Here is a 53,870-nt window from a genome sequence, read left to right as displayed (position 1 = left end):
CCGGCGAGGCTGGCGAGGCTGACGATCGAGGGGTCGACGTGGCGCTCGGTCAGCAGTTTCGTCCCGTATCTGACCAGCACGAGACGGGCCAGAACGTACACGACCACGAGCGCGACGACGAACACGAACATGGCGCGGAGCGTGCTCGTCTGCTGTCCTTCGAACAGCGCGACGATCTCGTCGATCTGGAGTCCCCACGGTGGCAGCTGGGGTGGCTGGATCGACATACGGGACGTACGACACAGAGACACAAAACCGGTTAGGTGAGGCCGCTCGCGACCGATTCGGCGACCGACCGGAACCGCCGCCCCGGCCGGATGTCTCCATGAACATCCGCCACTGGTCGAACGCGTGTCGGTGGGGCTCCAGCGTCGACGCCGACGGTTTCTTCGGTTTCTGGACTCGTCGATGTACGCCTGAAGCGGGTCGACATCGATCTGCTGGAAACGGCGCCGGCTGACGGATGCAGGACTGCTATAGTGGGTTGAGCCGTCGAACTATCGAAACACTACCGAAGGCGAACGACATCCCACCGACGAAGTGGATACATCGGAACGGGTCGAAGAGTAACCCTTAGTGGAATCGCCATCCAAAACCCACCGGCGGCAATGATGAACGTTACCCCCTCAGAGCCCCTTATGAAGAGGAGTTTACTCTGAGCCGTCACTTCCTACTGAGTCTACTACCCGAGCGGACGACGAGTTCCTCTTGACTCGGCATGCGCGCTCCAGCGCCGAGTGCGACGAAAGAGAAGAAAGAGAATAGAAATCGGGCGCCGATTACGTCCCGTTCCCGCTGTCCTCCACGACCGTTCGGTTCTGGGGAGAGACGTGACGCGAAATCGAGTCGTCAGCGGTGAGCACTCGCTCGTCGGACGCGACGTCGAACCGGAACACACCGGTCCCGTCGTCGACGGTCGAAGAGCGCTGTGAGGTCAGAGTCACCGTCGTCTCCTCACCAGCCGTTCGGACGTTACCCAGCGGGTCGACAGAAGACACCGATCCGGCGTCGAGATTTACCGTCGCGACGACACGCGGGGGTGCCGTCTCGTTTCGCGCGACGTAGACCTGGAGGTCGCCGTCGAGTGCCTCGATGTGGAAGTGGGGAGAGTCAGCGGCGTCGACGTGGTGTCGCACCGTCCGGTTCTCCCACGCGAGCGTCCGCGCGTCGTCGACGTCGCTCGGCTCCAGTCGGTCGTTGGGGTCGATTACCTCGGTGGTGTAGTTCGCGGGCGATGCCGTCTCCGCAGGCGTCTGGGCGGCAAGCGCGCCCTGCGGACTCGTGGTCATCGACACGGTAGCAGCACCGGCGCCGCCAGCGGCGAGCAGCACTGCGACCGTGAGTGTGAGTGCGGTGTATCGCATAGTTCCTCGATCAACGGCGAACCGGGGGGACACACTGCGGTGGGTCAGTTCGGGGACCAGCCGCCCCGACTCGCCTCACTCGCTACTTGTGTGAAAGCCCTCATAGGCATTGATTGAAAACGAGAGCGAGAGCCGTTGGAAACGCGTTTCACGGCGACGTTCTCCACTCGGTGGGGTCACAGAAGGTAGATAGTGTTGCCGAGTCCGGTGCGTCGACGCTCGAGGAGATCGCGGTTCTCGAGTTTGTCCAGCGTTCGGCTGACCGTCGCCTTCGAGAGGTCGGTCCGTTCGACGAGCTCACGCTGGGCGAGTTCTCCGTCGGCGTCGACCAGCGTGGCGTAGATGGTCTCCTCGTTGTTCCGTAACCGCGCGACGGTCTCCTCCCACTGCTCGTGGCGGTCTTCCCGCGGCTCCTGGTGCGAAGTTCCACCGCCGTTCACCCCCACGGCCCCACCGTTCGTCCGTCCCGGCGAGCCGCCGGTCACCGGTCGCGTCGTGCGGTGAGCGCGGTCGTGAACCAGGAGGTAGGTCCCACTCACCCCACACGCGCCAGCCGCGACGACGGCGACGGCGACGTCACGGTACGTGAAGTAATGGCCCACCGGTGTCGCCTGTGTCCCGTCGCCGCCGACGGAGACCACGATCGGGGACGGCGTGATTAGCTGGACAGCGAGAACCAAAACCGCGGCGACGAACACCGCCGCAGCGATGGCATGGACGTTCTGGAGGGCACGAATGTCCATAGTATAAACATTTAATACCGGCGTATAATGCTTGCCATTTCAAATCCAAAATAGCCACACAGACGGCCTGAAACGCGCATGAAACGAGTTTCAAACGTCTTCCAAATGCGTTTCATCCCGAATTTGATACAGCCTTCCACCAAACATCATACATATGCCCAGCAAGATTCGGTCCCGTCTCGTCGTTCTCGCGTGCCTCGCTGTCGTCGGCGTCGTCCTCGCGGGCGTCGGAACCGCGCTTTCGACGACCTCCCCCCTGACCGACGGCGACCCCAGCGCGAGATTCGTCGTGGCCGACGGGAACGTGACGTTCAGCGACGACGACGGGAACGTAACGCTCGTCGACGACGCCTCCCATATCAGGACGGTTCGGATTCGACGCACGGACGGCGGAACGTTCCGCGTCGATACGGAGACCGACCGCCCGTTGACGGCGGTGGAACGCGAACGCGCGGTCGAAATCGCACGCGCCAACGACTCCATCACACGGCGATTGGACGCTTTGGACGGCTACACGCTCACCGTCGGGCCGGTTCATCAGCCGGTCACGATGCAACTCGACGACGTCAGGTTCGACAACTCGACACAGACGGACGTCGGGCGCGTCGAGACGAGCGTGACCGAGACCGATAACGGAGTGGTGGTACACCGGAACGACAGCTCCACCTACGTCGACGACCGGGCCGTCGTCTTCGTCACCCGGCCCGACAGCTCCGACCTGAAGTACGCTATCGAGGTCGACCTCGCGAACGGAACTGTGACCAGCATCTCCGACCAGGAGCCACTGCGACGGAGGAAGTAGGCCGGTGGAAGGTAGATCACCACCGCCGTCGACCACATTCCGACGAGGAGTAGTCAGCCCGTTGGCCTCCGGTGACGAGGCGTTCGAACCGACTCCCTCTCCGACTTCTCGCGGACGAACGGCAGTCCTACTGACAGAGATTCGGCGTCGGTTAGTCTGCTGGCCGTGCCCCGCCGGACGCTGGCATTCCCGGAACGTTCGGTAGAGAGAGGTCCACCCGGCGCAGCAGTTGTGCGTTGATGGCGACGATGACCGTACTCAGGGACATCAGCAGGGCCCCCACCGCCGGCGACAACAGGATGCCGACAGGTGCGAGCACACCGGCCGCCAGGGGGATGGCGAAGACGTTGTAGCCCGCGGCCCAGACGATGTTTTCCTGCATCTTCCGATAGCTGGCCGCGCTGAGCTTCACCAGTCGGACCACGTCCATCGGGTTGTTCTGGACGAGGATGACGTCCGCGGACTGGACGGCCACGTCGGTTCCGCTCCCGATGGCGATGCCCACGTCCGCTCTCGTCAGCGCGGGCGCGTCGTTGACGCCGTCGCCGACCATGCCGACGAGCTTGCCCTCGTCCTGCAGTTCCTGCACTTTCGAGTCCTTGTCCTCGGGTAGCACCTCCGCGAAGACCGTGTCGATACCCAGTTCCTCGGCCACGGCGTGTGCCACCTCCTCGGAATCCCCGGTCAGCATCGCCACCTCGATGCCGACGTCGTGCAGGGCCTCGACGACGCGGTAGCTCTCTTCGCGGACGACGTCCGCCATGGCGACGGCCGCGATGAGCTCTCCGTCTCGAACGAGGTAGACGACGGTCCGGGCGCTCTCGCCGGCTTCCTCGGCGAACGACGCGAGCGGGTCGGGCACCTCGCTATCCAGGTGCTCCAGCATGTTCGGTCCGCCGACGTACACCTCCTGACCGTCGACGGTCGCCCTGACGCCGCGGCCTTTCATCGCCTCGAACCCGTCTGCGTCGGGCACGGTCACGCCGCGTTCGCTGGCCGCTTCGCGGACGGCGCGGGCGATCATGTGTTCGGAGTCCGCCTCGACGGCCGCCGCGAGCGCGAGCGCCTCCTCGTGGTCGACGCCCGCGACCGTCTCCATGCCCACGACGCCGTGTTCGCCCTCGGTGAGCGTCCCCGTCTTGTCGAAGATGATGGTATCCAGCTCGCGGGCCTGTTCCATGGCGATGCGGTCCCGGACGAGTATCCCGTTGCGGGCCGCCAGCGAGGTGTTGATAGCGACCACGAGCGGGATGGCGAGGCCGAGCGCGTGCGGGCAGGCGATGACCAGCACCGTCACCACGCGCTCGATGACCGTGGCGTCGAAGGTGGTCGCCACCGTCCACGCGACGGCGGTCACGACGGCCGCCCCGACGGCGACGTAGAACAGCCACCCTGCCGCTCGGTCGGCCAACACCTGCGTTCTGGACTTGCTCGACTGGGCTTCCTCGACCAGTCGCATGATGCCCGCCAGCGTCGTCTCGTCGCCGGTCGCGTCGATGCGAACGCGGAGGCTCCCGTCGCCGTTGACCGTGCCACCGATGACGTCGTCGCCCGGCTCCTTCGAAACCGGTTTCGACTCGCCCGTAATCATCGCCTCGTTCACGTCGGAGTCGCCGTCCTCGACGACGCCGTCCGCCGGCACGCTCGCGCCCGGCCGCACGAGCACGAGGTCACCCTCCGAGAGGTCGCCGACCGGCACTTCCTCGGTGTCACCGGACTGTGTCCGGTTGCCCGCGGGACTCTGTCCCGCGCTGCCACCGTCGGTGATGCGCTCGGCGGTGTCAGGCATGAGTTTCGCCAGTTCGTCGAGTGCGCTGGAGGCCCGCCGGACCGACCGCATCTCTATCCAGTGGCCCAGCAACATGATGTCGATGAGCGTCACCAGTTCCCAGAAGAAGGCCGAGGACGTGGGGAAGACGACGCTCGCGAGGCTGTAGACGAACGCGACCGAAATTGCCATCGAGATGAGCGTCATCATCCCCGGTTCTCCGTCCCGCAGTTCCGGGGCGGCCATCCGCAGGAACGGAACGCCGCCGTAGGCGAAGACGACGACGGCGAAGACGGGAGTTATCAACTCGCTACCGGGAAACGTCGGGACCGAAAAGCCCAGCCACGACTGGAGCGTTTCACTGTAGAGGAGAACGGGGACAGAGAGGAGCGTCGAGACGAAGAACCGACGGCGGAACATCTGCTCGTGACCCGCGTGCATCCCGCCGTGGTCATCGCCGCCATCGTGGTCGCCGTGGCCACCGCCGTGCTCGTCGTGTCCGTCGTCGTCCTCGACGTGCCGGTCCGTTCTCGCTTCCGGGGCCGAGTCGCGGCCGTAGTCGTCGTCAGTTCCGTTCGAGTTGTGAGGGTCGGCCACGAGTCACTCACCGCCCTGTAGTTTCCGGCGGCGCGCGTCGAACTCCTCTTCGTCGATTGCTCCCTCGGCGTAGCGCCGCCGCAGCGTGGTCAGCGCGTCGTCGGTCGTCTCCCCGCCGGAACCACGCCGGGCGAACAGCAGGTAGCCGAGACCGAGCGGGACGCCGACGAGGACGAGCGTCCAGAGCGTCATCCACAGGGCCCCGACAGTCCCACCGCCAGCCCAGCCGTGCGACCCCATCCAGCCGTCGTGATGGTGGAAGCCGTCGTCGCCGGTGTGAGCGGCGACAGGGCCGGTGACGGCGATACCGAACGCGACGAGCAGGACTGCCGTAGCGACGAACAGTGTCCCGGTTCGCTGGCCGAGTATTTGGTCCATGTTGACATATACGTTCGACTCGTTCACGTCGATTGTGGTTACGAATCCAACGCACTCTCCCCAATACAGATTGAATTCATAAGCAGATATGCCCCGGAAGCCGCGAGTCGAATCTGGGACGGGAGCGTCGGACCGGCCTCGACAGAGCCGCTTCGTCCACTACCGGAAACGGGGCCCCGGTGCCTCTCGCGACGAGACCACACCCGAGCCGTCACCGCTGGAACGTCGCGTTCCACCGGCGCTCGCCGAGCCGAATCACGTCGTCCGGCCACGCCCCCGGACGGAGCTACTCGACGGGAGGGGTTCGGCGCGGCCGAACACGTCGGGGCCGGGACTCAAGTGACTGGGCCGTGGGCCACGCACATGGTCGCCGAGCGTGTGTCGCGGTCGTCGCGCCGGTTCGTCCTGACGGGCGCGGCGCTGTTCGTCGCGTGGCGGGCCGCCGACCTGCTGGGCGCGGGTCGGTCGACCGCCGTCGCGCTCGGCCTCTACGGCTTCCTGTTTCTCACGCTGTTCGGGAAGGCGTACGCGCTGGTGCCGGCGTACTTCGACCGGACGCTGGCGCTCCCCGACGCGCCGCGCGTCCAGTGGCCGCTGTCGGTCACCGGGACGGTCCTGCTGGCCGCGGGCTACCCCGCCGTCGGCGCGGCCGCCTGGACGGCCGGCGTCGCCGTGTTTCTCGCGGCCCTGCTGTGGACCGTCCGCGACAATCCGCTCGGCCGGGAGACGGGGACGGGCGAGGCGAACGCCGACCGCCGCCGCGTCGACCGGGCCGCCAACGCGGCCGTCCCGGTCGCGTTGGCGTATCTCGCGGCCGGGAGCTACGACCTGCTGGCGGCCGCGGCGGGCCTGCCGACGCTCGTCGCCGCGCCCGCGCGGACCCACCTGCTCGCGGCGGGTACCGTCGCCCTGCTCGTGTTCGCCGTCGGATTCCGGCTGTTGCCGCGGTTCCTCGTCGGCCACCCGCCGCGGGCGCTCGTCGCGGTCGTGCTTCCGGCGGGCGCGCTCGGGCCGGCGCTCATCGCCGCCGGCTTCGGCGGGGGGCCGCTGTTCCACGCAGGGGCGGCGCTCGAGGCCGCCGCCGTAATCGGGTTCGCCGCCGCAGTCGTCCTGCTGGTCGTCCGCTCGGACCGGCGGCGGGTCGCCCGGTACGCTCTGCTGGCGGCGGCCGCGAGCGGGACCGCCGGGGTGGCGCTCGGCCTCTGGTTCGCCGTCAGCGGCCCCACCGGAGGGTTGATAGCGGCCCACTACCGGCTCAACCTCCTCGGGTTCCTCGGACTGACGGTGGTCGGCGCCGCCTACCAGTTCTACCCGCCCGGGGTGGGCACCCACCGCGGCGTCGACGACCGAACCGCGCTCGGGTCCATCGTCGCGCTGGCGGCCGGCCTGCTCGTCGCCGCCGTCGGAAGCGTCGTCTCGCCGCCGCTCGTGGTCGTCGGCGACGCGGTGACGCTCGCCGGCGCCGTCGCGTACGCCGGCCTGCTCGCCGCGCTGTTCGTCGAGCGGCACGGCCGGCAGGCGGTGTGAGTCGCGCCGCGAACACGTTCGGGTGCTGTCCCGCCGGTCGGGAACCGAAGCCACCGGTATGTCCCTCTCGCGGCAACGTCGAGGTGATGACGGACGACAGCCACACGACCCGACGGACGATGCTTCGAACCACCGGTGCGCTCGTCGTCGCGGGCGCCGTCGCCGGCTGTACGGGCGGCGGAACGACGGGCGACGACCCCGAGGACGGCGGGGAGTCGACGCCGACGGCGTCGGACAGTTCGACGGCCACCGAGGGATCGGGCGACAGCGCGGCCGACTTCGGCGGCTGGTTCGACGACGTGGGCAACTACGACGGCGTCGTCGACGCGACGGGACAAAGCGAGGTGACCGTCGAGGTCGGCACGGAGGCCAACGGCGGCGGGTTCGGCTTCGGCCCCGCCGCGGTGCGCGTCTCGACGGGGACGACGGTGGTCTGGACGTGGACCGGGAAGGGTAGCAGTCACAACGTCGTCGCCTCCGAGGGGGGCTTCGAGAGCGAGATGTACGACGACGAAGGCGCGACGTTCGAGCGGACGTTCTCGGAGGCGGCCACGCACAGGTACTACTGTCAACCCCACAAGGCGATGGGGATGAAGGGCGCCGTCGTCGTGGAGTAGTGAGCGCCCTCGTGAGATAGTCAGCGGTCGCGGAGCGCCGACCCCTGTTCCCGCTGGTCGAGAAACCGCTTGATTACCTTCCCTTCGGCGCGGTGGAGTATCTCGCTACACGTCGACTTCGCCACCTCCTGGTCGGCCGCCAGTTCCGTCAGGCTACAGGTTCGCGGCGTGTCGTAGTAGCCGTGGTCGACGGCGGCCTCCAGCATCGCCTCCTGCCGTTCGGTCAGAAGCGACGAGACGTCCGGCCGCTGGCGGACCGACTCGACGGTGAACGGGATACCGAACGCCTCCAGTTGCCGGCCGAGTTCCGACAGCCGTTCCCGTGGCGCGGTGAGTTCCCACGTCGCCTCGCCGTCCTCGATGTCGAACGGCATCTCCAGCGGGATGCCGGAGTCACGGACCGGCAACAGCAACAGAGGCATCGTCGTCTCGAACTGCACCAGGGCGGTGGTGTCACGCTGCTGGAGCACCGTCAGTTCGGTCACGTCGTCGGCATCGCGCATCGCCTCCACGACGGCCGGCAGGCGCTCGCTGGTCACCTCCGCGAGTCCGACGCCCGACTCCTCGCCGGTCAGCGCCGCGAGGATGCGGAACCGCGCCGACGCGTGCCGGCGCGAGAGGTCGCCGACCCACACGCCGTCCGGAATCGTCAGTCGAAGTGTCGCCCGTGGCATGGTCTCACCCGAACGTATTCGGTCGCGAGGCGAATAAATATTCCCGAACATGTTCGTAGGGCCGCGGCCGGCGGGTCGGTCGTCGAGCGACACCCGACGGACGGGGGCCGCGAGCGGCCGCGGGGACGAGGCGGTGACCCGCACGTTCGGGCAGAGCTACCGGGCCGGGAGAACCGGCGTCGCCGTCTACGACCCCGAGCCCTCGCTCCGACCCTGGACTGCACGATAGACCGCGCGCACGGCGAGCGCCTTGCGCACGTGCGTCGCGATGTGGCCGTCCAGTTCCTTGCGGAACGTCTGGTCGGTGACCGCGTGGACGGTGAAGTAGAGCCCCGAGAACGCCGCGAAGAACCCCGAGACGCGCACCAGTTCCCGGGTGAGCGTGACCGGCGCGTCGAAGAGCCTGACGGTGACCACGGGAGCAGGCGGGTAGTCAAGGAGGTCCGCGACTACCTCGGTCGGGAGCATGAGCAGTCCGAAGAGGACGAAGAACACGAGCATGACGAGCGTCACCACGACCACGTATCCCAGAAACCCGTACGTCGCCAACAGCAACACGTTCAGTCGCTCCGCTTCGGTCAGCGGTGGAACCTCGGCCGGGTCGACGTCGACCGTCGACGCGAGTCGACTCGCCGGTGAATCGACGCACAGCTCTCGAATCTCGGCCGGCGAGTCGAAACTCGACCGCGTCTCGAACTCCGCGACCACGCCGCGGTACATGAACGCCAGCGTGGTACACAGGAAGAAGGCGAGCAACGCCAGATACCGGACGAGCGGCATGCTGTTCGTGCTCTCCCACGCGTTCCCGTTGAACAGGAGGAACGTGACGGTGAGAAACAGCACCGGGAACGTCCGGCCCACCAGCCGCACCGCCAACTCGACGCGTTCGAACACGTGCCGGACGTTCCCGGTCGTCATCCGGACGAGCCCGTAGCTCGTCGCGTAGTAGGCCACCGCGAGCAGGACGGCGTGTCCGAGTATCGTCACCGCGGCGACCCGCGGCCGGCCGGCGAGCACGTTCAGTACGGCCGGGCCGAACAGGAAGACGCCGAGCACAACCGGACCGACCGTCTCCGGCAGGCGCAAGGCGGGGCGGCCCCGGAGTCGGTTCGCCACCGCCCAGACACCGACGAGTACCGGAAACGCCGCGAGACTCGCGGCGACGTTCCGCCACAGCGACCCACCCGCATCGAGCGTAGTGGCCACCGTGAGGAGAAACGAGAGCGTCAACACCGGAACCACCCGGGGGAGGACCATCCCGGTCGCGGTGTAGTCGACGACGAACTGCGGGAGCCCCTGGACGACGAACCACCGTTCGATGTCGTCGACCGTGTCGGGGTGCGACGCGTCGCTTCCACCGGCCTCCGCCGTCGGGGAATCGGTGCTCGTTGTCACGGGCCTCGCGTGTCGTCGCGTCTCCGCGCGTGCCACCCTCCCCCGTCGTCGAACGGCGGTCCCACGGCCGTCCGCGACGGTATTCGTTATGTCCCACGAAGCGGCTGATAAGCGGGGATTAGTCCCCGAAACGTCGGGTTATGGAAGATTCAAGGCTAAAACCTCGCCCTTCAGGGCGGGGATACAGCCGACAATTCCTCCACTAACCACGTTCGATGGCACTGCTGGATATTCCACGCCCAGTCGTTATTTTTAATATACAATCTTCCATAACTAGTTATGAACACAGTCTGATGCTGGAGACCACTCGCACCTATCGGGCGAAAATCGCCAACCACTCTCATGTGAGTGACGACCTCGACCAGTGCGGGTTCTCTGCATCAAAACTGTGGAACGTCGCCCGATACTACACACAAGGTCGGTGGGACGAAGACGGAGAAATTCCCGACGACGGCGAACTCAAATCCGAACTCAAGGAACACGAACGATACAGTGACCTCCATTCTCAGTCAAGTCAGCGAGTTCTCGAAGAGCTTGCTGAGTCGTTCACCAGTTGGTACAAAGCACGCCAACGCGGGGATGAGGACGCCAACCCACCCGGCTATCGCAAACACGGCGACGAACACCCGCGCTCCACCGTGACGTGGAAGCAAAAAGGCATCAAGCACGATTCCAAACACAACAAACTCCGACTGAGCAAGGGGTTCAACCTGAAGACCCACCGCTCAGACTTCATCCTGTGTGAGTACGAGACGCGACCGGACGTGACCGTGGAGAACATCCAACAAGTGCGAGCCGTCTGGAACGGCGACCGTTGGGAACTTCACCTCGTCTGCAAGGTCGAGATACCCGTCGAGGACGCCCCCGGCGACAACACGGCAGGCATCGACCTCGGTATCAAGAACTACCTCGCCATCGCCTACGACGACGGTGATGCCGAGTTGTATCCGGGGAATGTGCTGAAACAGGACAAGCACTACTTCACCCGTGACGAGTACGACACGGAAGGCGAGAACGGGCCATCGAAGCGTGCGCTCCGCGCCCGTCAGACACTCTCGTGTCGGAAAGACCACTTCCTCCACGCCCTCGCCAAGCACGTCGTGGAGCAGTGCATCGACCACGAGGTCGGTCGCATCGCCATCGGTGACTTGAGCGAGATTCGTGAGGACGAGAACGGTGAGTCTCGGAACTGGGGTAAGCGTGGGAATAAGAAACTCCACGGTTGGGAGTTCGACCGCTTCACGAACCTTCTCGAATACAAAGCAGAAGAACACGGTATCCTTGTTGACCGCACGAGCGAACAAGATACGAGCAAGACGTGTTCGTGTTGTGGTCGGAAGCGTGACTCAAACCGTGTGGAGCGTGGTTTGTACGTCTGTGAGTCGTGCGGTGCGACTATGAACGCGGACGTGAATGGTGCGGTGAATATTCGCAGAAAGATAACTCAGAATCCCCCCACAGGGGATATGAGTAACGGTTGTTTGGCACGGCCAGTAGCCTACCTGTTCAACCAAACCTCTGGGTCGTTCCACCCGAGGGAACAGGTGGGTTGCGAACCTTAATATCCCAACGCTCGGGAATCCTCGCCCTTTAGGGCGGGGAGGATGTCAAATCGAGGTTCGAGCACGACGGCCGGCGGCGAGAACGACCAAAACGAGAGCGAGCGCAACGACGGCCGAGGGCGCGCCGACCGACCCGGGACGACGAGTTACAGGACCTGCCGCTGACAGCTCCCACAGAGGTTCTGCTCTTTCACGTCGACCTCGCGGACGGTGGGCGAGAAGTTCATCACACAGCGGTTGTTGTCGCAGTGTTCGAGGCCGATGGTGTGGCCGATTTCGTGGACGACCTCCTTGCGGACGCGGTCGGCGAATATCTCCGAGGAGGGCTTGTTGGAGATGCCGCCGTCCGAGGAGGTCTGGAGCCGGTAGGTGGAGACGACGCTCCCGTTGCCCGACAGATACGCGAGGCCGAACACGTAGTTGCGCCGGCGGTAGTAGAGGTCGTTGGGCGTCAGGGCGATGTTCTTCTCCCCCGAGCCGACACGCGACGCGAGTTCGATGAGTTCCTCCGCCCGGTACTGCTTGCGCGAGGGGTCGAAGGCGCTGTCGGGCACCGCCTGGGCGTCGTGTATCGTCACCTCGCAGTCGTAGACCGACCGCAACCCGGCGGAGGCCTCCCGCTTGACCGCCGCCGGCACGTCGCCCACCGGCACGATGTCGACATGCATATGCGAAAGGGTAAGACAGCGCCGTTGGTAAACATTCCGACGTGCTCAACCGCGACGCGCTGGTCGACGCCCTCGCCGAGCGAGCGCCAGCCAGCGCGGTGGAGGTGGGCGTCGGCAACCGGCCGGACGTGGCCGGCGCGCTCGCGGCCCGCGGGCGGACGGTGACCGCCACCGACGTGGTCGACCGCTCGGTTCCGGCGGGCGTCCAGTTCGTCCGCGACGACGTCGTCGACCCCGACCCCGCGGTGTACGCCGACGCCGACCTCGTGTACGCGCTGAACTGCCCGCCGGAACTCCAGCGACCGCTCGTCGAGGCCGCCGAGGCCGCTGGCGCGACGTGGGCGTTCACGACGCTGGGCGGCGACCCGGCCGTCGTCGAATCGACACCGGAGACGGTACAGGACGAAACGCTCTTTACTTCCCCCTCGTCGGACCAACGTACACGCAGATGACACTCCGTGTGGACGCGGTCGTGCTCGACATCGACGGCGTGCTCGTCGACGTGGCGGACTCCTACCGACGTGCGATAGTCGAGTCGGTCGAGCGCGTGTACGACACGACCGTCGAGCGCGAGGTGATACAGCAGTTCAAGGACGCCGGCGGCTTCAACAACGACTGGGAACTCACCTACGCGCTCGCGCTGTACGCGCTGGCTCGCGAGGCCGGCTTCCCGCTCTCGGTGGAGACGTTCACCGGGAAGGTCGAGGCCTCCGGCGGTGGGCTGTCGGCGGCCGAGACGGTCGTCGCGGACCACCTCGACCCCCACGACCGCGAGCAGGTGTACGCCGAGTGGGACCGCGAGCGCCTCCGCGACGTGTTCCAGCAGTTGTATCTCGGCGCGGAGCTGTACCGCGACCTCGAAGGCGGCGACCCCGACCCCGACGTCGCGGGCGAGGGGTTCATCCACGACGAACCCACCCTGCTCGCGCCCGACACCCGCGACGACCTCCTGGAGCGGTTCGACGTGGGCGTCGTCACCGGCCGCCCCGCGGCGGAGGCCGACATCGCGCTGGACCGCGTGGACCTCGATATCCCCGAGGACCACCGGTTCACGATGGACGACTGGGAGGCGGGGAAACCTCACCCCCACGCGCTCACCACGCTGGCCGAGCGGTTCGACGCCGGAGCGGTCGCCTTCGTCGGCGACACGCTCGACGACGTCGAGACGGCCGTCAACGCCGCCGAAGCCGACCCCGAACGCGACTACTACGGCGTCGGCGTCCTCACGGGGGGGCTGACCGGCACGGAGGGCCGCCGCAAGTACGAGGAGGCGGGCGCGACGGCGGTGATAGAGACGATAAACGACCTGCCCGCGCTGGTCGAGCCCCGCCGCTAAGTTCTTCTCGCTGGCTGAACGATTCGAGGTGTGAAGCCCTCCATCGCGCTCTCCGAAGTCGGCGAACTCGCCGGACTCACCGTCGTCGGCTGGCTACTGGCGCTGGTCGCCGGCGGCACCGCCGTCGCCGCCGCTACGGTGCTGTTCCCCGACACCGCGGCCCCGCTTCTGGTCGCCGCCGTCCTCGCGCCGCTCGTGGGGCTGTATCTCCTGTTCGGCGCGTGGGACTGGCGACCGGGCGGCGAGACCCGCCAGCACGCCACGTTCCTCGCCGGTCAACTCGGCCTGTGGCTCCTCGTCGGCGGCGTCGGCCTCGTCGTTCCGGCGAGCGGCGTCGGCCGCTGGCTCCTCCTGCTCGCGGCGCTGTTCGCCACACCCCTCGCCGGGTGGCTGGCGTACCTCGGCGGCGTCGGCCGCCTCCGGCGCGCGGTCGGGGGTGAACCGGCGTGAGCGACCGGCGCGCGTTCCTCGCGTGGGTCGGCCTCCTGTGGGTGCTCACGTTCGTCGGTGCGGCCGTCGGGACGCCACCAGACCCGGTGACGCAGGCGTACGTCCTGCTTCCGGGGCTGGTGCTCGCGGTGCCGCTGGCGTACTGGCTCACCTACCGGAACGGGCTGGAGCGGTTGCGCGAGTAGCTACGCCGGAACTTCCGCCAGCGGCGTGCCACAGGCCGTACACTCGACCGTGAACACGTCGCGGGTCGAACAGCACGACTCCACCGTGGTCGAGTCGGGCGCGACCGCACACAACTTCGCGTGGCGGGGCGACCGCCTCTACACGTCGTGGTACCAGGGCGGCGTCCGCGTGTACGACCTCGCCGACCCCGCCGACCCCCGACTGCTGGCCGCGTGGCGGGACCCCGACCGCGCGCAGTTCTTCGCGGCGCGGCCCGCCGCCGAGGGGTTCGTCGCCTCCAGCGCGGCCGAGAGCGAGGGCGGAACTGAGGCCGGGACCGGCCTCCGGAGCGGGCTGTACACCTTCCCGGAACCCGACGCAGACGGGCGGCCCGCGCCCACGCGGACGCCCGTCGAACCGCCGTGGACCCCGACGCCCGAACGGCCGGCAACCCCGACGGCGACCGGAACCCCCGAACCGACGCCGACGGCGACACCGACCGACGCCGGCACCCCCAGCGACGACACCGGCCCCGGGGTCGGCGTCCTCGCCACGCTCGCCGGCGGGGCGCTCGGCCTCCGGCGTCTCCTGTCGGACGACGACGGATAGGCAATCCCCTCCGGTCGCACAACGCTTAGGGTGTCCACCCACGACCTTCGAGTATGCGAATCGCGCTACTCGGTGGGACCGGCGACATCGGCGAGGGGCTTGCGCTCCGGTGGGCGTACGACACCGACCACGAGGTTGTCATCGGCTCCCGGGACCCCGACAAGGCCCGCGGGAAGGCCGAGGAGTACGAGACGGAACTCGACTCGCGGGGACAGGACGTGAAGGTCACCGGGTTCGTCAACGAGATGGCCGCCGACCGCGCGGACGTGGTCGTGCTCGCCGTCCCGGCGTACCACGTCACCGACACCGTCGAGGCCGTCGCCGACACGCTCGACGAGGAGACCATCCTCGTCACGCCCGCCGTCGGCATGAAGAAGGACGACGCCGGCTTCCACTACAACCCGCCGCCGGCCGGCTCCGTCACCGAGATGGCCGCCGACGCCGCCCCCGACGGCGTGCCCGTCGTCGGCGCGTTCCACAACCTCCCGGCCGGCCGACTGGCCGACCTCGATTCGGACATCGACTGGGACACGCCCGTCCTCGCTGACGACGCGGACGCCAAGGACATCGTGACGCGACTCGCGGACGGCATCGAGGGACTGCGACCGCTCGACGCCGGGGGGCTGGCGAACGCCGGCGAGGTGGAGGCCGTGACGCCGCTTCTGATCAACCTCGCCCGCGAGAACGACGGTCTGCACGACCTCGGCGTGAAGTTCTGGTAGGACTGCCGCGTTCGACGGGTCGGTACAGCAGTCGAACCCCGGGAGCGTAGCCGGTGCGGGCTTTCAAGCTATCGTAGCCACGACCCCACCTGTACGCACCTCCAAGTCCTTATCACCGTACGCACCTCAGCCACGCACATGGGATACGCGTGCCCCGTGTGTGGCGACCCGCAGGCGGACGCCCGGCACCTGGCGAACCACCTCGCGTTCACCGCGATGCTCGGCCGCGAGGACCACGAAGCGTGGCTCGACGACCACGCCCCGGGCTGGGAGCAGGACGGCGAGCGGGAACTCGCCGAGCGCGTCGCCGACCACGCCGACGACTCGGAGTACCCGCAGGTGTTCGAGGACACCGCCGGCGGCCTCGACGACGCCGAGGCCGACGACGAGCGCTCGGGCGCGCTGTTCGACCACGAGGGCCACGACCACGACCACCGCGGCGCCCCCGACCACCTCGGGAGCGACCACGGCGGCCCCGCCGACCCCAGCGGCTACGAGCAGGCCGACGTGCCACGCGACCCCGAGACCCAGGAGGTGCTGGAGGAGGCACGCGAACTCACCCAGGAGATGCTGGCAGAAGACGACGAGGAAACGGAGGACGCGGACACCGAGGACGCGGACATCGACGGCGGGGGGACCGACGACGGGGAGTGAGCGACCGTCGCCTTCCGGTAGCCATACCTGCCCGGGTTACGTAGCGCGGGTATGCACGTCGAGGGACTGCTCGCGCCCGACTCCGCCGAGGCGGCACGCGAGGAGTACGACGCGCTCGTTCCCGCCTCCCGGACCGTCGTCCGCGAGGTGGCGAAGGCGATGTCGTTCGACCGCGAGGAGTACGACGAGCGCGTGACGAGCGACGTGGTCGCCACCGCGCAGCACGCGACGCGCTGTTCGCGTCGCTTCTGGAAGTCCACGTCGGTACCAGCGAGGAGTTCGAGACGTTCCGCGAGCGCCACGACCACGAGGTGACGGTCAACGGGAGCGACAGCGTCGACAACGTCGTCTGGCACGTCGCCCCCTTCGCCGACCGGGTCGTCGCGGCCACCTTCCAGGAGGAACGGGACGCCGCGGTCGGCACCCTCCGCCGCCAGGCGTTCGGGAGCGTCTACCGCGAGGTCGTCGAGGACTGATGAGACGCGTCACGCGCAACGTCATCCTGGCGACGCTTCTCGTCGTCGTCCTCCTGCTCGCGCTGGGGGCGCTCCCGCAGTTCCTGCGGAGCGGCGACCCCTACTACATGGAGGCGACGGCCGTCGACGCCGCGCCCGCGGACGTCGACCCCGTGAACGCCTCCGCGGTTCCGTCGCGGCGCTACCCGTACACGGCCGCCGCCCTCGACGCCGCGGCGAACGCCAGCGACGGCGTCGGCCGCTCGGACCCCTACTGGCGCGGCCCGTTCGGCGTGAAGGGCGCGTTCACCCACTCGCCGTTCGACGAGATGGGCGCCTACCGCGACCAGTACCCCGGCGCCGTCCGCGGGGAGCGCGCGTTCCTCGTCCGCGGCAACGCCACCTACCGACTCGCCATCGTCCAACCATGACCGACCACGCCGACGACGAGCGACCGGAGCACCGCCCCACCGGAACGGACCACGACTGGCCCGTCCGCGAATCGCGCGCCGAGTACGAGACCGGCTGGTACACAGGCGGCTACGACCGGGTCGAACAGCCCGACGGCTCGACGAAGAACTACTACTGGGCGGACCTGCCACCCGCCGCCGTCGTCGTCGCCGTCGCGGACGACGAACTCGTGATGGTCGAGCAGTTCCGCCCGACCATCCGCCAGCACTGTCTGGAACTCGTCGCCGGCATCGTCGAGGACGGCGAGACGTTCACCGAGGCCGGCGCCCGCGAACTCCGCGAGGAGGCGGGGTTCGACCCCGGCGCGACGTCGCTGGTCGAGGAGTTCTGGTGCTCGACGGGCGTGTTGCGCCACAAGCGCGGCATCGTGTTCGCGGAGGGACTCGAACCGGCCGAGCGGAAACTCGACGGCAACGAGTTCCTCGAGGTGACGACCGTTCCGGTCGACGAGGCGCTGGAACGCGCCCGCGAGGCGCCCGCCAACGACGCCACCATCGAGGGCATCCTGCTGGCGCAGGCCGACGGCCTGCTGTAGCTACTGGAACTCCCGGACCATGATGAGCGCGGCCTCGCCGTCGTCGTAGTAGCGGGGCACCGTCCGCCGGTGCTCGAACCCGTGTGCGCGGTAGAGGTCGATGGCCGGGTCGTTCGACTCCCGCACCTCCAGTTTCACGGAAGAAGCGTCCGCGCGGGCCATCTCGACGAGCGCCCGCTCCAGAAGCAGGGAGCCGACGCCGCCCTCGCGGTGGTCGGGGTGGACCGCGATGTCCTTGACGTGGCCCAGCGGCCGGCCGTGGTTCGGGACGGTGTCGGCGACGACGTAGCCGACGACGCTCTCGCCGTCGGCGGGCGTCGCCTCGCAGGCGACGAGAAACCCCGGCTGACCGAGGAACCGCTCGAAGGCGGCGAACGGCCACGGCTGGGGGAACGACCGCTGCTCGATGCGGAACACCTCGAGCAGGTCGGCCCGGGTCGCCTGCCGAACGGGGACGGAGCCGGCCTCGGAGGCCGTAGTGGTCACGGCGCACGGTTGGACGTACACCCACTAATGGCTACCGGCCGGGGCGACCCACGGCCGGCCGCGGCCGAGTGCGCCACGCCGCCCACAACCTTCTTATGTAGACCCGGTTTATTGTAAGGTGCACCCGTTTGGGTGCATCCCCACCCCCCACCCCGTTTCCGGCGCGCGGAACTCTCCCCCCACCACCGCGCGCCGGGACTTTTCACGCTTCTCAGCGGCCGCACCGCTCACCGTCGGCGAGTGGCGACGCTCGCCGTGGCGTCACGACGCCGGGAGTGAGCGACGGCGTGGGCGCTATCGGACGCGAATAAATCGAGAACCGGGGTGCGGTCAGTCGTCGGCGGTTGCCACGACGCCGACCACTCAGTCGTCGACGGTTGCCACGACGCCGACCACTCAGTCGTCGGCCGGGGCCGCGCCGCCCTCGTCCTCGTGCTGGCGCTTCGTCAGCGGCAGTTTGCCGCCGGCCGCGAGGATGCGGCGCTCGCGCTCGGAGGCGTCGAGTTCCGCGGTGAGTTCCCAGTCGTCGTTGACGCGGACGGTGAACTCCTCCTGACCGGACTGGACGGCCTCGGCGACGTCGTCGACGATCTCGATGTCGTCGCCCTGCTCGATGTTCGCGTAGTCGGACTCGTCGATGGTCAGCGGGATGAGCCCGAAGTTGAACAGGTTCGCCTTGTGGATGCGGGCAAAGGACTGCGCGAGGACGCCCTGGATGCCGAGATACATCGGACACAGCGCCGCGTGCTCGCGCGAGGAGCCCTGCCCGTAGTTCTCGCCGGCGACGAGGAAGCCGCCGTCGCTCTCGAGGGCGCGCTCCGCGAACGTGTCGTCGACGCGAGAGAGCGTGAACTCGCTCAGTTTGGGGACGTTCGACCGGTACATCAGGATGTCCTGCGTGGCAGGGATGATGTGGTCGGTCGTGATGTTGTCCTCCATCTTCAGCAGCGCCTCACCCTCGAGGTGGGCGTCGAGCGGGTCCTTCAGTGGCACGTCGCCGATGTTGGGCCCCTTGACGAGGTCGTCGTCGACGGCCTCGTCGGGCGCGATGAGGTCGGCCTTCGAGCCGTCGTACTGGTCGGGCAGTTCGAAGCCGGGCGCGTCCATGTCGCCGAGTTCGTCGGCGAGGTCACGCGGGTCGACGAGTTCGCCCTTCAGCGCGGCGGCCGCGGCGACCTCCGGCGAGGAGAGGAACACGCTGTCGTCCTCGATGCCGGAGCGACCCTCGAAGTTGCGGTTGAACGTCCGCACCGACACGGAGTCGGAAGCGGGGACGTGGCCGATGCCGATACAGGCACCGCAGGTCGCCTCCGAGAAGTTGACGCCGGCGGCCATCAGTTCGGCCGTCCAGCCCTCGCGGGCGAGGATTTCACTGGCCTGCTTCGAGCCGGGCGCGACGATCATCTCGGTCTTCTTGTCGATCTCGCGGCCCTTCAGCATCTTCGCGGCCGGGAGGATGTCCTCGTAGCCGCCGTTCGTACAGGAACCGATCATCACCTGGTCGACCGACTCGCCCGCGACCTCGCGGACGGGGACGACGTTGTCCGGCATCGACGGCTTGGCGACGAGCGGTTCGATCTCCGAGAGGTCGACGACGATCTCGTCGTCGTAGTCGGCGTCCTCGTCGGGACCGATGTCGACGAACTCCTCGGAGCGGCCCTGCTTCGCCAGATACTCCTCGGTCTTCTCGTCGGTCGGGAAGATGGACGTCGTCGCGCCCAGTTCCGTCCCCATGTTCGTGATGGTCGTCCGCTCGGGCACCGACAGCGTGTCGACGCCGGGGCCGGTGTACTCGAATATCTTGCCGACGCCGCCCTTCACGCTCAGCCGGCGCAGCATCTCGAGGATGACGTCCTTCGCGGTCGACCACTCGGGGAGTTCGCCCTCGAGACGGACGTTGACGACCTCCGGCATCTCGATGTAGTACGGGCCACCGCCCATGGCGACGGCGACGTCGAGGCCGCCCGCACCGATGGCGAGTTCACCCAGACCGCCCGGGGTGGGGGTGTGGGAGTCGGAGCCGAGCATCGTCTTGCCGGGCGCGGCGAAGTTCTCCTTGTGGACGTTGTGGCAGATACCGTTGCCCGGGCGCGAGAAGTGCGCACCGAACGTCCCCGCCGCCGAGCGCAGGAAGCGGTGGTCGTCGGTGTTCTTGAAGTCGAACTGGTAGGTCTGGTGGTCGCAGTACTGGGCGGCGATCTCGGTCTGGACCTCGTCGAGGTCGAGCGCCTCGAACTGGAGCCAGACGAGCGTCCCGGTCGTGTCCTGCGTGAGTACCTGGTCGATCTCGATCCCGATCTCCTCCCCCGTCTCGAGTTCGCCCTCGACGAGGTGGTCTTCGAGGATCTTCTCCGTCAGCGTCTGTCCCATAACGGCTAGCGGTCGGCTAGCCTCGAATATAAATCCGGCGTGTTCGCCGCATATTGCGCGGACAGCGGGCCGCTCGGCGCAATATTCGCCACGGAACTGACCGAACGCCCGCCGGCCCGACCGACACGGCGCCGGGGGAGGACGGCCGACAGAGCCGTCTACCGGTTCGGTGCAACCGGATACATCGGCTCGCTACGGTCGCTGTGGGAGCTTTTGGACAGTTTTGTCAGAAATCACTTTTCGTGGTACCGAGTGGCACCGTGCAAGCCATGCAGCTCAACAGGCGAACGCTACTGAAGGGAGCGGGAGCGACCGGCGCGGGACTGCTCGCGCCCGGGGTGGGTGCGGCCGTCGACCCGACGCTCGACACCGGCACCGACGACCTCCAGGAGGTCGTCGTCGTGTTCCGGTCGCGCGACGACGTCGACCGGCTCGGCCGCCTCGACCTCGCGGACGGCTACTACAAGTACAAGGCCCTGCCGATGGGGTTCACCCGGTTGACGGGCGAGCAGATACGGCAGGTGGCCGGCTGGCGGGAGACGCTCAACGTCGAACGGAACAGGGAGCTGACCCCCCACAACGAGGACGCCCGCGAGGTGACGGGCGCGAAGTTCGTGCAGGAGGAACTGTTCTACACGGGAGAGACGGTCCACGTGGCCGTCATCGACTCCGGCGTCGACGGCGACCACCCCGACCTGGAGCGCAACCTGAAGAACCACTACCGGTTCGTCAACCCCCTCCAGGGGAGCGACCCGATGTGGACCGAGGCCGGGCCGGCCAACACCGGCGGGAGCGGCCACGGCACCCACGTCTCCGGCTCCATCGCCGGCACCGGCTCGGCCAGCGAGGGCCAGTACAAGGGGATGGCGCCCGACGCCGACCTGACGGTGTACTCGACGACGGGCGGCTACTTCCTGTTCCAGATCACCGGCGCGTGGGACGACCTCGTCGCCAAACAGCAGGAGGGGAAGCTCGACGTGCAGGCGGTCAACAACTCCTACGGCGCGGGCACGGGGAGCAACTACAGCCCGTACGGCGCCCTGCAAGTGGCGACCTGGACGGGGTTCCAGCAGGGAATGACGCCCGTGTTCTCCGCGGGCAACTCCTACGACATCGACACGCTCAACAACTACTCCATCGGCCCGCACGTCCTCTGCTCGGCGGCGACCGATGACGAGATGTACGTCACCGACTTCTCGTCGAAGGGTCGCAAGCCGGGGAGCCGGGGCGACAAGCTCGTCAACTACGACCGCAAGGAGGCGTTCGAGAACGTCGCGGACGCGTACGCGGCCCTCGAGGAGGACCTCGGCGACGCCATCTACACGCAGAGCTACTCGGGCACCGCCGGACCGGGCGCCCAGCCGCCGCTGGGCGCGCCGCAGGTCACCGACAAGCAGTACCACGAGTGGAACCCCGACGCGCCGGAGGGCGTCGACGTCTCGGCGTCGGACGCCGCCGATGTCGGCTTCGTGAAGGCGTCGCTCTCGTGGAGCCCGCAGGGACAGGACGTCGACTTCCGGCTGTACGAGGGCGGCAAGGGGAGCGAGGGCACCCTCAAGGCGTCCTCGACGGGCGGGACGGGTGCCAACCCCGAGACGCTGCAGGCGGAGATCGACCCGACGAAGACGTACTACTTCGAGGTCGACCCCTGGGCCGCCATCCAGGCCGACTACACCATCACCGCGGACGCCTACCGCGCGCCGAGCGTCAGCGCCTCCCGGCCGTTCAGCCTCCACCGGCCCAGCGTCGGCACGCCGGGGAAGTTCGTGATGAGCACGCTTGCGCCCGAGGACTACAACCAGGCGTACCCCACCATCTGGTACGGGCAGGGCGTGGCCATCGAGGCCTCCGAGGGGCAGGTGCCGCCGCCGGCGCTGGCCAAACTCCAGCGCGAGCAGAGCGAACAGGCCGACGAGCCCTACTACGGGCAGCTGTCGGGCACGTCGATGTCCGGGCCGGTGCTGACGGGGCTGGTCGCGCTCATCTACGACGCCTACCGGCAGACCCACGGCGAGTTCCCCGACCCGATGGAGGTCATCGCCACCGTCGAGGCCACGGCGGCCGTCACCCGGCCGACCGACCCCGACGACGCGCGGTGGCCCCACCGGACCTGGACCATCGGGGCCGGCTTCGCCGACGCCAAGACCGCGGTCCAACTGGCCGAGGACGACGAGCTGTTCGGCCTCGACGACTACGCGGACGGCACCATCGACCTCGCGGGCACCGGCTCGACCGGCGGCGACGGGTTCGTGTTCTCCGTCTCGGGCTCCCGGGAGGACGACAACGACGTGTACACGGCCGGACAGACCGTCGGCGTCGAACTCGGCGTGGACGCGAACGCCACCGCCACGGTCCGCGACCGCATCCCGTTCGGCTGGGAGGTGCTCGCGCCCGACGAGGAGGAGAACGCCAACGTCGACGTGTACACGCAGAACGGGAACCGCTACATCGAGTTCACCGAGATTCCGACGCCGAGCGGCGATAGCGAGGCCGCGACGGTCGGCTACTTCCTCGAGGCGCCCGAGTCGACCGGCCAGTACCAGTTCGGCCCCGCACAGGCGAAGGAGTACGTCCCCGACGGCGAGTCCGGCGACGCCACGTTCCGGCAGTTCACCGGCACCGACACCAACCGCGTCGTCGGCGTCGACCAGAACGACGCGCCGCTGTAGGGCGTCGTCGGCCCGTCGCCGCAACCGCTCGCCTTTTTTCCCCCGCCCCCGAGGCGCGGGTATGGAGTTGACCCCGGTCGAGGGCCTGCCGGAGATACGCGAGGGCGACGACCTCGCGGCGCTCGTCGACGAGCGCGTCGACCTGCGGCCCGGCGACGTCCTGTGTGTCGCATCCACCGTCGTCTCGAAGGCCGAGGGCCGGACCCGCGACCTCTCGGCGTTCCCGGCCGGCGACCGCGCCCGCGACATCGCCGCACGCATCGAAGCCATCACCGGCGACGAGAAGGACCCGCGGTTCGCGCAGGCGGTCATCGAGGAGAGCGAGGAACTGCTGACCGAGGCGCCGTTCCTGCTCGCCGTCTGTCGGTTCGGACACGTCACGGTCAACGCGGGCATCGACCGCTCGAACGTCCCCGGCGGCGACCTCCTGTTGTTGCCCGAGGACCCGAGCGCGTCGGCCGCTCGCCTCCACGAACGGCTTGACGTGCCGGTCGTCGTCACCGACACCTCGGGGCGGCCGTTCCGCCACGGCCAGCGTGGCGTCGCCGTCGGGTGGGCCGGGATGCCCGCCTCCCGTGACTGGCGCGGGGAACACGACAGGGACGGCCGCGAACTCGGCGTCACGGTCCAGTCGGTCGTCGACGAACTCGCTGGCGCGGCGAACCTCGTCGCCGGCGAGGGCGACGGCGGCACGCCCGCCGTCGTCGTCCGTGGCTTCGCGTTCGGCGACCACGAGGGCTCCGACAACCTGTTTCGCGCCGAGGAAGACGACATCGTCCGCGAGGCGCTCCGCGACTGGACGTTCGAGGGGTAGTATGGAGGGGAAACGGGGGTCGAAGTCGGCGGTGAGAACGCGAACGGTCCCGTGGAAGCCCCCGACCGGAGAGCGCGAGAGCGTCCGAGGTGCCAGTACAGCCGACCCCAACCCACTCACTCCCGGAGCCACCGTCGGGCGCTCGACCGGAAACGCTCCCCTCGCAACGTTGCCGGAACACACATGCTAGGCATCGAACTCACTCCCGAACACCCCGTCAGTCGCATCGGAGACCTCGGCCGGCGCGCCGAGCGAGCAGGCTTCGACACCGTGTTCTGCTCGATGCACTACAACAACCGCGACCCGTTCGTCGCCCTCGACCGGGTGGCCCGCGCCACCGACTCGGTGGGTGTCGGCCCCGGCGTGGCGAACCCCTACCAGACCCACCCGGTCGCGCTCGCCGGACAGGTGGCGACGCTCGACGAATCCTCCGGGGGCCGCGCCGTCTTCGGCGTCGGGCCGGGCGACCCCGCGACGCTCCGCAACCTGGGGGTCGACCGCGAGCGCGGCCTCTCGGCGGTGTTGCAGGCGTTCAAAGACGCACAGCGACTGTGGCGCGGCGAGCGAGTCACCCGCGACGGCGTCCACGCGGCCGACGACGCCGGCCTCAACTTCGAACCGCCGCAGGGCGACTCGATTCCGGTCTACGTCGGCGGTGAGGGGCCCCACATGTGCCGGATGGCCGCCAAACACGCCGACGGCCTCCTGTTCAACGGCTCGCACCCCGACGACCTCGCGTGGGCCCGCGAGCAGGTCGAAGCCGGGCTCGACGAGCGGCCCGACGACCGCGGCGCGTTCACGCTCGCGGCCTACGCCGCGGTGTCGGTCAGCAACGAGGCCGACGCGGCCCGCGAGGCCGCCCGCCCGCCGGTGGCGTTTATCACGAGCGGCGCCGCCCCGCCCGTGCTGGAACGGCACGGCATCGACGCCGACCGCGCCGACGACATCGGCGACCACATCTCCGCGGGCGAGTTCACGGAGGCGTTCGGCCTCGTGACCGAGGCGATGCTGGACGCGTTCTGCATCGCGGGCACCCCCGAGACGGTGGCCGAACGGGCGGCCGAACTCCGCGAGCACGCCGACGGCATCGTCGCGGGGTCGCCGCTCGGCCCGGACCTCGACGCGGCGGTGCGACTGGCCGGTGAGGCGCTCGACCGGTAACTACCGCCGACTCTCCGGGGGCCCGCCGCCCGACGGGAACTGTTTCACGATGGCCTCGACGATGCCGCCGGCCGCGAGGATGCCGAACACGGCCGACGCCGCCAGTACCATGAGCGCGCCGATAGCCACCAGAATCACCTGCTCGGGACTGCCCGCGACGTTCGCGACCTCGCTCGGGATGCCGACCTGCGCGAGCGTGGGGAGTGTCGCCGTCATACCCGACTCCTCCGGCGGGGGCTACTTGCCAGTTCCGGGTCCGCCACGCTCTTGCCGGTGGCCGCGCGACCCGGAGTGTGGCCCGCGACCGCTCGCTCGACGAGTTCGCACGCGCCGACAGCGACAGCGACGGCGACGACGGCGACGACGGGGGCGCGGACGCGGCGGACGACCCGGCGAGTGCGGACGACGACCCGAACTTCGCCGACCCGGAGCCGGCGGTCTCGACCTACGCGTTCTCGCCGGGGGGCGCGGCGTGTGCGGCCTGTGGCGAGACGGTGGAGAAGCGGTGGCGCGACGAGTCGGGGCTGGTGTGTGGCGACTGCAAGGCGTGGTAGTGGGGCGCGTCACGCGAACACGATCTCGTCCGCCAGGTCGCGGTTCGCGTTCTGCTGGAGCGTCGAGTCGATACGTCGGACGAGTTCGCCGACACCCCTCTCGTGTTGAGACACGAACACGATTCCGGCGTGGCTGTCGTCGTACTCGCCCGACTGCACCATCGAGAGGAAGTCGTCGTCGAACGTCAACAGGAGCCAGTCGTTGTCGGCCGCGTACGCCAACTGCTCGTCGTCGGGGGCGCCGAGCGTGCCTTCCTCCATCGCGGTCGTGACGGACCAGTCGCGGCGGCGGAGCCCCTCGACGACCGGCATCCAGACGTTCTCGTCCGCGTAGATCATGCGGGCGTCTCGGCGTCCGAGTGCGCGTCGCGGAACTCCTCGATGTGGGCGTAGTAGTACGCGATCGCCGTGTGGATGTCCTCGAGCGTCAGGACCGGGTAGAATTCGGCGATTTCGTCCGGCGAGTAGCCGTCGTGCTCGTAGGCGCAGGCGACGTTGATGACCCGAATCCCCGTGTCGCCAATCGTCGGCGCACCGCCGCTGTGGTCCTCGTCCCGGACGATCTCGGTCATGCGCGAACCTTGTTCCCATTCGCATATAAATCGACGGTCGAGCACCGGCTCGGCGGTTCGGATACGCGTCCCGGCGATTCTATCGCACCGACTTCATCGGCCGCGCGCGTCTCGGTATCGTCTCCTCGGCGGTGGTGCGGTGACACCGGGGTCGTGGCTCGCCGCCGAACCGCTCGTCGGCGACGATGCGCGGGTTCTCGGGGTCCGGCACCTCCGCCTCCGGGTCGCTCGCCATGCACCGAGGTTGGGCGCGTTCACTGGTAAGGATTCGTTCGAATCGCTCACCACCAGTCGAGTCTCGAATTATGCTGATTCAGGTACTCGCCCGACGGTTGCCGCACGTCAGGAAACTCGACCCGATTCCCCTCACGGTCGAGAAGCGTCCGCCTGAGCACGTCGCTGTCGGTCGATAGCTCCGGCGAGACGTGCAGATGGAAACCACTGTCGAGGGTGAACAGCCCGCGGTCGAACGCTTCGTGGTGGGTCTTGTCGAGCGGGATGACGTTCGCGGGGTCGGTTCGTCGGTCCGGGTAGTCGCTCCACGGGAGGACGTGGGCCACGTCGAGCAGTCCCGCGTGGTCGACACCCGAAACCGGACAGCGCGCGTCGTACCACGACAGCACGGCCTCGCGGAACGCGGCCGGCATCGAGCGGGCCTGCACCGTCGTCTCGTACGTTTCCGCCTCGTACGTTCCGGTACCCTGGTCGGTAGAAACGTCGGCGGCATCGACCTCCAACTCGCGGATGCGGTACGTACCCGCGTGGTCCAGGAACTCGAGTTCGTCGCTGTCGCGGAGTTCCTGAAGCACCCGGCTGAGCGTCTGTCCGGGGGTGTTCGCCTCCGGGAACTCCGCTTCGAGTACCGACCGCGACTGGTCGAGCAGGTCCTGCCGCTCCACGACGTCGTGCCCCGTCTGGTCGCGGTACCGATGGAGTTCCCGCCGGACCACCTGACGCCACTCCGACATGGTCCTGAATGTTCAGCGACCCGACAAAGATCTACCCCTGGCTCGACCCACCAACCCCTATTGAGGACTCCATACCCGGAGCAGTCAGGCTTAACAACGCTCCGGCCCGTTTCGTGAGCCAATGACTCGCAGGCCGTCAGGGGAAGACACTTACCGAGGGCACCGAACGACGCGGGTATGGTCCCCGAACCGATGAGTGACGTACAGTCGAGCGGCCTCGCCGTCTCCGACGCCGGCGACGTCGCACAGGACGTCATCGACAACGTCAGTCGGGTCATCGTCGGCAACGAGGAGGCCGTCGAGCATCTCCTCGTCGCCATGCTCGGCCGCGGACACGTCCTGCTCGAGGACGTCCCCGGCGTCGGCAAGACGATGCTGGCCCGCGCCGTCGCCACCTCCTTCGAGTGCGACTTCAAGCGCGTCCAGTTCACCCCCGACCTCCTCCCGTCGGACATCACGGGCGTCAACGTGTTCAACCAGAAGACCCGTGAGTTCGACTTCCGGCCCGGCCCCGTGTTCGCGAACGTGGTGCTGGGCGACGAAATCAACCGCGCGCCCCCGAAGACGCAGTCCGCTCTGCTGGAGGCGATGGAGGAACAGCAGGTGACCGTCGACGGCGACACCCGCGAGGTGCCGGACCCGTTCTTCGTCGTCGCCACGCAGAACTCCGTCGAGCGCGACCGCACCTACGAACTCCCCGCGGCCGAACTCGACCGGTTCCAGATGAAGCTCCATCTCGGCTACCCGACCGAGAGCGAGGAGCAGGAGGTGCTCGGGCGGATGGTGGGGGACCACCCCATCGACGACCTCTCCCCCGTCGCCACCGTCGACCAGCTGGTGGCCGCGCGCCGCACCACCGGCGAGGTGACCGTCGAGGAGCCAATCCGCGAGTACGTGACGGCGCTGGCCCGCTACACCCGCGAGAACGCGCGGCTGGGCGTCTCGCCGCGCGGCTCCATCGCCCTGTTGCGGGCCGCACAGGGCCGCGCGGTGCTGGAGGGCCGCGACTACGTCGTCCCCGACGACGTGCAGGCGGAGGCGGAGCCGACGCTCGTCCACCGCATCCGGCTGGGCCGCGGCGAGGGCTCGGCGCGCGAACTGGTCCGCGAGGCGCTGTCGACCGTCGACGTGCGATGAGGCTCACCCGCCGCGGCTACGCGGTTCTGGGGGTCGCGGTCGGCGCCATCGCGCTTGCGGCCCACGCCGGCCCCCGGTCGCTCAACGCCGTCGCCGGCCCCGCCGTCGTGACGCTCGCGTACGGCGTCGTCACGCTCGCGCGACGCGACGCACCGACGGTCACGCGCCGCAAACCCGCGCCGGGGTTCCCCGGCGAGACCCGCGAGGTTCACCTGCGCGTCGACGCCGACGGCCCCTGTCAGGTGCGCGACCGGACCGGCGACGGACTCCACCCCGTCGACGACGCGGACCGGTACGTCACCGACGGAGAGGCGCGCTACACCGTCGAACTGCTCGAACGCGGCGAGCACGCGCTCGGCCCCGCATCGGTGACCCAGCGGGACACACTCGGGGTCGTCAGCCGCGAGACGCGCGTCCAGGAGACGACGCCCGCGCTCGTCTACCCCGTCGTCGAGCCGGTGGCGCCGAACCGAACGTTCCGCGGGCTCGTCGAGCGCGCGGGGACCGAGGACCGCGACGCGTTCGACACCCTCCGGGAGTACGTCCCCGGCGACGCACTGCGTGACGTCCACTGGAAGACCTCGGCGAAACGCGAGCCCGGCGAGCTCGTGGTCGCGGAGTTCGCCCGCGCCGACGAGGGCGGCGTCACCGTCGTCGCCGAGGGCGACGCCGAGTTCGCCGACGAGATGGCGTCCGCCGCGGCCAGCATCGCCGTCTACCTCCTCGATGCCGACCTCGACGTGGAGCTCCACGCGCCCGGCGGCCGCGTCCGCGACGGCCGCGGCGAACAGCAACGCGACGATGTCCTCGAACTGCTCGCGCGAACGCCCGCCGGCCGCGTCGGCGACGTCGAGGCCGACGTGCGGGTTCGCGCCGACGCCAGCGGCGTGGAAGTCACCGCCAACGGCCGCCGGTTCCCGTTCTCCGAGTTGACCGACGGCGTCGGGGCGGCCGACGACGCCCAGCGGCAGGAGGTGGTGGCGTGAGCACGACCACCCGCAGACTCCCGGTCCTCGGCGAGGTGGACGTGCCGCGCCTCCTCGCTGTGGGCTCGGTGGCGCTCGTCGTCCTCTCGTATCTGAGCATCCTCCACTTCATCGCCACCGTCGCGGGGAAACCCACCCTCCTGCTGGGCGCCGTCGGCGTCTCCGTCGCGGCCGCGACGCTCGCCGCCCGCGTCCTCCGCCCGCGGTACGCCGCCGTGCTGGCGCTGGCGCTCGTGGCCGCCGGCACCTACTACTATCTCGGCACGCTCCCCGAGGGCGTCGAGGTGTACGGCGCCGTCGGCCCGCTCGTGAGCGACTCCATCTCGCTACTCTCGGGGCTGTCGATACTCCGCATCGTCAACGCGGGGACGTGGGCGCTGGCCATCGCGCCCGGCCCAACGTTCCTCGCGTGGTATCTCGCCTTGCGGCGCCACTACGTCGCGGGCGCGGCCGTCGCCGGGTTCACGCTCGGCATCTTCGTGCTGACGGGCAACGCCGACGCGCCGACCACTCTGCTGGGTGCCGTCGGCGTCGTCGGCGCGATGGGCTTTGGCGACGTGGCCAACCGCGAGCACGCGGCCAGCCAATCGGCGGGCGACGGCGCGGCCGAGGGCATCGACGACGCCCGCCGCGCCATCCTCGTCGAACTCGGGGCCGTCGTCGTCGGCACCAGCCTCGTCAACATCGTCCCCGGTCGGGTGGGCGCCCGCGGCGGCAACCCGCTCGGGGGTATCGGAGGCGGGAGCAACACCGTCGAGGGGAACCTGCTCGGGGCGGCCGACAGCGTCCAGATACAGGGCTCTATCAGTCTCTCGCCGGAGGTCCGGTTCACCGTCGACAGCGGCCAGCGCGGCTACTGGCGCATCGGCTCGTACGACCGCTACACCGGCCGCGGCTGGGTCCGAACCGGCGAGAGCGAACCGTACGAGAGCCGCCTCGCCTCCCCCCGTGGGCGGAGCCGACGGGTCGAACAGACGTACGAGTTCGAGAGCCGGATGGGGAACATGCCGGCGCTGTGGAAGCCAGTCGAAATCGAGGAGGCCGACACCGCCGCAGACGTGCTCCCCGACGGAAGCATCCGTCCGGTCCGGCCGTTCGCCGCCGGCGAGTCGTACACCGTCGAGTCGCGCACGCCCGTCGCCAGCCCCAGGCAGTTGCGCGAGGCCGGCACCGACTACCCGACGGCCGTCGAGCAACGGTACACCGCGCTTCCGGAGAACATCCCACGGCGGGTCGCGGATCGGACCAGCCGCATCACGGGGAACGCGACCAACCCGTACGACACCGCCCGCGTCATCGAGCAGTGGCTGGAGAACAACCGCGCGTACTCGCTGGACGTCGAGAAGCCCGGCGGCACCATCGCCGACGCGTTCCTGTTCGAGATGCGTGCCGGCTACTGCACCTACTTCGCCACGACGATGGTGACGATGCTCCGCACCCAGGGCGTTCCCGCGCGGTTCGTCGTCGGCTACACGCCCGGCGAGCAGGTGGCCCGCACCGAGTGGGTCGTCCGCGGGCTCAACGCCCACGCGTGGGTCGAGGTGTTCTTCCCCGACCACGGCTGGATACGGTTCGACCCGACGCCGGGCGGCGCCCGGAACGCGACCGAGCAGAACCGGCTGTCGGAGGCCCGCGAGAACAACGAGACGAACGTCGACACCGAGCGGACCGGGCCGGAGGAGTGGACGCCGACGCCCGACCCCGACGAGGAGACGGCCACGACGCCCGACGACACGGACGTGCGGACGCCGAACATCGACCAGCCGCTCTCGCCCGTCGGCGGCGACTCCCCGACGCCGCCCGGACTCGGCGGGGGCGGGTTCACGCCCAGCGACCCCGGCGGCGCAAGCGGGTTCGAACTCCCGACGCTCCCCTCCCGCGAGCAGGTGGGGCTGGGACTCGTCGTCGCGGGCGCGGCCGTCGCCGGCCTCCGGCGCTCGGGACTCACCACTCGCGCCTACCGGGAGGTGTGGCTCCGTTACCAGCCGCGGACCGACCCCGTCAGCGACACGCGACGGGCGTTCGAACGCGTCGAGTACGTGCTCGAACGCGACCACCGGCCCCGCGAACCCGGCGAGACGGTCCGGCAGTACGCCGCCGACGTGGGCGACGAGCGGGCCCGCCGGGTCGCCGAACTGTACGAGCGGGCGACGTACGCGGGCGGCGTCACCGAGGCGGAAGCCGGCGAAGCCGTCTCGCTGGCCGACGAGCTCGTCGCTGACGGCGGTCTCGCGGTCGTAAACCGGGGTGCGAAGTCCCGATAGTGTTTAATACGGCCAGTCTGTAACCCACGGTGTAATGTCGGAAGTCTGCTCGACGTGCGGCCTGCCTGAGGAACTCTGCGTCTGCGAGGACGTCGCCAAGGAGTCCCAGGAAATCACGGTCCGCATCGACGAGCGCCGATACGGTAAGGAGGTAACGATTATCGAGGGGTTCGACCCGAAGGACGTCGACCTGAGTTCGCTCTCCAGCGACCTCAAGTCGAAGTTCGCCTGCGGCGGCACCGTCGAAGACGATGCCATCGAACTGCAGGGGAACCACACGGGCCGCGTGGAGGATTTCCTCCGCGAGAAGGGTTTCAACGTCGCCTGACCGACCGCACCGTCGAGCCACGTCTCGACCCGTCTCCTTTCGTCCACTGACGCGCCAGCCGTGACGCCGTCGATTGCGGCGGCCGCAAGGCGTAACTCGCCGGTCGCGGAACCGGCGACTATGATAGGTCCGAAACCCGAGGAGATGTACGGACCGACCCGACGAGCCATCGAGGACGCGTTCTGGGACGTGCTCGGCACCGTCGCCTACGGGCTGTTGCTGTGTCTGGTCGTCCTCGTCGGCCTCCAGATGGTCGTCCTGACGCTGGTGTTCGGCGGGGCCGACCCCGTCTCCGTGGGTCTGCTCGCCGTCGGGGGGCTCGCCGTCGCCGGCTCCGTCTACGAACTCCACCTCACGTTCGACCTGCGGCAGGGCATCCGCCGCGAGCGGCGCGGCCGCTGACTCAGAACGGGGCCTCCGGGCCCTCGTCGCTCCCGTCGCCGTCCGCGCGGGCGTCGGCGCGTTCGAGGCCGTACTCCGCGGCCCATCCCTCGATGCCGGGCGCCAGCGACTCGACGACCGCGTCCTGGGTCCCCTGATAGGAGCCGACGAGCCGCGCCGCCTGCACCGACGCCTGTCCGTGGGGACAGACGGTGACGACCCGCTCGGCGCCGTCCAGTTCGGCGACCCGGTCCGGCAGTTCTTCGAACGGGATGTTGACGCTCCCGGGGATGTGACCCCGGTCGAACGCCGCGGGCGAGCGGATGTCGACGACCCGCACGTCCGCGTCCGATTCGAGGAGGGCCGCGAGCTCGCTCGCCGAGAGTTCGCCGTCCATGCCGGGAGACAGCGGTCCGGGCCGCTTAAGCTACCGGGTGCGGGGCACGGGCCGCGCTCACGGGGCCGCGAGCCCGAGGTTGCCCGCGAGGTAGTCCTCGCCGCGTGAGGTGATGACGTAGCCGCGGCCGTCGGGTGTCCCGGCGGCGACGAGCCCCAGCGCACGGAGCCGGTGGCAGGCGGCCCGCGCCGTCGCGGAGTCGACGCCCACGTTCAGCCCGACCGTCCGGACGCAGACGGGGACGTCCAGGGGTTCGAGGAACTCCAGCACGGCACGGGCGGCGACGTCGAGCCCGCCCGCGTCCCGGTGCCGACGGGCGACGTCACCGGACATGGTTCGTGTCACCCGTTCGGTCGGGCCAGCGGGCGTCGAGCGACCGGTTCTCGAGCCGGTCGAAGTGCTCGTCGCACAGCTCGACGGTCGTCGCGCCGAGTTCGTAGTCGTTCTCGAGTCGCAACACGCCGCCGGTGTCGCTCGTCCGGGGGCGCCACTCGGGGAGCGCGACGGCGCCGTCGCGCGAGCAGAGCACACAGCCGCTCCGCTCGGTCCAGAGCCCGTCCTTCAGGCTCCGTCCGAACAGCCGCTCCTCGCACCGGAAGCAGAGCCCGCCGAGCTCCGTGCCAGCGAGCAGGTCCACTACGACGCGGTTGTACCCCGACCTGAGTCCACACGCGAGACAGTCCATCGTTTCCCCTCCGGGGAGCGAACCCAGTCGAGCGGGGGTTAACTACCTTGCTAGGTGCCGAGCGGAGCGCACAATAGCTCTCGATACCGAACCCGAACGGAACGGCGTCGCCACTCCCGAGGCGGGCCGCCGCGAGAACCGGGTGGCGAGTTACGCGCCGGCTTCCTGAAGCGCCGTCTCGAGTTCGTCGCGCTGGGTGACGCCGACGAACCGCTCGACGATGCCGTCGTCGTTCTCGACGACCAGCGTCGGGAGCGACCGCACCTGATACTCGTTGGCGACGTCCTGCTGTTCGTCGACGTTCACCTTCTCGAAGTTCACGTCCGGGAACTCCGCCTCCAGCTCCTCCAGGATGGGGTCCTGCGTCTTGCAGGGGCCACACCAGTCCGCGTAGAAGTCCTTGAGACTGACGGTCATAACCGGTCGGAGATTGTCGAGGCTGGCGCTAAAACCTTTCCCACTTGCGTACCAGTCGGGCCCGAGCGGCGAGCGCGTGCCGAAAGGCTTACCCCCTGAACGCGACGACTGGAAGGTATGAGCAGCGGCCAGAACTCCGGCGGGCTGATGTCCTCTGCGGGCCTCGTCCGCTACTTCGACTCCGAGGACCGGAACGCCCCGACCATCGACCCCCGAACCGTCGTCGCCTTCGGCCTCCTGTTCGGCGCCTTCGTCATGGTGCTGAACATCGTCGCCTGACGACTCCGTCGCCCTTTTCGCGTTCGACCCCGAACCGGGAGCCATGAGCCTGCGAGCCGGCGTCGTCGCCGTGCAGGGCGACGTCTCCGAACACGCCGCCGCCATCCGCCGGGCCGCCGGGCGCCACGACCGCGGCGCAGAGGTGGTGGAGATACGCGAGTCGGGGCTCGTCCCCGACTGCGACGCGCTCCTCATGCCGGGCGGGGAGTCGACGACCATCTCCCGACTGCTCACCCGGGAGGGCATCGACGCCGAGATACGCGAGCACGTCGCCGCCGGCAAGCCGGTGCTGGCGACCTGTGCGGGCCTCATAGTCGCCGCGGGCGACGCGAAGGACGACCGCGTCGACAGCCTTGGCCTGCTGGACGTGGCGGTCGACCGCAACGCCTTCGGCCGGCAGGTCGACTCCTTCGAGGCGCCGCTCTCCGTCGACGGCCTCGACGACCCGTTCCCCGCGGTGTTCATCCGCGCGCCCGCCGTCGACCCCGAGTCGGTCGGCGACGACGTCGAGGTGCTGGCCGCCTGGGACGGCCGCCCGGTTGCCGTCCGGCAGGGGCCGGTCGTCGGCACCGCATTCCACCCGGAGTTGACCGAAGACGACCGGATACACGACCTCGCTTTCTTCGAGCAGGCGGCCGCCCCCCACCGAGACACGAGGCTTTAACGCCGCCCGTCACCTCCTTCGGGTATGGATGCGTCTATCGACGGGGTGAAAGTCGCCGGGACGCCGAACGGGCCGGTGCCGGTCGTTCTGCTCTCGGTGCCGGACAGCGACGACCTGTTGCCCATCTTCGTCGGTTTCGACGAGGCCGTCGCCATCCGTCGCGGCCTCGACGCCGAGGACATCGGCCGCCCGCTCACCCACGACCTCCTGCTCGACGTGATGGAGGAACTCGGCGGGCGCGTCGAGCGCGTCGTCGTCTCCGAGTTGCGCGACGGCACCTACATCGCGGACCTCCACGTCCAGACGCCGCGCGACGACGTGGTCGTCGACGCCCGTCCCTCCGACTCGCTGGCGCTGGCGGCCCGCACCAACGCGCCCATCGAAGTCTCCGAACAGGTGTTCGAGGCCGGTCACGAACTCCCCGAGGAGTTCGAGGAACTGCGCGACATCCGGGAGGTCATCGCGGATGAGTGACGCACGGGACGACAGCGCCGAGATTCTCGAAGAACTGTTCGCCGTCATCGAATCCCGCAAGGAAGAACTCCCGGACGACTCCTACACGACGACGCTTTTCACCCACGAGAAGGGGGAGAACTACGTCCTCGAGAAACTGGGCGAGGAGACGACGGAACTGCTGTTGGCGGCGAAAGACGACGACCACGAGGAACTCGCCCACGAGAGCGCCGACATCGTCTACCACCTGCTCGTGTTGCTGTCGATGAAGGGGATGGACCTCGACGACCTGCTCGCCGAGTTGGAGTCGCGGCGCTAGCGCCGCTCGAACCGGTAGGTCCGAACCTCGCTCGTCTCGTCCCACTCGAACTCGCCCGGATGCACCCGCTCCATCCGCTTCTTGTACGCCTCCAGCGACTCCGACCCCTCGCGTTTCGCGTCCGCGTCCGTCAGGTCACCGAGCGTGCGGTCCTCGACGCTCGTCACCTCGAACTGCTGGCCGTCCACCTCGAACGTGTCGCCTTCCTCGGCGTAGCGGTTCGAGGCCCCGCGGGTCAACTGCGTCACGTCGCCCGCGAGCGCGGCCTGCTTCACGCGGTCGTTCGGGAGGAGTGCGTCGGCGTCGATGTCTGCCATACCCCCGGGTTGGGGCGCCGGAAGCAAAAACCCCGAACCACGCGAACGGGACAGCGACCCCTGGCGGACTGGAAGGGCGAGCGCGCTGGACGAAGCACGACGACGAAAGCACCGAACGAGGGAGCGATGCGACCGAGTGAGGCGCGCAGCGAGTCGCGAGAGTCCAGCGCGCGAGGGCTTCCGAGGCGTCGGTCGTCGTCTCGTCTCCAGCGAAGCGGTCCGAACTGGCGTCCCGGACACGTCTGACGACCCCCACGACAACGAAAACCACGCCTAGCGCCGGACGGACGGCCTTTTACGCCTCGGCGGCGAACGGTCCCCAATGACTACTTTCGAGGACCTCCCCACGACGCCGCGGTCGGAGGAACTCATCGACAAGGCGTTCTCGCGGGCCGCACGCGCCGGCAACGCCAAGCAGGGCGTCGAGGCCCAGGAGTCGATGCTCCAGACGGCGGCGAACATCCTCTCGGACAACACCGAGAACGTCGTCACCTCCTGGCCGGACTTCGACGCCATCGACCCGTTCTATCGGGAACTCGCGGACGCCATCGTCGCCCGCGAGGACCTGAACGTCGACACGCTCCGTCAGCATCTCTCGGAGGTGATGTGGGCCTCCCGGCAGTGCGACGAGATAAAAAACGAGTACCACGGCCGCATCCGCAACGCCGACCCCGAGACCGCGCGCAAACTCCGCAAGCAGGCGTTCGCCCGCCTCGCCTCCGTCGTCCGCGAGGTGGAGGGTGACCTGTTCGCGCTCGCCGACGCCCGCGAGGAACTGCGACAGCTTCCGGACATCCGCCCGGACGAACCGGCGGTCGTCGTCGCCGGCTACCCGAACGTCGGGAAGTCGTCGTTCGTCAACCGCGTGACGCGGGCCGACAACGACGTCGACACCTACCCGTTCACGACCACCCAGATTCGGGTCGGCCACTTCGAGCGCGACCGCATCCGCTATCAACTGGTCGACACGCCGGGCCTGCTCGACCGCCCGGCCGACGAGCGCAACGCCATCGAGTCGCAGGCCGTCTCCGCGCTGACGCATCTCGCCGACGCCGTCCTCTTCCTCGTGGACCCCAGCGAGTCGTGTGGCTACCCGCTGGAGGCGCAACTCGCGCTCCGCGACGACGTGGAGCAGTTGTTCGCCGACGCCGCGGGCGACGAGGAGGAGGTGCCCGTCCTCACCGTCTGCAACAAGAGCGACCAGTCGCGCGACGTGGAGGCCGACTGCTACATGAGCGTGGCCGACGGCGAGGGCGTCGAGGAGACGCTCGACGCCGCAGTCGAGGCCGTCGACTGGGAGATAGCCCTCCCGTTCGAGGAGAACTGAGGCGGGCGTCGAGCGGTCGCCCGGCGACGGAAGAGAGGGCCGAAACGAGGGCGGCCGGACCGAGTGGAGAGCCGAAACGTGGGGGAACGAACTGGAGGGCCGAAGCGAGGGGTCGCGGACGGTCAGTTGTCCGTCGCGTTGTACGTCACCTGCACCTGCACGCTGACCGAGACCGGGCCGGACTCGACGGACGTGCCGCCGGCGTCGGCCGACATCGCCGCCGTCTCGTAGCGGACTGGGCTGTAGCCGCGCTCGACGGTGGAGACGGCGCCGACGCCAGTGATGGTGAGGTCGCTCGACTGCGCGAGCGTGTCGGCCTGACCGCGGGCGTTGTCCATCGCGTCCGAGAGCGCCTCCTTGCGGAGGTCACGGCGCGTCTCGCTCGACAGCGTGAACCGCACGTCGTCGACGTTCGTCGCGCCGTTCTCGACGGCGGTGTCGATGACGGTGCCGACGTTGTCCACGTCGCGGACGGTTATCTGGAACGCGTGCATCGCGCGGTACGCGGGCGCGGTGGGGTCGTCACGCGCCTCGTAGTTCTGCGAGATGTCGTACCGCTGGGTGCGGACCTGGTCCTCCGAGACGTCCGCATCCCGGAGCGCATCGCGCATCCGCGAGACGTTGTCCGCGAGTTCCTGCCGGGCGGCGCTGGCGGAGTCGGCCGTCGTCACGACGGCCACCGTCACGACCGCCTGGTCGGGCGTCGTCTCGGCGGTGCCGCCCGCGCCGACGGTGATTGTGCGGGCGCCGTCGGTTGTCGGTACCTCGGTCGACGCCTGGGCGGCGGGCGAGAGGCCACCGACGGCGGCGGTGACCCCGGCACCCACCGCGAGCGCGGCGACTGCCAGAACGATGATAGTGCTGTTTCGTCGCATGACACTCGAGGGAACGTCGCTTCGGGAAAAAGCCGCGTCGAAACCTCAAACGGCCGTTTGACCTATTCGACCGTCTCGTAGGTCACGTACCGGACCTGCAGTTCGACGTCGGTCCCGGCGGCCTCGTCGACCTCCCGGTCGAGCACCGTCGTCACGCCCGCCGTCGACCGGTCGGGCGGGACGCCCATCGTGACCACGACCCGCGAGGGTCGGTGCAGAAGGAACACGGGGTCCTGCGGGGCGAACATCACGTCCACGTCGAACACCGTCATCGCGGCGTAGCGCTCGCCGTACGGGCCGTCGGGCGCGACCACCTCACCTACGGCCGCCTCGACGGCACTCTCGGTGTTCGACGTCCGGTAGGAGTCGTAGGTGACGCCGCCCAGAAACAGCGACAGCAACGCGATGACCGCGACGATGAACGCGACCCGCCGGACGGTGGCGGTGCGGGCCTCCGCGACCCGGAAGAACCGCTCGGGGCGGTAGCCGGAGTACCACAGCACCAGAAGCGCCGCGAGGTTGATCGAGAGGCCGTTGACGACCGCCAGCACGCCCGAGGAGAGCACCATCGAGGGGTCGCCGTACGCGATGCCGATGCCCACGGTTGCGGCGGGCGGCACCAGCGCGACGGCTATCATCACGCCCACGAGCGCCGTCGAGACGCCGCTGGTGAGCGCCACCGCGCCGGCCACCCCCGACCCAAGCGCAACCGCCAGCGAGAGGAAGTCGGGGTTGAGTCGCTCGCGCACCTGCTCGATGCCGGCCGGGTCCAGGGCGTCGGGGACGAGATTGAGCACGTCGACGGCGGCGGCGAACGCGGCGGCCGCCGCGACGGCCAGCGCCATCCCCGCTATCTGCATCCGCACGCCGCGGGCGAACAGCTCGTCGTCGTCGACGACGCTCCCGACGGCGGTGGCCATCGCCGGGCCGATGAGCGGCGCGATGACCATCGACCCGACGACCGTCGCCGGCGAGTCCAGAAGCAGGCCCGCGGTGGCGATAATGGCGCTCACGGCGGTCATCACGATGTAGATGGGCCACGTCGACGCGAGGTCCTGCGCGCGGGCCTGCAGTTCCTCGCGGGCGATGCGCTCGTCGGCCTCCTCGCGCTCCTCGTACTCCTCTTTCAGCGCCTCGAACCGCCGGGAGACGACCGTCTCCGCCGACAGCACGACCGTGTACGCCTGCTCGTCTAACCCCACCTCGCGGAGCCGTTCGAGCACGGGTTCGACCGCGCTCTTCGGCAACGGGAAGTAGACGACGCCGGTGTACCTGCGCCCGCTCGTCTCGTCGGTCAACACGTAGTCGATCCCTTCGTCGTCGAGCACCGACAGCACCGTCTCCTTCTTGCCCGCCGGGATGGTGACCTGGACGAGTCGCACGGGCACACGTCAGCCCGGAGGGGGAAAACACCCCCGGGTCCCGCGACCGCAACGCTCCTGTCGCCGCGGCCCCGACCGTCGAGCGTGTCGGTCGTGCTCTCGTGGAGCGGCGGGAAGGACAGCGCACTCGCGCTGTGGAACCTCGAGCGCCGCGGCGTCGAGGTGGTCGAACTGCTCGTCGAGTGCCACGGCGAGCGCACGCGCGGCCACCGCGTGCGCCGCGACCTCGTCGACCGACAGGCCGCGGCGCTCGGCTACCCCGTCCGGTTCGTCGACCTCCCCGCGGACGCGGACAACGACGCCTACGAGACACGGATGTGCGAACTCGCACGCGAGTACGCGGACCGGGCGGACGCCGTCGCGTTCGCCGACCTCCATCTCGACGACGTGCGTGCCTACCGGGAGTCGGTGTACGCCGACGCGCCGCTGGAGACGCGGTTCCCGCTGTGGGGCCGCGACCCCGACCCGCTGGTCGAGACGGTCCTCGACCGGTTCGAGGCCGTCGTCGTCGCCGCCAGCGACGCGCTCGGACCGGCGTTCGCGGGCCGACGACTCGACGCGGAGTTCCGGGCGGACCTGCCGGACGGCGTCGACCCCTGTGGCGAAAGTGGCGAGTTCCACACGTTCGTGGTCGACGGCCCGCCGTTCGACGAGCGCGTACCCGTCGAGGTGGGCGAACCGTTCACCGACGAGCGCCACGGGACGACGCTCCACTATCGCGACCTCGAACCGGCGTAGTCGCCTCAGGCGCTGGTGACGTTCATCCGGTGGACCGCGACGTGGGCGAACTCCAGTTCGGAGATGCGGGAGGCGCTCGGGAGCGTCACGTCGTTCAACTGCCGGTCGTAGTGGACCCGGCCGTTCTGCCCGAGCGTTATCTGCCCGCCGACGAGACCGCCGTACACCTCGGCGTGCTTCGAGTAGATGTGGCCGTCGAGATGCAACCCGTCCGGGGCGAACAGGATGCCCTGGAACGTCGCCGACTGGGAGTTGCTACCGGCGATAGCCGCCTCCGTCGTCTGCGGAGCGAGCACCCAGAACTGCGGCGCGGCGTCGTCCTCGACGGTCACCGCCGACCCCGTCCCGACGAAGAGGTTGACCTCGCGGTTCCCCTGCCCGGTAATCGACGCCGTCGTCTCGTCCCGACTTGCGAGGTACACCCGGACGACGCCGTCGCCCCGCACCTCGACGCTCCCTCCGGTGCCGTGTGGCTTCCGCACCGTGAACCAGTTCTCGACGCCGAGCGTGACGTTCCCGTCGGTCGTATCGAACACCAGCGTGCCGCCGCTGACGTCGACCGACGGGGCGTAGTACCGGCCGTGCTCCAGCGTGACCGACTCGCCGTCCGACACCACGAGACCGTCCCGCATCCGCTCGACGTCCGGGTCGGCGTTCGCCTGCGCGTTGTCGTTGGACGCCCGCACGTCGTTCAACCGGTCGACGACGAGCGGGTCGATGGGCAACAGCGTCGGCACGCCGTCGATACGCTGGACCGTGCCGCCGATGGTCCCGTCGTTGGTGTAGTCGACGCTGTAGCGCCCGTCGCCGGTGACCTCGGCCGAGGGGTTCTCGACGCGGAGCCACTGCCCCGTCTCGACGGTGCCGTCGATGGTCGCGTCGGCCGAGATGGTGACGTTGCCCACCGCCTTCACCGTCCCGTTCGAGGACCGCGTCACGCTGTACGGCCCCTGCGTGGAGTTGTACGAATCGACGTACGCGCCCGTCCCGACGAGTTCGAGCGGTCCCGACTCGGCCGTCGCCACGATTCCCCCCTGGATTCCCCGGCCCTCCGGTAGCGAGACGAACCGGACGCTCGCCGTCCGCGCCGAGGGGTCGACGGTGACGATGCCGGGCGTGTACGTCCGGAAGAACTCGGCCCACGCCTCGTAGTACCGGCCGTGGACCGTGACGACGGCGGTGGTGTTGTCCACCCGGTTCGTCAGCCCCCGCGAGGCGTTCGGGAACACCCGCGTCGTCCCGTTGGGCGTCACCTGCACCGTGCTGGCGACCGTCCGCTCGCCCTCCGTCTTGACGATGGGGACCGTGAGCGTCCCGTCGCGGTAGTGGAACTCCGGCCGCGAGACGACCACCGACCCGTTCCCGGTCGACCGGAACACCCCCCCGCCCTGGTAGCCGACCGTCTGCTCGCCCTGCTCGTAGACGACCGCCCCGAGCGTGACGTTCACCACCTCGACGGTGTTCGGGTCCCGCATCCCGGTGAGGTCGGTGTACCGTATCCGCATCCACCCCGCGTTCGGACGGACGCTCGCCGTCCCCTCGGTGTCCGGCAGGCCGAAGTCGACCCGGGCGGCGTCCGAGCGACCGAGCGCCACCGCGCTCGACCGCGCGTCGAACTGGGAGAGCGACCGCTCGGCGCCGGCCATCCCGACGGCCTCCCGGTCGCTCTGAAGCGCGCCGTAACCGACGCTGGCGACGGCGACGGCGCCGACGACGGCAATGCCGAGAAGCAGGGCGACCCCGAGCACCTCGGACTGGGCGCGGTCGTTGGTCGGTTCGTGGTGTCTCATAAGATTCCTGTTACGTATGTTCGCGTGTACGAAAATTCGAGAAGCGCCACGGGAACTCGGGCGGCGTGGTCGATTACTCGACCGTGGTCTGTCCGATCTGGATCTGCCTGTCGCTGTCCGGGTCGTCCCAGACGATGACGATGACATCGCCGGTGTTGACCGTACCGTCGCCACCGGGATCCGAACTCACCTCGAAGGAGTCACCAGTCGCAAACGTCGACGGGACGCCGGGACTGTTGACCGTCCCCCCGTTGACCTTCACGATTATGTTCGAATTGTCGAACGTGTCACCACCTTCGTGAGCGACAGCCATGGTACTGGAACCGGAGTCGTACGTGAAGTCCAGTCGCGCGTTCTTTGTCTCCGTGCTCGACGTGCTCGTGTCGAGCACGACGAACCCGATCACGGCCGCGAGAATGACGGTCACTGCGATGAGCAGCGCCACCCCCACGACCGGCGATACAGCCCGGTCGTCCGTGTGCAGTTGGGAGATCATCGTTGGTTCCGTTTCCGAGGGACGACAGCGGCGTCGTGTCCACACGTCCACCGTTCTCGCCCTCACCCCCACCGTGGACAGAACCGGGCATTGTTATGGTTAGCTTACGGAAACCACGGAATCGAGCCGAGCGAGTAACGCGCTACTACTGCTCGCCCGGCGAGCGAGTAGCCGGCGACTGCGACGCCGCGGGACCGTCCAGTATCGCGGTTCTGCGGCCCGCTCGTCGGTAGAGAGCTGATACCCGGACGACAGCAACCGGATAACGATGGCCGGCGAGGGTGCCCACCCGGTGGGACCATGACGCCGGAGACGCACCGACACCGAGCGGCACGGGCGCGCAAGCAGGGCGGGGACCGACCATGAGCGACGACCGGCGGCTCGCCACGGGCGTCGACGCTCTCGACCGGAAGCTCGGGGGCGGGCTCCCGGTCGGGACGGTGACGGCGCTGACGGCCGACCCCGCGAGCCAGTCGGAGCTGTTCCTCTACCGCCTCGCGGCCACGCGTGAGACGGTGTATCTGTCGACGGTCCGTCCGGCGACGGGCGTCGAAGCGGCCGTCGACGGTGACGTCGAGGCCGTCCGAGCCGACGGCGACGCGCCGCTCGAACACGCCCGCGAGGTGGTCGCCGACCTGCCCGAGGCGACGAACCTCGTCGTCGACCCGATGGACGTGCTCGAAGGGTGCGACCCCGCCCGATACCGGGCGTTCCTGTCGGAACTCGGACGGCGGGCGGCCGCGACCGGGAGCGTGGTCCTGCTCCACTGTCTGTGCGACGAGCGGGCCCCGGCGGGCCGGCGCGAGACGCTCCACCTCGCGGACGTGGTGTTCGACCTCGCGACCGACACGGAGGGCGATTCGGTCGAGAACCGGCTCGCCGTCCCGAAGTTCCGCGGCGGGGAGTCGATGACCGACGTGGTAAAGCTGGACCTGACGGGCGACGTGGCCGTCGACGTGAGCCGGAACATCGTCTGAGCCGGTAGAACCGGCCTACGTCCGGCGGTAGGCGACCTATTACAATGGCCGTATTGTGGGATTACCCGCACGGTATGGGTGAACGCACGACCACCGCTCCCCGCTCCGGGGGGCGACGGGAACGGGGGTGTCGCCGCGGCACCGCACGGGCCGCGAAAGCAGTACCTACGAGCACGAACTGGGGAGGTGACGGCCGGTGAGCGACGCCGCCGACCCCCCCGGTGACGACCTGCGGGAGCGAGCGCCCGACCGTGACCGGCCGGACGCGGCCGTCGGGACGTACACGTGGGAGCAGTTCCTCCGCGAGTACGCCGACGACGACGTCGCCGACCGGTACGCCCGGGCGGTCCGCGAGTCCGGCGACCGGGACGGCGGTGGCCTGTTCGGCTCGCTCCGGGGCGACACCGACGACGACGGCGTCGACTGGGACGATATCGGCTTCGACCCCGAGCCGTGGCTCGGGATGCCGCCCGACGAGTTCATCGAGGCGGTCCAGCGCGCCGGCGGCCTGGCGACGGGGCTCCGCGAGCAGTTCGAGCAGTGGCTCCTCGACACGCCGGTCCGCAACGGCGAGTACACCTGGGAGCAGTTCAAGGCGGAGTACCACTACGACGACGGGCTAAAGCCGCCGCGCGACGACGACGGCGAGGTGGCGTCGTTCGAGCCCGAATCGTGGCTCGGGTTCGACCCCGCGGAGACCGACGAGCGGCTGAGCGTCGCCAGCGAGACTGCCCGCGACCTGCGGGCGCTCGTCGACCACCGGACGGTCAACGTCAACCCCGACATCGACGAGGACGCCTTCTTCTCGGACGCCGACGGGCGGACGACGCTGACGAACCGCTACGACCTCGAGAAGGCCGTCCCGGCCGAGAAGAAGCTCCACTTCACCGAGGTCCAGCGCTACTGGGTGAACAAGCCGTACGCGTTCGTCATCATCTTCCACTCGGTGAAGGACAACGAGAAGAAGTACTACCTCGTCGACCCGCATCTCAACGACCTCGAACGGCAGTTGGTCGAGTTCCTGTCGGGGAAGCTCCGGGCGACCATCAAGTACTCCGACGACGAACTCGCCGCTCGCGGCACGGAGGCGGAGCGCCGCGGGATACTCGAGCGCGAGACCCGGCGACTGCTCGACCGCTACGACCTCTACGAGGACGAGTCGGCCGGCTCGCTGACCCGGCAGGCCCGCTACCTCCTCGACCGCCTCGAGCTAGACGGGTACGCCGACCGGCTCGGCCTCGCACCGGCGACGGGCGACGAGCCGCCGGGCGGTCCCGAGGGCGTCACCGCCCGCCCGGAGCCGGCCGTGCTCGCGGAGGACCACGGCCGGTTGAGCGAGTACCAGGTCCACAAACTGCTGTATCTGCTGAAGCGGAACTTCGTCGGCTACGAGCGCATCGACGGCGTCAAACACGACATCAACGTCGAGGACATCTCCTGTGACGGCTACGACGCGCCCATCTTCGTCTACCACACCGACTACGAGCAGATGATAACCAACATCCAGCACGACCCCGACGAACTGGACGACTTCGTCGTCAAACTGGCCCAGCGGTCGGGGAAGGGAATCAGCCAGCGCCGGCCACAGGTCGACGCCACCCTACCGGACGGCTCCCGTGCACAGTTGACGCTCGGCCACGCCGTCTCCGACCACGGGACCAACTACACCATCCGGCAGTTCAAGGACGTCCCGTTCACCCCGGTCGACCTCATCAACTGGAACACGTTCTCCTTGGAGCAGATGGCGTTCATCTGGCTCTGCATCGAGAACGAGCGGTCGATGATATTCGCCGGCGGCACCGCCTCGGGGAAGACCACCTCGCTGAACGCCGTCTCCCTCTTTATCCCCAACAGCACGAAGGTCGTCTCCATCGAGGACACCCGCGAGGTCGAGTTGCCACAGCGCAACTGGGTCGCGAGCGTCACCCGGCCGTCGTTCGGCACGGACGACACCGGCGACGTCGACGAGTTCGACCTGCTGGAGGCGGGGCTCCGACAGCGCCCCGACTACATCGTGATGGGCGAGGTGCGCGGCGAGGAGGGCCGCACCCTGTTCCAGATAATGTCGACGGGCCACACCACGCTGACGACGTTCCACGCCGACACGGTCGGGGAGGTGCTCAAGCGGTTCACCACCGACCCCATCAACGTCTCGAAGACGCTGTTCACGACGCTGGACCTGGTGTCGGTCCAGACGCAGACCCGCATCCGCGGGCGGAAGGTCCGGCGCAACAAGGCGCTGACCGAAATCAACCACTACGACCCCGAGAACGACGAAATCAACGTCCAGGACGTCTACCAGTGGCAACCCGGCGACGACGAGTTCAGGATGCAGGGCGACCCGAACACGCTGGAGAAGATACGGTTCGACCGCGGCTGGGACGAGGCGACGCTCCGCCGGCGGCTGTTCGAGCGACAGGTCGTCCTCGCGTATCTCGTCGAGAACGACCTGAACGCCTACGGGCAGGTCGCGGCGACCGTCCAGGGGTTCATGAACGAACCCGAGACCATCCTGACGCTCATCGCCACCGACCGGCTCGCGGAGAGCCTCGACGACCTCCGGGAGATGGAGAGCGTCGCCATCAACGTCGACCCCGAGAAGGAGGCGCTGGTGCCCCGCCCGGAGCCGTCGGCGGCGACCCGCGAACGCGCCCGGGACGTGCTGGAGACCGCCGAGAACCGCCTCCTCGACGACTACCGCGACCGGGAGGCGCGGACGCTCGTGGGCGCCGTGGCGGACGTCGAGACGGCCGAGGACCTCGTCGCCCGACCCGGTCGCGGCGAGGAGTTGTGGAGCCTCATCGACCGGGTGCGCGACGACCTCGGACTCGGCGATTCGACGGCGACCGACCGGCGCGAGAGCGCGACGACCGACGAGCGGGAGACGCCCGCCGCGAGCGAGGACGGAGCGAGGTGACCCGGATGCACCACCGACACGCTCCGAGCGGCCGCCGGGACCCGACGAGGTGGTGGGCGTGAGCGTCGGCTCGCTCCGACACGGCGGGACGCCGTGGCACGCCGAGACGCTCGGCGACCTGTTCTACCCGCTGTACGACCGGCTGGTCGACGAGGACAGCGAGTTCGTCGCGAATCTGGAGGAGACGCTCGCGGGCGCGCGGATGGCCTCACCCGTCGAGATGTACGTCTCGTGGGCGCTCGGTCTCGGCCTGCTCGTCGGGGTAGCCTGTGCCGTGGCCGGCGTCGGGGTCGGCTACCTGCTGTACGTGGTGGGCGTCATCTCCAGCGACCCCATCCTCGGCGTGCAGGTCGGGGACCCCCGGCTCGTCGCGGCCATCAACGCGGCGAAGGTGCCCGCGCTCATCCTGACCGCGGGACTGCTCCTCGGGACGCTGGGGTTCGGCGCCGTGTTCGGCTCGGCGGTCGCGGTCCCCTACTTCCGGGCGGCCGACCGCAAGCGGGAGATAAACCGTCTGCTACCGGACGCCGTCTCCTTCATGTACGCGCTCTCGCAGGGGGGGATGAGCCAACTGGACATCATCGAGGCCGTCGCGGAGGCCGACGACACGTACGGCGAGGTGGCCCGCGAGTTCGAGACCATCGTGAAGGAGACGGAGTATTTCGAGACGGACTACCGGTCGGCCATCCGCCAGCAGTCCATCGAGACGCCCAGCGAGGAACTGGGCCGCTTCCTGACGGACCTGCTGTCGATTATCGACAGCGGCGGCGACGTCACCCGCTTTCTCAACGACAAGAAGAACCAGCATTTCCGGACGGCGAAACAGGAGGAGGAGGAGGTGCTCGACACCCTCGAACTGTTCGGGGAGATATTCATCACCATCTCGCTGTTCCCGCTTCTGCTCATCATCATGCTGGTCGTGTTGCAACTGCTCGGCCGACCCATCGAGCTAGCGCTGTACGCGACGACGTACGTCCTCCTCCCGTTCCTCGGGTTCGCGTTCGTCATCGTGGTCGCCATCGTGAAGATAGACGACCCCGGCGACGGCCACCTCGAGGTAGCGAGCAACAGCCCCGTCGAGGACGAGGGTACCCGCGGGCTGTTCGACCGCGGACTCGTCGACGAGTACGTCGGCGAGTACCACCTGTTCGACCGCATCCGCGACCGCGACGGCACCGTCGAGACGCTCGACATCGTCTCGCGGCCGCACGTCTACTTCCGCGACCACCCGGCGTACACCGCCGCACTCACCCTGCCGGCGGCGGCGGTGCTCGTCGGGATGGCCGTCGTGACGGGCGCAGTGCCGACGACCTGGAGCGGCGTCGTCGACCGCCCGGTGGCGTCGACGGTGGTGTACGTCTACCTGCCGGCGTTCCTCGTCGGCGTCCCGCTGGCGGCGTTCCACGAGTGGAACATGCGGACCCGCCGCGCGGTGATGAACGGGTTCGCCGACGAACTGCGGAAACTCGCCTCGGCCAACGACACCGGGATGACCCTGCTGGAGTCCATCCGCACGGTCGCGGACACCTCCTCGGGTCGGCTCGCCTCCGAACTCGGCGTCGTGTACGCGAAGACCCGCTACGGGATGAGCCTCGAGGACGCGCTCGTCGTGTTCAACAACCGGTACCGGCTCCCTCGTCTCGCCCGGACGGTCAAACTCATCGCGGAGGCACAGCGCGCCTCCAACCAGATATCGGCGGTGCTGACAACGGCGGCCCAGGCCGTCGAGAACGGCGACGAGATACGCCGCGAGCGCCGGTCGCGCACCCGCCTGCAGGTCGGCATCGTGATACTGACGTTCCTGACGCTTCTGGCGGTGATGGCCATCCTGAAGACGCGGTTCATCGACGTCATCGCGCGGCTCACCCAGCAGACCGGCGGCGGGGGCGCCGCCGGCTTCAGCGCCGCCCTGAACGCGGACCTGCTGTCGCTGCTGTTCTTCCATGCGGTGACGCTCCAGGCCGTCGTCGCGGGGCTCGTCAGCGGCTACATGCGCGACTCGACCGTGTTGGCCGGCGTCAAGTACGTCGTCGGCTTGCTGACCGTCTCCCTGGCCGTCTGGCTGGTGGTGGGCTGAGATGCGGGCGCGAGGCCAGTCGAGCGTCGACTTCGTGCTCGGGTTCGGGGTGTTCTTCCTGACGTTCTCGTTCGTCGTCACCCTGCTTCCCGAGTTGCTCGCACCCCACGCCGCCCAGCAGGGGCCGGCCGTCGCGGACCGGGCCGTCGACACGCTGACGGGCGACCTGCTCGCGGGCGACGCCGTCGGCACGCTGGACGCGTCGTGTACGGCGGCGTTTCTCACCCGCGGGACGTGTGCCGAGTTCGACGGGAGCGACCCGACGGCGCGACTGCTCGGCGTCTCCGACGAGTACCAACTGAACGTCACGCTGGAGCGGTACGTCGCCGGCGACGCCGGCACCGAACTCGCCTGCTACGACGGCGGCGTGGTGGACTGTGCGACCGGGGGGACCCCGCTCGCCCGCGGGCCGGCCCCCCCGAGCAACACGCAGTCGGTCCGGACCGCCAGCCGGGTAGTCCGCGTCGACGGCGAGACGCTGTCGCTGGAACTGCGGGTGTGGTGACGATGCGGGGACCCACCAGTCGCGGACAGGCGTTCACGCTGGAGGCCATCGTCGCCGCGCTCGTCGTTCTCGGGAGCCTGCTGTTCGCGCTCCAGGCGTCGGGCGTCACCGCGCTCACCGCGAGCACGTCGAACCCGGACGCGGTCGCACAGCGGGAGGCCACGGCGACGGGCGTGCTCGACGCCGCCGTCGCCGACGGGACGCTCCGCCCGACCCTGCTGTACTGGGACGGCACCCGGAGCCAGTTCCACGGCACCGATTTCGGCGAAGACCACTACACCGTCGGGCCGCCGACGGCGTTCGGTGCGCTCCTCAACGAGACGCTCGACGACCGGAGCCTCGCGGTCAACGTCGACCTCGAGTACCTGAACGCGTCGGGCGGCCTCGAACGGCGGCCGCTGGTGCGCTACGGGCGGCCAAGCGACGACGCGGCGACGGCGACCCGGACCGTCACCCTCTACGACGACGACCGTCTGCTGGCCGCGAACGGCACCGCGACGACGACGCTGTCGAACGCGTCGTTCTACGCCCCCGACCGGTATCCGGGCGGGCCCGTCTACACCGTCGTCCGCGTGGAGGTGGTCGTATGGCGGGTGTGACCCGACCGGACGACCGGGGGCAACTGCTCCTCGTGGGCGCGTTCGGCCTCGCGGTGCTTCTGGTCGTGCTCGCGGGCGTGGTGAACAGCGCCGCGTACACCGACAGTCTGACGACCAGCACCGGCGACCTGAACGGCGGGCGGGACGTGGCCGCCTTCCGGGCCGACGCCGGCCGCGCGGCCGACGGCATCCTCGGCCGCGTCAACGACGGGCCGGCGCCGGACTACGCCGCACGCGAGGACCGGTTCCGCGACGCCGTCGACAACTGGAGCGACGCGGCGGGTCGCCAGCACGCGATGGACGGCACCGGCGTCGGCGTCTCGGTCGTCGGAACGACCCGCGGGAGTCGCATCACCCAGTCGACGGCCCGCCCGCTCACGAACGCCAGCGGCACCGCCGACTGGACCGTCGCCGCCGGCGTCTCGGACGTGCGGCGGGCCCGGCTGAACCTCTCGCAGTCGTCGCTTCTCGACTGCGGCGTCGGCGCCTGCTACGAACTCGTCGCCGACGACGGCACGGACGTCTGGCGCGTCACGGTCGGCCGGCTGTTCGTCACCGTCGACGGACCCGCCGGGACCGAGCAGTGTGCCGTCACGGCGGACCCGGTGGTCGTCGACTTCCGGAACGAGACGGTGAACGGCGACTCCTGCCCCGCGCTGTCGTTCGCCGAGGGGCTGTCGACGCCGTACGACATCCGAATCAGGAACGGCGACGCCGCGACCGGCACCTACCGGCTGACCGTCGACACCGACGTCGACGACGACGACGGCGACTTCGCGGCCGCGGGCGAACCGTCCGTGACGCCGGTCGTCTACGCCGCGGACGTGCGGGTCAGCTACCGGACGCCGCGGCTGACGTACGCGACCGAACTCCGCGTCGACGGGGGTGAAAGCGATGGCTGAACGCGACCGCGGCGTCACGAGCGTCCTCAACTACGCGCTGCTGCTGGTCGTCGTCACCCTGCTGATTGCGGGGCTGTTCGTCGGCGTCAGCGACCTCGTCGCCGGCCAGCACGAGCGGACGACCCGGTCGCAACTGGAGACGGTCGGCCACCGCCTCGCCGCGGACGTGGGAACCGCCGACCGACTCGTCGCCGGCGCGGGCGGCCAGCAGGTCCGCCTGCACAGCGACCTGCCCGACGCCGTCGGCGGGAGCCAGTACCGCGTGTCCGTCACCGGGGTCGGCGGCGACCGGTACGAACTCACCCTGCAAAGCGACGCCCCCGACGTCGCGGTGTCGGTCCGCGTGCGCTCGGGGGTCGGCCTCCGCGAGACGACCGTCGACGGCGGCCGGGTGGTCGTCGAGTACGACCCGACGCAGGACGAACTGGTGGTGACCGATGACTGACCGCGGCCAGGCCGAGACGCTCGGCTACGTGCTCGTGTTCTCCATCGTCGTTCTGACGGTGGCGCTCGTCACCGTCTCCGGGCAGGCGGGGCTGGCGGAGCTACGGACCGACCAGCGGACCGCCAACGTCGAGCGCGGGTTCGCGGTGCTGGCGGACAACGTCGACGACGTGGTCCACGACGGCGTGCCGAGCCGCGCGACTGAACTCGACCTCTCGGGCGAACGGGTGGGGCTCGGCGACCCGGTCACCGTCTCCGTCACCGCCCGATACGCCGACGGAAGTGTCGCGTTCGACCGCGCGACGACGCTCCGGCCCGTCGTCTACCGCGCCGACGACGGCACGGAACTCGTGTACGCGAACGGCGCGGTCGTCACCCGGGGACCGAGCGGCGGCGTCGCGATGCTCCGGGGCCCACGGCTCCTGCTGTCGGCCGAGCGGTCGGTCGTCCCGGTCGTGAACACCTCGTTCGACCGCGACCAGCTACGGGGAGCCGCGCCGTCGGTCGCCCGGGAGTCGCGGGTGCTCGTCCGCACCGAGCGGCTGAACGCGACCGTCCTCGGCCACGCCGAGGGGTCGCTCACGCTGACGCTCACCGTCGACTCCCCGCGGGCGGCGGCGTGGGCGCGCCACCTCGACGCGAGAATCGACCCCGGGAGCGACGACTGCACGCTCGACCGCGCGGCGGGAACGGTCACCTGCGAGGCGACCACCGACGCCGTCACCGTCGTCCGGACGGACGTGGCCGTCAGCTTCGAGTGAGCCGCTCCAGCACGGGTATCTCGGCGCGCCGCTCCGCGTCGATTTCGCTCCAGTCGGCGCCCGACGGTTTCGGGCCCGCATCCTCTCGACGACACGCTCGAGCGTCACGGCGAGGTCGACACTGGGCGTCGGTGGGAGCGTCGTCGACCACCTGCAACCCGTGGACCGTCGTCGCGGTCACCGCATCGTCGTCCACCCGGTCGAACGCCCTCAGAGAGTTACACGTTCGCCCCGGAGCCGAATCGTCTGAATCCGAGGCCAAGCACAGCACAGTCCCTGGTGTGGATTCAGGCGTGAACGACCTCGCCGTCGCTTCGAGGCGATTTACGCGAGAAGCAGTAGCACGGCGAAGACGAATGCACCGCCGGCAAAGGCGGCGAACCGGCTCTCTGTGATGTCGGGGAGTTCCTCTTTGAGGACGTTGAACACGATGCCTCCCGCGAGGAACCCGAACAGCATCGCCACGGAGAAGGGGTCGAGCGCCGTGAGCAGTCCGGTGGTCGCACCGACGAGCGTGCCGGCCGCCAGCAACACCCGGCCGGTGGTGTCGAACGTGGCCCCGTAGTGACGGTGGAGGCCGTAGTCGGTGATGGCGAAGTGGAGTCCCATCGCGAGCGAGTAGAAAAACAGGTTCGTCAGCCCCGCTCGCTCCTGGTGAAACAACAGGTAGCCGATGGTGGCGCTGTACGCGACGAACACGAGCAGGTGTGCCCGGTAGACCATCCGTGACGTCTCGATGGCCTCACCACGCCGCTGGCTCACGAACACCTCGACGCCGTAGAACAGCGTGAACCCCAGCAGGGCGACGAGGAACACGAGCTGTTCGGCGAAGAACGCATCGAGTCGCACCTCCGAGACGACCAGCGCCGCCTCACCCATCTCGGGGAGAACGAGAACGAACACGTACGCGACCGACGCCCCGCCGCCGGCCGACAGAAACAGCCGGCGACGTTCGGGGTGGACGAACTCCCAGCGGCCCGCCGAGAGGTGGACCGCGGCGAACCCGAGCGCGAACACGACGGTCGCGACGGGGAACCCACCGCCGGCTGTCTCCGGTTGGAACAGGGCCTCCGGAACGGGAGCGGTGGTCATCGAAATGCGATGTCGCGTACCCGCGTGTCGGTGGCCGACGCGTTTCGTTATTCGTCGCGTAGCCGACGGTGCGTCGGCCGCCGGTCGGTCCCCGACCGATAGGCGTGCATTACGCGGCCGTCTGCCGATGGGTCGCTGACGTCCACGCGGCGAACATGGATGCGGATGTCCACGTGCGGGCGTCCACGCGGCGATTCGGTTCGCAGGGCGCACCGGTCTGTCGGATCGAAGACGCCATCGTCCCGGGGCCGTCGGAGACCCATCAGACCCGACGTCGACGTGTCGGCTCGTACGGGCGTGTTACCGCGCCGTGGTGCGCTTATAACTATATCAGATACGGCCGTCCGAACTGACGCATGAGTTCGCTAGTCGTCCTCGCGTTCGAGAGTATGACCGGTGCGGAGGAGATGCGCGAGCGGATGTACGAGTTCCAGAAACGGGAACTCATCACGCTCGAGGACGCCGCCGTCGTCGTCCGCAAGGAGAACGGGAAGACGAAGGTCAAGCAAGCCCACAGCCTCGTCGGCTCGGGCGCGCTCGGCGGCGCGTTCTGGGGGATGCTCATCGGCCTCCTCTTCTTCGCGCCGTGGCTCGGGCTGATTGCGGGCGCTGCCGGCGGCGCAATCGCCGGGAAACTGGGTGACATCGGTATCGACGACTCGTTCATCAAGGAGGTGAGCGACACCATCCAGCCCGGCGAGTCCGCGCTGTTCCTGCTGACGCGTGACGCCCAACTGGAGCGGATTCAGGAGGAGGTCACCGATATGGAGTTCACCATCATCCAGACGAACCTCTCGCCCGACGACGAGACGAAGCTCCGCGAGACGTTCGCCGCCGAGGAAGTCGCCGGATAACCCGGCGGCTCTCGACGGCCGCACCGTCCGGTCCGCCGCACCGTCCCGTTTCTCCCTGCCACGAACTCCGAAGTTAGAACGCCGTCGAGGATCACGGAAAGCGACTCCTGTCATCCGTCCCGCGGACGGACGACGTCTCTCACGCGGTGAGAGCGCTGTCTCGACCGAGGAAACGGGCCCGGGCGCTCTCCGCCGGGCCGGCCGGAAGAACCCGTGACCGGCGTGGCCTATCGGGCACCGTGGCACCCGAATCGCGGGGGCTCGAGGCCGGTAAGTACGTCCCAACGACAGGTACGCGAGAGTTTATCAACCACCGTCCCCGAGTTCAGGGTACGACACACGTTCACATGTTCGTTCCACCTGCTGATGACTCGTCGGCGACGACGCGAATCGACTGTGCGGTGACCGGCGGGTACAACGT

65 protein-coding genes and 1 pseudogene (2 of these 66 only partly in view) are annotated in these 53,870 nt (G+C 69.1%); 39 read left to right on the top strand and 27 right to left on the bottom strand.

What is annotated here, in order from left to right:
- From NL112_RS09160 to NL112_RS09150, 3 genes are all read right to left on the bottom strand, one after another.
- On the bottom strand, window positions 1-227 hold the start of the coding sequence (locus NL112_RS09160; RefSeq protein WP_255152426.1) for a mechanosensitive ion channel family protein. It extends 676 nt beyond the left edge of the window; the window shows 227 of its 903 coding nt (coding positions 1-227); the start codon lies at window positions 225-227; the stop codon falls past the left edge of the window.
- Window positions 228-779: 552 nt separating this feature from the next.
- On the bottom strand, window positions 780-1,364 hold the full coding sequence (locus NL112_RS09155) for a hypothetical protein (RefSeq protein ID WP_255152424.1): 585 nt from the start codon (window positions 1,362-1,364) through the stop codon (window positions 780-782).
- 176 nt (window positions 1,365-1,540) lie between these two features.
- On the bottom strand, window positions 1,541-2,107 hold the full coding sequence (locus tag NL112_RS09150; RefSeq protein WP_255152422.1) for a helix-turn-helix transcriptional regulator: 567 nt from the start codon (window positions 2,105-2,107) through the stop codon (window positions 1,541-1,543).
- 154 nt (window positions 2,108-2,261) lie between these two features.
- On the opposite strand from NL112_RS09150, the gene NL112_RS09145 reads away from it, so the two are divergent.
- Window positions 2,262-2,909 carry a hypothetical protein gene (locus tag NL112_RS09145; RefSeq protein ID WP_255152420.1) on the top strand — a complete coding sequence of 216 codons (648 nt, stop codon included), beginning with the start codon at window positions 2,262-2,264 and terminating at the stop codon, window positions 2,907-2,909.
- A gap of 151 nt (window positions 2,910-3,060) precedes the next feature.
- Here the strand turns inward: NL112_RS09145 and NL112_RS09140 are convergent, their stop codons facing one another.
- Window positions 3,061-5,118 carry a heavy metal translocating P-type ATPase gene (locus NL112_RS09140; protein WP_255152590.1) on the bottom strand — a complete coding sequence of 686 codons (2,058 nt, stop codon included), beginning with the start codon at window positions 5,116-5,118 and terminating at the stop codon, window positions 3,061-3,063.
- 159 nt (window positions 5,119-5,277) lie between these two features.
- Window positions 5,278-5,652: an SHOCT domain-containing protein gene (locus NL112_RS09135; RefSeq protein ID WP_255152418.1), complete on the bottom strand. Its 375-nt coding sequence runs from the start codon at window positions 5,650-5,652 to the stop codon at window positions 5,278-5,280.
- 363 nt (window positions 5,653-6,015) lie between these two features.
- Here NL112_RS09135 and NL112_RS09130 point away from each other — a divergent pair, with 363 nt between their 5' ends.
- Both NL112_RS09130 and NL112_RS09125 read left to right on the top strand, forming a co-directional pair.
- Window positions 6,016-7,179 (top strand): hypothetical protein, encoded by a 1,164-nt coding sequence (locus NL112_RS09130; protein ID WP_255152416.1) that lies wholly within the window; start codon window positions 6,016-6,018, stop codon window positions 7,177-7,179.
- An 86-nt stretch (window positions 7,180-7,265) separates the two neighbouring features.
- Window positions 7,266-7,796 (top strand): halocyanin domain-containing protein, encoded by a 531-nt coding sequence (locus tag NL112_RS09125; protein WP_255152414.1) that lies wholly within the window; start codon window positions 7,266-7,268, stop codon window positions 7,794-7,796.
- A gap of 20 nt (window positions 7,797-7,816) precedes the next feature.
- On the opposite strand, the gene NL112_RS09120 is transcribed toward NL112_RS09125, so the two are convergent.
- Window positions 7,817-8,470 carry a helix-turn-helix domain-containing protein gene (locus tag NL112_RS09120; RefSeq protein WP_255152412.1) on the bottom strand — a complete coding sequence of 218 codons (654 nt, stop codon included), beginning with the start codon at window positions 8,468-8,470 and terminating at the stop codon, window positions 7,817-7,819.
- A gap of 186 nt (window positions 8,471-8,656) precedes the next feature.
- Window positions 8,657-9,865, bottom strand: a complete 1,209-nt coding sequence (locus NL112_RS09115; protein ID WP_255152410.1) for a hypothetical protein — start codon at window positions 9,863-9,865, stop codon at window positions 8,657-8,659.
- 293 nt (window positions 9,866-10,158) lie between these two features.
- On the opposite strand from NL112_RS09115, the gene NL112_RS09110 reads away from it, so the two are divergent.
- Window positions 10,159-11,427: an RNA-guided endonuclease InsQ/TnpB family protein gene (locus tag NL112_RS09110; protein ID WP_255152409.1), complete on the top strand. Its 1,269-nt coding sequence runs from the start codon at window positions 10,159-10,161 to the stop codon at window positions 11,425-11,427.
- A gap of 146 nt (window positions 11,428-11,573) precedes the next feature.
- On the opposite strand, the gene NL112_RS09105 is transcribed toward NL112_RS09110, so the two are convergent.
- A complete protein-coding gene (locus NL112_RS09105) occupies window positions 11,574-12,095 on the bottom strand; it encodes an archaemetzincin family Zn-dependent metalloprotease (protein ID WP_255152408.1) in 522 nt (173 codons plus the stop codon).
- A gap of 41 nt (window positions 12,096-12,136) precedes the next feature.
- On the opposite strand from NL112_RS09105, the gene NL112_RS09100 reads away from it, so the two are divergent.
- From NL112_RS09100 to NL112_RS09085, 4 genes are read left to right on the top strand one after another with little or no spacing between them, the layout of a single operon-like run.
- On the top strand, window positions 12,137-12,547 hold the full coding sequence (locus NL112_RS09100; protein ID WP_350356158.1) for a UPF0146 family protein: 411 nt from the start codon (window positions 12,137-12,139) through the stop codon (window positions 12,545-12,547).
- Window positions 12,544-13,431 (top strand): TIGR01548 family HAD-type hydrolase, encoded by an 888-nt coding sequence (locus NL112_RS09095; protein WP_255152407.1) that lies wholly within the window; start codon window positions 12,544-12,546, stop codon window positions 13,429-13,431. Before NL112_RS09100 ends, NL112_RS09095 begins: the two co-directional genes overlap by 4 nt.
- 30 nt (window positions 13,432-13,461) lie before the next feature.
- On the top strand, window positions 13,462-13,881 hold the full coding sequence (locus NL112_RS09090) for a hypothetical protein (RefSeq protein ID WP_255152405.1): 420 nt from the start codon (window positions 13,462-13,464) through the stop codon (window positions 13,879-13,881).
- Window positions 13,878-14,066 carry a DUF7534 family protein gene (locus NL112_RS09085; RefSeq protein WP_255152404.1) on the top strand — a complete coding sequence of 63 codons (189 nt, stop codon included), beginning with the start codon at window positions 13,878-13,880 and terminating at the stop codon, window positions 14,064-14,066. The genes NL112_RS09090 and NL112_RS09085 overlap by 4 nt, the downstream gene beginning before the upstream one ends.
- Here NL112_RS09085 and NL112_RS23030 read toward each other — a convergent pair whose 3' ends face one another.
- Window positions 14,067-14,150: a DUF8054 domain-containing protein gene (locus NL112_RS23030; RefSeq protein WP_491543650.1), complete on the bottom strand. Its 84-nt coding sequence runs from the start codon at window positions 14,148-14,150 to the stop codon at window positions 14,067-14,069.
- Between the two features lies 1 nt (window position 14,151).
- Between NL112_RS23030 and NL112_RS22835 the strand changes: the two genes are divergently transcribed.
- From NL112_RS22835 to NL112_RS09055, 6 genes and pseudogenes are all read left to right on the top strand, one after another.
- Window positions 14,152-14,655 carry a hypothetical protein gene (locus tag NL112_RS22835; RefSeq protein WP_491543649.1) on the top strand — a complete coding sequence of 168 codons (504 nt, stop codon included), beginning with the start codon at window positions 14,152-14,154 and terminating at the stop codon, window positions 14,653-14,655.
- Between the two features lie 53 nt (window positions 14,656-14,708).
- Window positions 14,709-15,377, top strand: coding sequence for an NADPH-dependent F420 reductase (gene npdG / locus NL112_RS09075; protein WP_255152403.1), 669 nt, complete (start codon window positions 14,709-14,711; stop codon window positions 15,375-15,377).
- A 138-nt stretch (window positions 15,378-15,515) separates the two neighbouring features.
- Window positions 15,516-16,031, top strand: a complete 516-nt coding sequence (locus NL112_RS09070; RefSeq protein ID WP_255152400.1) for a DUF5810 domain-containing protein — start codon at window positions 15,516-15,518, stop codon at window positions 16,029-16,031.
- A gap of 51 nt (window positions 16,032-16,082) precedes the next feature.
- Window positions 16,083-16,507 (top strand): annotated as a pseudogene (locus NL112_RS09065) (DUF5809 family protein).
- Window positions 16,507-16,917 (top strand): hypothetical protein, encoded by a 411-nt coding sequence (locus NL112_RS09060; protein ID WP_255152399.1) that lies wholly within the window; start codon window positions 16,507-16,509, stop codon window positions 16,915-16,917. The pseudogene NL112_RS09065 and the gene NL112_RS09060 overlap by 1 nt, the downstream one beginning before the upstream one ends.
- Window positions 16,914-17,492 (top strand): NUDIX hydrolase, encoded by a 579-nt coding sequence (locus NL112_RS09055; protein ID WP_255152397.1) that lies wholly within the window; start codon window positions 16,914-16,916, stop codon window positions 17,490-17,492. Before NL112_RS09060 ends, NL112_RS09055 begins: the two co-directional genes overlap by 4 nt.
- On the opposite strand, the gene rimI is transcribed toward NL112_RS09055, so the two are convergent.
- A complete protein-coding gene (gene rimI, locus NL112_RS09050) occupies window positions 17,493-17,978 on the bottom strand; it encodes a ribosomal protein S18-alanine N-acetyltransferase (protein WP_255152396.1) in 486 nt (161 codons plus the stop codon).
- A 396-nt stretch (window positions 17,979-18,374) separates the two neighbouring features.
- The gene (locus NL112_RS09045) at window positions 18,375-20,348 is read right to left on the bottom strand and encodes an aconitate hydratase (protein WP_255152395.1); all 1,974 of its coding nucleotides are present in this window, start codon (window positions 20,346-20,348) and stop codon (window positions 18,375-18,377) included.
- A 269-nt stretch (window positions 20,349-20,617) separates the two neighbouring features.
- Between NL112_RS09045 and NL112_RS09040 the strand changes: the two genes are divergently transcribed.
- The 3 genes from NL112_RS09040 (at window position 20,618) to NL112_RS09030 (ending at window position 24,992) form a co-directional block, all read left to right on the top strand.
- On the top strand, window positions 20,618-23,017 hold the full coding sequence (locus NL112_RS09040) for a S8 family serine peptidase (RefSeq protein WP_255152393.1): 2,400 nt from the start codon (window positions 20,618-20,620) through the stop codon (window positions 23,015-23,017).
- Window positions 23,018-23,078: 61 nt separating this feature from the next.
- Complete coding sequence (locus NL112_RS09035) at window positions 23,079-23,831, top strand: coenzyme F420-0:L-glutamate ligase (RefSeq protein WP_255152392.1); 753 nt, start codon at window positions 23,079-23,081, stop codon at window positions 23,829-23,831.
- Between the two features lie 183 nt (window positions 23,832-24,014).
- Window positions 24,015-24,992 carry a 5,10-methylenetetrahydromethanopterin reductase gene (locus tag NL112_RS09030; RefSeq protein ID WP_255152390.1) on the top strand — a complete coding sequence of 326 codons (978 nt, stop codon included), beginning with the start codon at window positions 24,015-24,017 and terminating at the stop codon, window positions 24,990-24,992.
- Here NL112_RS09030 and NL112_RS09025 read toward each other — a convergent pair whose 3' ends face one another.
- On the bottom strand, window positions 24,993-25,208 hold the full coding sequence (locus tag NL112_RS09025; protein ID WP_255152389.1) for a DUF8024 family protein: 216 nt from the start codon (window positions 25,206-25,208) through the stop codon (window positions 24,993-24,995). It abuts the gene before it with no gap.
- A 77-nt stretch (window positions 25,209-25,285) separates the two neighbouring features.
- Between NL112_RS09025 and NL112_RS09020 the strand changes: the two genes are divergently transcribed.
- The gene (locus tag NL112_RS09020; RefSeq protein ID WP_255152388.1) at window positions 25,286-25,546 is read left to right on the top strand and encodes a DUF7573 domain-containing protein; all 261 of its coding nucleotides are present in this window, start codon (window positions 25,286-25,288) and stop codon (window positions 25,544-25,546) included.
- Between the two features lie 9 nt (window positions 25,547-25,555).
- Here NL112_RS09020 and NL112_RS09015 read toward each other — a convergent pair whose 3' ends face one another.
- The 4 genes from NL112_RS09015 to NL112_RS09000 all read right to left on the bottom strand — a co-directional run bounded on the left by NL112_RS09015 (window position 25,556) and on the right by NL112_RS09000 (window position 27,086).
- The gene (locus NL112_RS09015; RefSeq protein ID WP_255152387.1) at window positions 25,556-25,885 is read right to left on the bottom strand and encodes a DUF5615 family PIN-like protein; all 330 of its coding nucleotides are present in this window, start codon (window positions 25,883-25,885) and stop codon (window positions 25,556-25,558) included.
- A complete protein-coding gene (locus NL112_RS09010) occupies window positions 25,882-26,118 on the bottom strand; it encodes a DUF433 domain-containing protein (protein WP_255152386.1) in 237 nt (78 codons plus the stop codon). The genes NL112_RS09015 and NL112_RS09010 overlap by 4 nt, the downstream gene beginning before the upstream one ends.
- Before the next feature lie 79 nt (window positions 26,119-26,197).
- On the bottom strand, window positions 26,198-26,353 hold the full coding sequence (locus NL112_RS09005; protein WP_255152385.1) for a hypothetical protein: 156 nt from the start codon (window positions 26,351-26,353) through the stop codon (window positions 26,198-26,200).
- Between the two features lie 46 nt (window positions 26,354-26,399).
- Window positions 26,400-27,086, bottom strand: coding sequence for an HNH endonuclease (locus NL112_RS09000; protein ID WP_255152384.1), 687 nt, complete (start codon window positions 27,084-27,086; stop codon window positions 26,400-26,402).
- A 177-nt stretch (window positions 27,087-27,263) separates the two neighbouring features.
- Between NL112_RS09000 and NL112_RS08995 the strand changes: the two genes are divergently transcribed.
- The 5 genes from NL112_RS08995 to NL112_RS08975 all read left to right on the top strand — a co-directional run bounded on the left by NL112_RS08995 (window position 27,264) and on the right by NL112_RS08975 (window position 32,203).
- Window positions 27,264-28,223 (top strand): AAA family ATPase, encoded by a 960-nt coding sequence (locus tag NL112_RS08995; RefSeq protein ID WP_434084196.1) that lies wholly within the window; start codon window positions 27,264-27,266, stop codon window positions 28,221-28,223.
- A complete protein-coding gene (locus NL112_RS08990; RefSeq protein WP_255152382.1) occupies window positions 28,220-29,209 on the top strand; it encodes a DUF58 domain-containing protein in 990 nt (329 codons plus the stop codon). Before NL112_RS08995 ends, NL112_RS08990 begins: the two co-directional genes overlap by 4 nt.
- Window positions 29,206-31,473 (top strand): transglutaminase TgpA family protein, encoded by a 2,268-nt coding sequence (locus NL112_RS08985; RefSeq protein WP_255152381.1) that lies wholly within the window; start codon window positions 29,206-29,208, stop codon window positions 31,471-31,473. Before NL112_RS08990 ends, NL112_RS08985 begins: the two co-directional genes overlap by 4 nt.
- Window positions 31,474-31,507: 34 nt before the next feature.
- On the top strand, window positions 31,508-31,801 hold the full coding sequence (yciH, locus tag NL112_RS08980; RefSeq protein ID WP_255152380.1) for a stress response translation initiation inhibitor YciH: 294 nt from the start codon (window positions 31,508-31,510) through the stop codon (window positions 31,799-31,801).
- Window positions 31,802-31,921: 120 nt separating this feature from the next.
- A complete protein-coding gene (locus NL112_RS08975; protein WP_255152379.1) occupies window positions 31,922-32,203 on the top strand; it encodes a hypothetical protein in 282 nt (93 codons plus the stop codon).
- A 1-nt stretch (window position 32,204) separates the two neighbouring features.
- On the opposite strand, the gene NL112_RS08970 is transcribed toward NL112_RS08975, so the two are convergent.
- The 4 genes from NL112_RS08970 to NL112_RS08955 form a co-directional block, all read right to left on the bottom strand.
- Entirely contained in the window at window positions 32,205-32,579 is a 375-nt protein-coding gene (locus tag NL112_RS08970; RefSeq protein ID WP_255152378.1) for a rhodanese-like domain-containing protein, read from the bottom strand.
- Window positions 32,580-32,636: 57 nt separating this feature from the next.
- On the bottom strand, window positions 32,637-32,912 hold the full coding sequence (locus tag NL112_RS08965; protein ID WP_255152377.1) for a hypothetical protein: 276 nt from the start codon (window positions 32,910-32,912) through the stop codon (window positions 32,637-32,639).
- The gene (locus NL112_RS08960; protein WP_255152376.1) at window positions 32,902-33,264 is read right to left on the bottom strand and encodes a hypothetical protein; all 363 of its coding nucleotides are present in this window, start codon (window positions 33,262-33,264) and stop codon (window positions 32,902-32,904) included. Before NL112_RS08960 ends, NL112_RS08965 begins: the two co-directional genes overlap by 11 nt.
- 150 nt (window positions 33,265-33,414) lie before the next feature.
- Window positions 33,415-33,681 carry a thioredoxin family protein gene (locus tag NL112_RS08955; protein ID WP_255152375.1) on the bottom strand — a complete coding sequence of 89 codons (267 nt, stop codon included), beginning with the start codon at window positions 33,679-33,681 and terminating at the stop codon, window positions 33,415-33,417.
- 117 nt (window positions 33,682-33,798) lie between these two features.
- On the opposite strand from NL112_RS08955, the gene NL112_RS08950 reads away from it, so the two are divergent.
- Genes NL112_RS08950 through hisE form a run of 4 tightly spaced genes read left to right on the top strand, consistent with a single transcriptional unit; the run spans window position 33,799 to window position 35,396 of the window.
- Window positions 33,799-33,960, top strand: coding sequence for a preprotein translocase subunit Sec61beta (locus NL112_RS08950; protein ID WP_255152374.1), 162 nt, complete (start codon window positions 33,799-33,801; stop codon window positions 33,958-33,960).
- Window positions 33,961-34,003: 43 nt separating this feature from the next.
- Window positions 34,004-34,624 (top strand): pyridoxal 5'-phosphate synthase glutaminase subunit PdxT, encoded by a 621-nt coding sequence (gene pdxT, locus NL112_RS08945; RefSeq protein ID WP_255152373.1) that lies wholly within the window; start codon window positions 34,004-34,006, stop codon window positions 34,622-34,624.
- 24 nt (window positions 34,625-34,648) lie between these two features.
- Window positions 34,649-35,098: a bifunctional nuclease family protein gene (locus tag NL112_RS08940; RefSeq protein ID WP_255152372.1), complete on the top strand. Its 450-nt coding sequence runs from the start codon at window positions 34,649-34,651 to the stop codon at window positions 35,096-35,098.
- Complete coding sequence (gene hisE, locus NL112_RS08935) at window positions 35,091-35,396, top strand: phosphoribosyl-ATP diphosphatase (protein WP_255152371.1); 306 nt, start codon at window positions 35,091-35,093, stop codon at window positions 35,394-35,396. Before NL112_RS08940 ends, hisE begins: the two co-directional genes overlap by 8 nt.
- On the opposite strand, the gene NL112_RS08930 is transcribed toward hisE, so the two are convergent.
- Window positions 35,393-35,713: an ASCH domain-containing protein gene (locus tag NL112_RS08930; RefSeq protein ID WP_255152370.1), complete on the bottom strand. Its 321-nt coding sequence runs from the start codon at window positions 35,711-35,713 to the stop codon at window positions 35,393-35,395. The genes hisE and NL112_RS08930 overlap by 4 nt on opposite strands.
- Window positions 35,714-36,035: 322 nt before the next feature.
- On the opposite strand from NL112_RS08930, the gene NL112_RS08925 reads away from it, so the two are divergent.
- Window positions 36,036-37,040: an NOG1 family protein gene (locus tag NL112_RS08925; RefSeq protein WP_255152368.1), complete on the top strand. Its 1,005-nt coding sequence runs from the start codon at window positions 36,036-36,038 to the stop codon at window positions 37,038-37,040.
- Window positions 37,041-37,162: 122 nt separating this feature from the next.
- Here the strand turns inward: NL112_RS08925 and NL112_RS08920 are convergent, their stop codons facing one another.
- Window positions 37,163-37,915 carry an SIMPL domain-containing protein gene (locus NL112_RS08920; protein WP_255152367.1) on the bottom strand — a complete coding sequence of 251 codons (753 nt, stop codon included), beginning with the start codon at window positions 37,913-37,915 and terminating at the stop codon, window positions 37,163-37,165.
- Window positions 37,916-37,977: 62 nt separating this feature from the next.
- Window positions 37,978-39,297 carry a TIGR00341 family protein gene (locus NL112_RS08915; RefSeq protein WP_255152366.1) on the bottom strand — a complete coding sequence of 440 codons (1,320 nt, stop codon included), beginning with the start codon at window positions 39,295-39,297 and terminating at the stop codon, window positions 37,978-37,980.
- A gap of 84 nt (window positions 39,298-39,381) precedes the next feature.
- On the opposite strand from NL112_RS08915, the gene NL112_RS08910 reads away from it, so the two are divergent.
- Entirely contained in the window at window positions 39,382-40,035 is a 654-nt protein-coding gene (locus NL112_RS08910; RefSeq protein ID WP_255152365.1) for a Dph6-related ATP pyrophosphatase, read from the top strand.
- Between the two features lie 5 nt (window positions 40,036-40,040).
- Here NL112_RS08910 and NL112_RS08905 read toward each other — a convergent pair whose 3' ends face one another.
- Window positions 40,041-41,825: a DUF7289 family protein gene (locus NL112_RS08905; protein ID WP_255152364.1), complete on the bottom strand. Its 1,785-nt coding sequence runs from the start codon at window positions 41,823-41,825 to the stop codon at window positions 40,041-40,043.
- 73 nt (window positions 41,826-41,898) lie between these two features.
- Window positions 41,899-42,393 (bottom strand): type IV pilin domain-containing protein, encoded by a 495-nt coding sequence (locus tag NL112_RS08900; RefSeq protein WP_255152363.1) that lies wholly within the window; start codon window positions 42,391-42,393, stop codon window positions 41,899-41,901.
- Window positions 42,394-42,683: 290 nt separating this feature from the next.
- Here NL112_RS08900 and NL112_RS08895 point away from each other — a divergent pair, with 290 nt between their 5' ends.
- The 8 genes from NL112_RS08895 to NL112_RS08860 all read left to right on the top strand — a co-directional run bounded on the left by NL112_RS08895 (window position 42,684) and on the right by NL112_RS08860 (window position 51,503).
- Window positions 42,684-43,298, top strand: a complete 615-nt coding sequence (locus NL112_RS08895) for an RAD55 family ATPase (RefSeq protein WP_255152362.1) — start codon at window positions 42,684-42,686, stop codon at window positions 43,296-43,298.
- A gap of 196 nt (window positions 43,299-43,494) precedes the next feature.
- Window positions 43,495-46,215 (top strand): type II/IV secretion system ATPase subunit, encoded by a 2,721-nt coding sequence (locus NL112_RS08890; RefSeq protein ID WP_434084195.1) that lies wholly within the window; start codon window positions 43,495-43,497, stop codon window positions 46,213-46,215.
- Window positions 46,216-46,273: 58 nt separating this feature from the next.
- Window positions 46,274-48,292, top strand: coding sequence for a type II secretion system F family protein (locus NL112_RS08885; protein WP_255152361.1), 2,019 nt, complete (start codon window positions 46,274-46,276; stop codon window positions 48,290-48,292).
- A 1-nt stretch (window position 48,293) separates the two neighbouring features.
- On the top strand, window positions 48,294-48,797 hold the full coding sequence (locus NL112_RS08880; protein ID WP_255152360.1) for a DUF7287 family protein: 504 nt from the start codon (window positions 48,294-48,296) through the stop codon (window positions 48,795-48,797).
- A 2-nt stretch (window positions 48,798-48,799) separates the two neighbouring features.
- Complete coding sequence (locus NL112_RS08875) at window positions 48,800-49,396, top strand: DUF7288 family protein (protein ID WP_255152358.1); 597 nt, start codon at window positions 48,800-48,802, stop codon at window positions 49,394-49,396.
- On the top strand, window positions 49,384-50,298 hold the full coding sequence (locus NL112_RS08870; RefSeq protein WP_255152357.1) for a DUF7261 family protein: 915 nt from the start codon (window positions 49,384-49,386) through the stop codon (window positions 50,296-50,298). The genes NL112_RS08875 and NL112_RS08870 overlap by 13 nt, the downstream gene beginning before the upstream one ends.
- Window positions 50,291-50,743 (top strand): DUF7266 family protein, encoded by a 453-nt coding sequence (locus tag NL112_RS08865; RefSeq protein WP_255152356.1) that lies wholly within the window; start codon window positions 50,291-50,293, stop codon window positions 50,741-50,743. Before NL112_RS08870 ends, NL112_RS08865 begins: the two co-directional genes overlap by 8 nt.
- Complete coding sequence (locus NL112_RS08860; RefSeq protein ID WP_255152355.1) at window positions 50,736-51,503, top strand: DUF7289 family protein; 768 nt, start codon at window positions 50,736-50,738, stop codon at window positions 51,501-51,503. Before NL112_RS08865 ends, NL112_RS08860 begins: the two co-directional genes overlap by 8 nt.
- On the opposite strand, the gene NL112_RS08855 is transcribed toward NL112_RS08860, so the two are convergent.
- Together NL112_RS08855 and NL112_RS08850 are read right to left on the bottom strand one after the other, a co-directional pair.
- Window positions 51,490-51,699, bottom strand: coding sequence for a hypothetical protein (locus NL112_RS08855; protein WP_255152353.1), 210 nt, complete (start codon window positions 51,697-51,699; stop codon window positions 51,490-51,492). The genes NL112_RS08860 and NL112_RS08855 overlap by 14 nt on opposite strands.
- Window positions 51,700-51,827: 128 nt before the next feature.
- A complete protein-coding gene (locus NL112_RS08850; RefSeq protein WP_255152352.1) occupies window positions 51,828-52,595 on the bottom strand; it encodes a hypothetical protein in 768 nt (255 codons plus the stop codon).
- A gap of 389 nt (window positions 52,596-52,984) precedes the next feature.
- Here NL112_RS08850 and NL112_RS08845 point away from each other — a divergent pair, with 389 nt between their 5' ends.
- Window positions 52,985-53,449, top strand: a complete 465-nt coding sequence (locus NL112_RS08845) for a DUF1269 domain-containing protein (RefSeq protein ID WP_350356164.1) — start codon at window positions 52,985-52,987, stop codon at window positions 53,447-53,449.
- Window positions 53,450-53,796: 347 nt separating this feature from the next.
- Window positions 53,797-53,870: the 5' end (the start) of a hypothetical protein gene (locus tag NL112_RS08840; protein ID WP_255152349.1), read on the top strand. 97 nt of this gene lie beyond the right edge of the window; only the first 74 of its 171 coding nucleotides appear in the window; its start codon is at window positions 53,797-53,799; its stop codon lies beyond the right edge, outside the window.

The organism is Halorarius halobius (assembly GCF_024298865.1).
In the GTDB taxonomy this organism is placed as follows: domain Archaea; phylum Halobacteriota; class Halobacteria; order Halobacteriales; family Haloarculaceae; genus Halorarius; species Halorarius halobius.
Note: the sequence above shows the minus strand (reverse complement) of the source record. Positions and strands in the feature narration are given on the sequence as shown.

Coding starts and splice junctions, on each gene's coding strand:
- NL112_RS09155 (WP_255152424.1), bottom strand. CDS start 1,364: ATGCGATACACCGCACTCACACTCACGGTCGCAGTGCTGCTCGCCGCT.
- NL112_RS09150 (WP_255152422.1), bottom strand. CDS start 2,107: ATGGACATTCGTGCCCTCCAGAACGTCCATGCCATCGCTGCGGCGGTG.
- NL112_RS09145 (WP_255152420.1), top strand. CDS start 2,262: ATGCCCAGCAAGATTCGGTCCCGTCTCGTCGTTCTCGCGTGCCTCGCT.
- NL112_RS09140 (WP_255152590.1), bottom strand. CDS start 5,118: ATGCACGCGGGTCACGAGCAGATGTTCCGCCGTCGGTTCTTCGTCTCG.
- NL112_RS09135 (WP_255152418.1), bottom strand. CDS start 5,652: ATGGACCAAATACTCGGCCAGCGAACCGGGACACTGTTCGTCGCTACG.
- NL112_RS09130 (WP_255152416.1), top strand. CDS start 6,016: ATGGTCGCCGAGCGTGTGTCGCGGTCGTCGCGCCGGTTCGTCCTGACG.
- NL112_RS09125 (WP_255152414.1), top strand. CDS start 7,266: ATGACGGACGACAGCCACACGACCCGACGGACGATGCTTCGAACCACC.
- NL112_RS09120 (WP_255152412.1), bottom strand. CDS start 8,470: ATGCCACGGGCGACACTTCGACTGACGATTCCGGACGGCGTGTGGGTC.
- NL112_RS09110 (WP_255152409.1), top strand. CDS start 10,159: ATGCTGGAGACCACTCGCACCTATCGGGCGAAAATCGCCAACCACTCT.
- NL112_RS09105 (WP_255152408.1), bottom strand. CDS start 12,095: ATGCATGTCGACATCGTGCCGGTGGGCGACGTGCCGGCGGCGGTCAAG.
- NL112_RS09095 (WP_255152407.1), top strand. CDS start 12,544: ATGACACTCCGTGTGGACGCGGTCGTGCTCGACATCGACGGCGTGCTC.
- npdG (WP_255152403.1), top strand. CDS start 14,709: ATGCGAATCGCGCTACTCGGTGGGACCGGCGACATCGGCGAGGGGCTT.
- NL112_RS09070 (WP_255152400.1), top strand. CDS start 15,516: ATGGGATACGCGTGCCCCGTGTGTGGCGACCCGCAGGCGGACGCCCGG.
- NL112_RS09060 (WP_255152399.1), top strand. CDS start 16,507: ATGAGACGCGTCACGCGCAACGTCATCCTGGCGACGCTTCTCGTCGTC.
- NL112_RS09055 (WP_255152397.1), top strand. CDS start 16,914: ATGACCGACCACGCCGACGACGAGCGACCGGAGCACCGCCCCACCGGA.
- NL112_RS09045 (WP_255152395.1), bottom strand. CDS start 20,348: ATGGGACAGACGCTGACGGAGAAGATCCTCGAAGACCACCTCGTCGAG.
- NL112_RS09040 (WP_255152393.1), top strand. CDS start 20,618: ATGCAGCTCAACAGGCGAACGCTACTGAAGGGAGCGGGAGCGACCGGC.
- NL112_RS09035 (WP_255152392.1), top strand. CDS start 23,079: ATGGAGTTGACCCCGGTCGAGGGCCTGCCGGAGATACGCGAGGGCGAC.
- NL112_RS09030 (WP_255152390.1), top strand. CDS start 24,015: ATGCTAGGCATCGAACTCACTCCCGAACACCCCGTCAGTCGCATCGGA.
- NL112_RS09025 (WP_255152389.1), bottom strand. CDS start 25,208: ATGACGGCGACACTCCCCACGCTCGCGCAGGTCGGCATCCCGAGCGAG.
- NL112_RS09015 (WP_255152387.1), bottom strand. CDS start 25,885: ATGATCTACGCGGACGAGAACGTCTGGATGCCGGTCGTCGAGGGGCTC.
- NL112_RS09010 (WP_255152386.1), bottom strand. CDS start 26,118: ATGACCGAGATCGTCCGGGACGAGGACCACAGCGGCGGTGCGCCGACG.
- NL112_RS09005 (WP_255152385.1), bottom strand. CDS start 26,353: ATGGCGAGCGACCCGGAGGCGGAGGTGCCGGACCCCGAGAACCCGCGC.
- NL112_RS09000 (WP_255152384.1), bottom strand. CDS start 27,086: ATGTCGGAGTGGCGTCAGGTGGTCCGGCGGGAACTCCATCGGTACCGC.
- NL112_RS08995 (WP_434084196.1), top strand. CDS start 27,264: ATGGTCCCCGAACCGATGAGTGACGTACAGTCGAGCGGCCTCGCCGTC.
- NL112_RS08990 (WP_255152382.1), top strand. CDS start 28,220: ATGAGGCTCACCCGCCGCGGCTACGCGGTTCTGGGGGTCGCGGTCGGC.
- yciH (WP_255152380.1), top strand. CDS start 31,508: ATGTCGGAAGTCTGCTCGACGTGCGGCCTGCCTGAGGAACTCTGCGTC.
- NL112_RS08975 (WP_255152379.1), top strand. CDS start 31,922: ATGATAGGTCCGAAACCCGAGGAGATGTACGGACCGACCCGACGAGCC.
- NL112_RS08970 (WP_255152378.1), bottom strand. CDS start 32,579: ATGGACGGCGAACTCTCGGCGAGCGAGCTCGCGGCCCTCCTCGAATCG.
- NL112_RS08965 (WP_255152377.1), bottom strand. CDS start 32,912: ATGTCCGGTGACGTCGCCCGTCGGCACCGGGACGCGGGCGGGCTCGAC.
- NL112_RS08960 (WP_255152376.1), bottom strand. CDS start 33,264: ATGGACTGTCTCGCGTGTGGACTCAGGTCGGGGTACAACCGCGTCGTA.
- NL112_RS08955 (WP_255152375.1), bottom strand. CDS start 33,681: ATGACCGTCAGTCTCAAGGACTTCTACGCGGACTGGTGTGGCCCCTGC.
- NL112_RS08950 (WP_255152374.1), top strand. CDS start 33,799: ATGAGCAGCGGCCAGAACTCCGGCGGGCTGATGTCCTCTGCGGGCCTC.
- pdxT (WP_255152373.1), top strand. CDS start 34,004: ATGAGCCTGCGAGCCGGCGTCGTCGCCGTGCAGGGCGACGTCTCCGAA.
- NL112_RS08940 (WP_255152372.1), top strand. CDS start 34,649: ATGGATGCGTCTATCGACGGGGTGAAAGTCGCCGGGACGCCGAACGGG.
- hisE (WP_255152371.1), top strand. CDS start 35,091: ATGAGTGACGCACGGGACGACAGCGCCGAGATTCTCGAAGAACTGTTC.
- NL112_RS08930 (WP_255152370.1), bottom strand. CDS start 35,713: ATGGCAGACATCGACGCCGACGCACTCCTCCCGAACGACCGCGTGAAG.
- NL112_RS08925 (WP_255152368.1), top strand. CDS start 36,036: ATGACTACTTTCGAGGACCTCCCCACGACGCCGCGGTCGGAGGAACTC.
- NL112_RS08920 (WP_255152367.1), bottom strand. CDS start 37,915: ATGCGACGAAACAGCACTATCATCGTTCTGGCAGTCGCCGCGCTCGCG.
- NL112_RS08905 (WP_255152364.1), bottom strand. CDS start 41,825: ATGAGACACCACGAACCGACCAACGACCGCGCCCAGTCCGAGGTGCTC.
- NL112_RS08895 (WP_255152362.1), top strand. CDS start 42,684: ATGAGCGACGACCGGCGGCTCGCCACGGGCGTCGACGCTCTCGACCGG.
- NL112_RS08880 (WP_255152360.1), top strand. CDS start 48,294: ATGCGGGCGCGAGGCCAGTCGAGCGTCGACTTCGTGCTCGGGTTCGGG.
- NL112_RS08875 (WP_255152358.1), top strand. CDS start 48,800: ATGCGGGGACCCACCAGTCGCGGACAGGCGTTCACGCTGGAGGCCATC.
- NL112_RS08870 (WP_255152357.1), top strand. CDS start 49,384: ATGGCGGGTGTGACCCGACCGGACGACCGGGGGCAACTGCTCCTCGTG.
- NL112_RS08865 (WP_255152356.1), top strand. CDS start 50,291: ATGGCTGAACGCGACCGCGGCGTCACGAGCGTCCTCAACTACGCGCTG.
- NL112_RS08860 (WP_255152355.1), top strand. CDS start 50,736: ATGACTGACCGCGGCCAGGCCGAGACGCTCGGCTACGTGCTCGTGTTC.
- NL112_RS08850 (WP_255152352.1), bottom strand. CDS start 52,595: ATGACCACCGCTCCCGTTCCGGAGGCCCTGTTCCAACCGGAGACAGCC.
- NL112_RS08845 (WP_350356164.1), top strand. CDS start 52,985: ATGACCGGTGCGGAGGAGATGCGCGAGCGGATGTACGAGTTCCAGAAA.